The sequence below is a fragment of the Nocardia pneumoniae NBRC 100136 genome (genome assembly GCF_000308755.1).
GTDB lineage: Bacteria > Actinomycetota > Actinomycetes > Mycobacteriales > Mycobacteriaceae > Nocardia > Nocardia pneumoniae.
The window spans coordinates 1-57,671 of record NZ_BAGF01000055.1; the positions used below are offsets into that span (position 1 = coordinate 1).

A 57,671-nucleotide genomic window follows, 5' to 3' on the forward strand; every position below is an offset into this window, starting at 1 on the left:
GAGTCGGGGCCGGAGCCGCCGGACGCGGGCCGGGACGAGGGCCACCACCCGCGGGCTTCGCGGATGGACGGGCCGACGACGACGGACCGGGGCGTGCACCCGGCTTGGTGCCGTTCGAGGGGGCGGATTTCGCCGCGAACGACTCACGCAGCCTGCGCGCGACGGGAGCTTCCACCGTCGACGACGCGGACTTCACGAACTCGCCTTGCTCCTTGAGCGTTGCGAGTAGTTCCTTGCTCGTGACACCGAGTTCTTTGGCCAACTCGTGCACGCGGGCCTTGCCTGCCACTGCTCTCCTCACTGAGAGGCCGAGCAGCGCCACCGTCTACGCGACGGGGGCCCGCACGACCTCGGGTTATCTCCGATGGACGTTCATCGTTGGTACTTCACGGTGTGCTCATGAGTGCTCGTGCCTGTTCTCGAGGTAATGCTCCAGGGCTGAGATATCCAGATGTCCGGACACTCGTAGTGCTCTGCCGATGGCTCGGCGCCGTTCTGCCGTGCTCAGACAAGCCGAAAGGGGGTGCAGCCAGGCACCCCGTCCGGGAAGTCTGCGCCGCGGATCGGGAACGATCTCGATGACGTGGGAGCCGTCACCGGTCTCACGGTCCCGAGCCACGATCCGCAACAGATCGACGGCCAGCTCGCGCTTCCGGCACCCGATACACGTCCGCACGGGAGCCGCCCGGCGCCGGGGCGCCGCGTACTGCTCGGTGGTGCGATCGGGCACAAGTGCCGAAGGCTCGGACTGAACCTTGGACCACTCTACCGCTGCCGCGCTCGGAACGCCGAACCCCTCCCCCGCGGAAGTTACGAACCTGTCATCCCGAGCACTCCGCTGGCGGGTTTCGGTCAACTCCGGTGCGCCTCCGTCCGGAGGGATCCGCCCATGTCAGGCGCGGCATCACTGCGGATATCGATGCGCCAACCGGTCAGCCGCGCGGCCAGGCGGGCGTTCTGCCCCTCCTTGCCGATGGCCAGCGAAAGCTGGAAATCGGGCACCACGACGCGGGCCGCGCGCGCCTCGGGGTCGACGATCGTGACCGAAACCACTTTCGACGGCGAGAGCGCGTTGCCGACGAACGTCGCCGGGTCCTCGGCGTAGTCGATGATGTCGATCTTCTCCCCGGCCAGCTCGCTCATCACGTTGCGCACCCGCTGACCCATCGGGCCGATACAGGCGCCCTTCGCGTTGACGCCGGGCACGGTGCTGCGCACGGCGATCTTGGAGCGGTGTCCCGCCTCCCGCGCCACCGCGACGATCTCCACCGAGCCGTCGGCGATCTCGGGCACTTCCAGCGCGAACAGTCGCCGCACCAGGTTCGGATGGGTGCGCGACAACGTGATCTGGGGGCCACGCGGACCGCGCGAGACACCGACGACGTAGCACTTGATCCGGTCGCCGTGCTCGTAGGTCTCGCCGGGCACCTGTTCGGCGGGCGGGATGAGTCCCTCCGCGCCGTGCAACTCGCTGCCGATGCGCACCACGACCGTGCCGCGGGCGTTGGCGCGCGCGTCGCGCTGCACCACGCCGCCGACGATGTCGCCCTCGTGGGTGGAGAACTCGCCGAAGGACTTCTCGTTCTCCGCGTCCCGCAGCCGCTGCAGCACGACCTGCCTGGCCGTGGTCGCCGCGATCCGGCCGAATCCCTCCGGGGTGTCGTCCCATTCGGAGATCACGTTGCCGTCGGCGTCCACCTCGCGCGCCATCACCCGGACCACGCCGGTCTTCTGGTTGATGTCGATGCGCGCGTTGGGCTGGTGTCCCTCGGTGTGGCGGTACGCGGTGAGCAGCGCCGACTCGATCGCGGAGATCACGGTCTCGATCGAGATCCCCTTGTCGGCGACGATCGCGCGCAGGGCTTCGATTTCGATGTTCATTCCACGATCCCTTCGGTCGGCGAATCGGACGCTGTTATGGGTTGGTGTCGTGCATTCGGTGTTCCTCGAGCGGGACTGCTCTGCGCCGCGTCGGCGATCGCTACCGCGTCTTCCTGACCCGGAGCGGGTCGCCCCGGAACGACTCCGCCCGCGAGTTCCAGCTCCCGCGCGCCCGGCGGGGAGAACTCGACTTGGACGACGGCGTCGGCGATGTCGGCGAGCGGGACCGTCACCAGGTGCGGGTCACGTTTGCCGCCGAGCACCAGGGCCACCGAATCGCCGGTGAGCTCGCCGACCCTGGCTTCGAAGGTCGCCGCCCCCTCCGGCGGCCGCACGCCGTCACGCAGTGTGACGCGCACCTTCCGCCCTCGGGCCCGGTGCCAGTGCCGGTCGGCGGTCAGCGGGCGATCGATGCCCGGCGTCGTCACTTCCAGCAGGTAGGGCGTCTCGCCGAAATCTCCCGCCTCGTCCAGTCGCGCCGACAGCTCCGTGCTGAGCGTGGCGATCGAATCCAGATCGGACGCGTCGCTGTCGACGATCACCTGCACCCGAGCCTGCGCATGCTTGCCTGCCGTCGAGATCTCGACGCCCTCGAGGTCGAATCCTCGGCGTTCGACGAGACCAGCTACGAGCTGGCTCACCCTTTCCTCGGTCGGCATCGGCATGTGGGCGGCTCCTGGTTCAGTTGTGACGCGGCGGGAAATTTCTCTACCGAAGGTCTAGCGTAACGCGCCACGAGAGTGTAAAGGACCACTGGTCGAGGAGTACGCGCGCCACGGCCGACGCCTCGTCCGGTGGCGTGCTACGAATCTGGCACGATGGTGCCGTGCCCATCCGCCTTCCCGCCCCGCCGCGTGCCGGGTGCACTTCCGGCATTCCCTCCGACCGGCACCAGCCCGGCCTCGCCGCCCTGGATCGTCGCAGCGCACTACGTCTCGCGGGCGGAGGAACAGTCGGCATCGTCACCCTCGCAGCGCTGGCGGGCTGCGCCGAGAAAGAGGTGATCCACGAACCGGATCCGCTTGCCGCGCAGGAGATCCTGGCTCGTGCCGATGCCGCCGCCGCGTCCGCGGCCATCGCCATCGCACCGGAACGGCACGCGGCCCTCGGTGTGATCGCGGCCGAACGCACCGCGCACGCCGATGCGCTGCGCACCGAGATCGCCCGCGTGATCGGCGTCTACGCCGACGGGACCACACCGGTGCACCGCACCCGCGCCAATGGATCAGGGCCGTCCGCCGTGGCTTCCGGCAGCGCCGTTCCGCCGACCGCCCCGCCGAGCATCGATGCGCTGCGCGCCCAGCTGACCGCGTCCCAGAAATCGGCCGCCGACCTGGCCCGCGCCCTGTCCGGATACCGGGCCGGGCTGCTCGCCTCGATCAGCGCCGCCTGCGCGGCTCAGGCGGGGGTGTTGCTGGCATGACCGAAGCCGAACGCCAGGCGCTGGTGGACGCGTTGAACGCCGAATACGGCGCGGTGTACGCCTACGGCGTGATCGCCGCGCACGCCTCGCCCGAGCGCGCCAGACTGATCGCCGAGCACACCGCCGCCCACCGCGCCCGGCGCGACACCACCGCCGACGCGCTCGCCGCGGACGGTGCGACGGTGCCGCCGCCCGGCGCCGCCTATACCGTGCCGTTCCCGGTCACCGACCCGATCTCGGCGGCCCGGCTGGCCGCGACGGTCGAGTCCGACACCGCGATCGCCTGGCGTGCGGTGGTCGAGCGGGGCGCGTCCGCGACCGTCCGCCGCACGGGCGTGGACGCGCTCACCGACGCGGCTGTCCGGCTCGCCACCTGGCAGTCGATCCTCGGCGCCGACCCGCCGACCGTCGCGTTCCCCGGCAAAGCCTGACCCACTGGACGCCGACGCGCATTGCCCGGAACACCAGCCGGACGATGCGACCCGTCCGACGGCGGTCCGGTATCGGCTCCGGACCGCCGTCCGGCTCGCAACGCCTTGCCTACGGGCGCATTTCGTAGGCGCCGTCGTAGGACGCCACCTCGGCCCACACCCGGTCGAAACGCGGACGGTCGGCGACCGGAGGCCGCAGCGCGGCCGCGGCCCAGCCCTGCTGGTCGGGCGTGGCCGACGGCTTGCCGTACAGCGCTGTGGCGTAATTGTTGAAATCGCGGACCTGGAAATCGAAGATCTGGTCGATCAGGTCACGGTCCAGTCCGGTGATCGCGGCCTGCTCCAGGATCAGCTGACCGTAGACCACCAGCGAGAACAGGTGGCCGATGGTCAGCATGAAGTCCAGGTCCTTCTGCTGCGCGGCGTCCGGCGCCGCCGTGGTCAGCAGCGTGCGCAGCGCCTGCGCCTGCTCGTAGAACCGGCCGACGTTGGGGATGTCGGCGTGCTTGTCGTAGATCGGCGTCCAGTCCGCGAACCGCACCTTGCCCGCGCCCCGCGCCGGGCCCTGCCGCCAGAAGAACGCGTCGTCGGCCGCGTCCTGCCTGGTCTCGATCTCCGGGTAGTCCTGCGGGTTGAACAGGTAGTTGGGCATGAACTTCAGGATCTGCCCGACGTTCACGTGCACCGTGCCCTCCAACCGGGGCAGGGTGTTGATCAGCCGCTGCACCTCGGCGAAGTAGGTGTTCTTCTCGAACCCCTTGGCGGCCAGCACGTCCAGCAGCAGCGTCATGACAGTCTCGCCCTCGGAGGTCACCTTGGACTTCGTCATCGGGTTGAACAGCAGGTAGCGGCGGTCCTCCAGGCTGGCGCTGCGGAAGTAGTCGACGGCGCGGTCGCTGAACAGCTTCATCGCGAGGATGCGGGCATAGGCGTCGACGAAGTTCGTGCGCACGTGCGGGAAGTCGGTGACCGGGTTGCCGTAGAGGATGCGGTTGTTGGCGTGTGTGATCGCCTCGTAGAAGGAGTGCTCGACCATGCCGATGCCGCCGTGGCAGAGGTTGAACTTGCCCACGTTGACGGTGTTCAGCGCCGCGGAGAACGCCTCGGGACCGGTGTGCAGGATGTCCTCCGCGCGCACCGGGTAGTTCTCCAGGCGGAACGTGCTGACGTACATCTGCTGGTGCACGACGTTGCCGAGCAGACGGTAGTTGTCGTGGCGGGAATCGGCGACGAACCAGACGTAGGCGTCCGCTCCCTCCAGGTCGGCGCGACGGGAGAACACCGACACCATGCTGGCCACGTTGCCGTTGCCGATGTAGTACTTCTCGCCGTTGGCGCGGAACAGGATTCCCGCCTCGGCGTCCGCACTGCCCGGCTCGGTCGGCGTCAGCACCAGGTCGGTGTTGTAGATGTCGGCGCCGTGCGTTTGCTCGGACAGACCGAACGCCATCACCTCGCCCGCGGACAAATCGGCCGCCGCGCGCTTCTTGGCGTGCTCGTTGTCGCTCTGCCAGATCGGGCCGAGGCCGAGGATGGTGACCTGCTCGGCGTACCAGTAGGCCAGACCGTAGAAGCCGAAGATCTCCGACAGCGCCGCGTTGCGCGCCGCGTCCCACCGGCGGTTCGGGTCGCCGTCGGCGTAGGCGGCCGGGGTCAGGAAGGTGGCGAACAGCTTCTCCTTCTTCACGAAGTCGAGGAAGTCGGCGGTCCACACCGCGTTCGCGTCGTCGGCGAGCAGACGCTGTTTGCCCCGGCCTTCGAACCACTCGATGGTGGCGCGCAACAGCCGCCGTGTCTCGGCGTCGAACTGCTGCGGATCATAGGTGGCGGGGTTGAACAACCGCGCGTCTGTGTTAGCCATGGCGGTTAACTTACCAGCGAGTAATCGCAGCGTGGACCAGGTATGCGTATTTTTGACCAGCAAATTCAGGCTACGGTCGCGTAGGTACCCGCGCCCGATTGCGCGTATCACGCAGCCCCATGTCGCGACCTCCCCAGCCGTGTGCCGCCATGGTGTGGGCACAGCGAACAGCCCCCGGACGGAGTACGACAAGGGGCTGCATGAAGCGTGATTTCGTTAGCACATGGGGTGACCGGGTGCGCCCAGAACTCGAGTGGCACCTGACGCAGGACCTGAACGCGAGTGCTGGGCTACCCGACTGGTACGGCCTAGATACCCGCAGCGGCGGAACGTGCTTTGGTCACTACCGCTTCCACCGCCGCGGCGGCGGGGAGTTCTTCGGTCTCGCCGGTGAAGCGATCGCGCAGTTCGACCTTGCCCTCGGCCCAGCCGCGGCCGATCACCAGGACCAGCGGCATGCCGAGCAGTTCGGCGTCCTTGAACTTCACGCCGGGCGAGGCGGTGCGGTCGTCGAAGAGCACGTCCAAGCCTTGGGCGTGCAGTCCGGCCACCACGTCCTCGGCTCCCGCGCGAGCCGCGTCGTCCTTGTTCGCGATGACGACGTGCACGTCGTACGGCGCGACCGCGGCGGGCCAGCGCAGCCCCTTCTCGTCGTGCTGCTGTTCGGCGATCACCGCGACCATGCGCGAGACGCCGATGCCGTAGGAGCCCATGGTCAGCCGGACCGGCTTGCCGTTCTCGCCCAGCACGTCCACCTCGAACGCGTCGGTGTACTTGTTGCCGAGCTGGAAGATGTGGCCGATCTCGATGCCGCGCGCCGACACCAGCGTTCCGCGGCCGTCCGGCGAGGGATCGCCGTCGCGGACCTCGGCCGCCTCGATGGTGCCGTCGGGCGTGAAATCCCGTCCGGCGACCAGGCCGACGACGTGCTTGCCCGGTTCGTCGGCGCCGGTGATCCAGCTCGTCCCGGTGACGACACGGGGATCGACCAGGTAACGAACGCCGTTGGCCTGCAATGCCTTCGGGCCGATGTAGCCCTTCACCAGGAACGGGTTCTCGGCGAAATCGGCGTCGGTGAGCAACTCCACCTCCGCCGGTTCGACCGAGGCGCCCAGGCGCTTGTCGTCCACCTCGCGGTCACCGGGGACGCCGATGCCGATGATCTCGGTCTTCCCGTCCGGGTGACGCAGCTTGACCATCACGTTCTTCAGCGTGTCGGCCGCGGTGACCGGGCGGCCGTAGCGCTCGGCGAGACCGGCGCTGTTGGCCCAGTCGACCAGCGTCGCGATGGTGGGGGTGTCCGGGGTGTCGTACACGACGGCGGCGGGCTGGCCCTCGATCGGCAGCGGGTCGGGAGCGGGCGTGACCACCGCCTCCACATTGGCCGCGTAGCCGGATTCCGGGCAGCGCACGTATGTGTCCTCGCCGACCGGGCTGTCGGCCAGGAACTCCTCCGACGCGCTGCCGCCCATCGCGCCCGAGGTGGCCGCCACGATGACGTACTTGACCCGCAGCCGGTCGAAGATGCGCTGGTAGGCCTGCCGGTGCGCGTCATAGCTTGCTTTGAGGCCGTCCTCGTCCAGGTCGAAGGAGTAGGAGTCCTTCATGACGAACTCGCGGCCGCGCAGGATGCCCGCGCGGGGACGTTCCTCGTCGCGGTACTTGGTCTGGATCTGGTACAGCGTGACCGGAAGGTCCTTGTAGGAGCTGTACTCGCCCTTCACGGTGAGCGCGAAGAGCTCCTCGTGGGTCGGGCCGAGCAGGTAGTCCGCGCCCTTGCGGTCGCGCAGCCGGAACAGGCCGTCGCCGTACTCGGTCCACCGGTTGGTGGTCTCGTACGGGTCGCGCGGCAGCAGCGCGGGCAGCGAGATCTCCTGGGCGCCGATCGCGTCCATCTCCTCGCGCACCACGTCCTCGATCTTGCGCAGGACGCGCAGGCCGAGCGGCAGCCACGAGTAGACGCCCGGGGCGACGCGGCGGACGTAGCCGGCGCGGACCAAGAGTTTGTGGCTGGGCACCTCCGCGTCGGCGGGATCGTCGCGCAGGGTTCGCAGGAACAGGCGGGAGAGGCGGGTGATCACGGAAGCACAGGGTAGTCGCCAGCCGTACGCCAGTTACAGCGCATTACCGTATTCGTTCGTGCTGGTGCTGCTGCCTCCTTCCGAAACCAAGTCCGACGGCGGCGCCGGAGCGCCGCTGGCGTTGGACGCGCTGGCCATGCCGCAGCTCACGGCGGTGCGCGCGCGACTGGTCGAGGAAGTGGTGCGGTTGGCGGCCGACCCGGACCGCTCCCGCGCGGCGCTCGGGCTCGGCAAGGGCGCCGACGGCGAGATCGCCAGGAACGCGGCGCTGCGCACGTCGCCGACCCGGCCCGCGCTGGAGCGCTACACCGGCGTCCTCTATGACGCGCTCGACGCGCGCTCGTTCACCAGAATCCAGCGGGCCAAGGCGTATGCCCGGCTCGGCATCGGCTCGGCCCTGTTCGGCGCGGTCCGCGCGGGTGACCCGATTCCCGCCTACCGGCTCTCCGGCGGCTCCAAACTGCCCGGCCTGCCCACCCTTTCGGCCCTGTGGCGCGATGAGCTGGCCGCCGCGCTGCACGCCGAGGCCGCGGGCGAGCTGGTCGTCGATCTGCGCTCGGGCACCTATCAGCAACTGGGCCGGGTTCCTGGCGCGATCACCGCGAACGTGCTCACCGAACGTGCGGACGGCTCGCGCACCGTGGTGAGTCACTTCAACAAGCACCACAAGGGGCTGCTCGCTCGCGCCCTCGTGCTCACCAGGGCCGAACCGACCGACGTCCGCGGGGTGGCGCGGGTAGCGGCAAAAGCCGGACTGCGGACCGAGATCGCTTCGCCCACTGAGCTTTTGATCATCACCTGAGTGCGTGTGACTATTCCGCCGCAGCGGTGAGCGCGGAAAGCTCGGCGGCGAGATCGGCTCGTGCGGCCGACTCGTACCGATGGCGAGCGGTCGGCGTGCGGAACAGGCAGGGCTGCTCGGCGAGTTTGCGCAGTACGGCTGCCCGGCCCGCGCGGAACAGGTCGTCCGGGACGTGCCGGTATTCCGCGCGCACCGCCTGGCTGTACGCGGCGTAGTCAGGGGCGTCGGCGGCGAGGATCGCCAAATCCGCGTCGCAGAGCACGTTGCCGTTGCGGTCACCGGCCGCGGGGTCGTGGGACGCGGTGAGGCGGACCAGCCTGCCGACTTCGCTGATCATGTCCGGCCCCGCCCCCAGCGTGGCCAGCGTCGTCTCGGCCAGTTCGGCGCTGCGCTCCTCGTTGTCGGCGCGGTCGACCGCGTAGACCGCGTCGTGGAAGAAGGCGGCGTAGCGGACGGCGGCGAGGTCGTCGGCGTCGTCGGCCAAGTCCTCGATGACGGCCAGCATGGCGGCCAGGTGCTCGACGGTGTGATAGCGCCGATGCGGCTCACCGTACCGGCGCACCAGATCCGCGCCGACCGCAGCGGCCTGCTCCCCCGCCAGCGCGATCCACCGCGCCAGTACCTTTTCCTCCACCGTCATGCGCACAGTCTCACGGAACCGTCCGCGCTCGACAATGAGCCTGGTCACCGCGGCAGCGCACCTGTCACCGTCTTCCCGTTACCCGCCGTCAGGTCGCGGATCAGCAGGGCGGTGTGCAACGAGGTGCGGGACTCGCCGTCGTCGAGGTCGACGTCGAGGATGCGTTCGATGCGCGCGAGGCGGTCGTAGAGGGTCGGGCGGCTGATCTCGAGCCTGCGGGCGAGTTCGGTCTTGTTGCCCGCCAGGTCGAGGAACTGCCGCAGGGTGCGGGTCAGATCGGTGTGGTGGCGGATGTCGTAGCGCAGCAGCGCGCTCAGCTCGGTCTCGGCGAACCGCTGCACGCCCGGCTCACCGCGGATCAGCGACAGCAGACCACGCAGGCGCACGTCACCACTGCGATAGAACGGCCGGGCCGCCGAATCTCCCAGCGACAGCGCGACTTCGGCGACATGCGCGGCATGCGGCAGCCCGTGCGCGGTCTCCGACAGCGAATCCGACACCGCGCCCGCGCCGATCACCACCCGCCGCACCCCCTCGACCCGGCGGACTTCGCCGAGGATCGTGGCGCAGGCGGCGGCGAGCGCCTCGTCCGGGTCGGCGGCGCGCGGCAGCGCGAGGATCAGCGAAACCCGGTCCCTCTGCTCGGCCGCGACCAGCGCGGTGGTCTTCGCCAGGCCGAGCCCGTGCGTCACGGCGTCCACGATGCCCACGGCGCGGCGCTGTCCGGCCACCGGATCGGTTTCGACCGCGGCGGCCACGTCGACGGCCAGTGGGACATAGACCGCCCTGCGCGCCAAGCCGAGCGCGGCGGCGCGAGCGCGCGCGTCGCGCTCGTCCAGCCTGCCGTTGACCAGGTCGTCGATCAGCCCGGTCTGGGCCTGCCGGTGCAGGCCGAAGCGGTCCTTCTCGATCATGCGGTGCAAGGTCAGCGTCTGAGCGGCGCGCTCGAGCACCATGCGCGCCCGCTCGCTCGGCACACCGTCGGCGCACAGGATCAACCGGCCCCACCGCTGCGTGTGCGGGCCCACCGCCACCGCGTTCCAGTTGTCCGGCAGCAGGCGCGAGGTGGTCTCCCAGTTCTCCAGCAGCGCCGAGGTGGACGCGTGGCGGGCCGACAGCGCCAGCACGCGGTGCGCCAGGTCTTCCAGCACCACCGGCGCGTCGAGCATGGCCGCCGCGGTCTGCACGATCTCGGCCAGCGCGGCGCGGCGCACACTGAGCTCGGTGAACGTCTCGTGCACGGTGCGCGCGAATTCCAGTTCCGCGAATTGGTCGGCGACGATCACCCGGTGCACGGCTTCGGTGATCGCCACGAACCGGGTGACCCGGTGCAGCGCGATCAAGGGAAGCTCCAGCGCGTCGGCCGTCGCCGCGACGGCGGGCGAGAGCGCGCGCACGTACCCGCCGAGTTCGACCACCAGCCCGGATACCCCGGCGGCGGCCAGGGTGGTCAGGTACTCCGCCGTCGCCGCGTCGCCGTGGCTCATGGCCTGTCCGGTGGTGAGGATCAGCTCGCCGCCGACCAGCAGGTGCGCCACGTCGGCCACCTCGCTGACATGCACCCACCGCACCGGCCGCGCCAGCGATCCCCCGCCGACCACCTCGGGTTCGCCCGCGCGCACCACCGGCATCGCCAACACGTCGGCCACGGAGGGAAGCACCGACGGATCGTAATACCGGACGCGAGATTTCGTACAGATCGTCGGCCGATCGCACACGGTGGATGGCGGAGAGTGGTAGTCACGCCCAGTGACGCAGGAGAACTCGCCGATGACCCTTCCGAACGGACTGTCCCTCGACGAGGCCCGCGCCGCGGCCGCCCAGGCGTCCGAACTCGACCGCAGACATGTCTTCCACTCCTGGTCCGCGCAGGCGCACCGGGATCCGATGACGATCACCGCGGCGTCGGGTTGCTACGTGTGGGACGGCGACGGCAACCGGCTGCTCGACTTCTCTTCGCAGATGGTGAACACCAATATCGGGCACCAGCATCCGAAGGTCGTCGCGGCGGTGCGCGAGCAGGCGGCCAAGCTGTGCACCGTAGCGCCGCAGCACGTCAACGACGCTCGCTCGGAGGCCGCGCGCCTGATCGCCGAGCGCACCCCCGGTGACCTCGACCGGATCTTCTTCACCAACGGCGGCGCCGACGCCGTCGAGCACGCCGTGCGGATGGCGCGGCTGCACACCGGGCGCTACAAAGTGCTCGCACGCTACCGCTCCTACCACGGCGGCACCGAGACCGCGATCAATCTGACCGGCGATCCGCGGCGCTGGCCGAACGACCGCGGCACCAGCGGCGTGGTGCACTTCTTCGGACCGTTCCGGTACCGCACCCAGTTCCACGCGACCACCGAGGCCGAGGAGACCGAGCGCGCGCTCGCCCACCTCCGGCAGACCATCGCGTTCGAGGGTCCGGAGACGATCGCGGCGATCGTGCTCGAACCCGTCCCCGGCACAGCGGGCATCATGATTCCGCCGCCCGGGTACCTGGCGGGGGTGCGGGCCCTGTGCGACGAGTACGGGATCGTGTTCATCGCCGACGAGGTGATGTGCGGGTTCGGGCGCACCGGAAAGTGGTTCGCCATCGAGCATTTCGATGTCGTGCCGGATCTGCTCACCTTCGCCAAGGGCGTGAATTCCGGATATGTGCCGCTGGGCGGAGTGGCGATCGGTCCGGCCATCGCCGCGACCTTCGACGACCGGCCCTATCCCGGCGGGCTCACCTATTCCGGGCATCCACTGGCCACGGCCGCGGCGGTGGCCACCATCACCGCGATGCGCGACGAGCGGATGGTGGAGAACGCCGCCGACATCGGCGCCCGCGTGCTCGGCCCCGGCCTGCGCGAACTCGCGCGGCGGCATCCCAGCGTCGGCGACGTGCGCGGCACGGGCGTGTTCTGGGCGCTCGAACTGGTGCGGGACCGAGTCAGCCGGGAGCCGCTGGCCCCATACGGCGGGACGAGTCCGGCGATGGGCGAGGTGGTCGCGGCGTGCCGTGCGGCCGGGTTGCTGCTGTTCGTGAACTTCAACCGGCTGCACGTCGTCCCGCCGTGTGTGATCACCGAAGCCGAGGCGAAGGAGGGCCTGGCCATCCTCGACAACGCCTTGGAGTCAGCGGACCGGCACACCGTGTGAAGGGCGGGAATGCCCTGCCGCGCCGGGATGTTCGCTCAAAGCGTGACCAGTACCGCTGTACTTTCCGATGACCTGAAGAAGTACCTGGACGAGGAGCGGGTGTTCGCCACCGCCGCCACGGTCGGGCCGAACGGGCAACCGCATCTCACCGTGATCTGGCTGAAGCGCGACGGCGACGATCTGCTGTTCTCGACCACCGTCGATCGCCAGCAGGGCAAGAACCTCGCGCGCGACCCGAAGATCACGGTGCTGATCAATCCGCTGGACAACCCGTATGTCTACGCGGAGATCCGGGGCACCGCGACGATCACCCCGGATCCGGAGAAGACGCTGCCCGACGAGCTCTCGCTGAAATACACCGGCAAGAAGTACGCGGAGTTCAACCCGGCGTCGGTGAACGACGGCCCGCGCATCATCGTGCGGGTGACACCGCGTCGCGTCGCGGGCCGGTTCTGACCGGCCGCCGCTAGCCCGCCCAGCTGATTCCTCCGGCCCGACACCCAGCGCTGCCTGCTCGGACATGCTCGCCCCGCCTGCCCGAGCCAGGCTTCAGCCGACCTCGCGGACACCTGGTCCCGCGATGACCACCCCACGCGACCGCTTGGCCCAAGCCTGCTTTCGAGCGAAGCGAGATCGAGCATTGCCTGTTCGCGGCCCGGCTCGCGTCCGCGACGAAGTCGCCAGCGGCTGTCGCTTGGACGCGAGCCACAAGAGGGCCGCGAACACGCAGCGCCGCAGGCGCTGCAAATAGAACACAGCTCAAGCCTGCTGGGCCTCTTCCTGGGCGTGCTGCGCCTTCGCCAGCTGCTGCGGTGTGAACCGCAGCGTCAGCGCGACGAGCCCGGCCGCGAATGCGATGAGCGCGCAGACGAACAGCACCAGGGTGTAGCCGTTGCCCAGCGCGGCGATCTCGTCGGGCGTCATCCTGGCGACCTTGCCGGTGCTGCCGCCGAGCGAGAGCGTGCGCGAGGCGGCGATCGGAGTGAGCAGGCCGATGAAGACCGGTGTCGCCAGGTTCATGAACATCTGGCCGACCGCGGCCAGTGGGCCGATGTTCGCCGGTGGCACGCCGACGAGCACGCACAGCGGCGTGATCACCATCGCGACGCCGACGCCGAAACCGATCACCGTCAGCAGCGGCAGCAACGTCGCGAAGTACAGCACCTCGCCGTCGAGCGTCGAACCGAACAGCAGCCCGACGCCCAGCACCGCGGCCGCACCCCCGAGCAGCCAACGCGGCGCGATGTACAGCGCCGCCTTGGACGCCACCGCGCCGCCGATGCCGATGCCGACCGTGAACGGAATGGCCGCCACACCCGCCTTGAGCGGCCCGTAACCGATCACGTTCTGCATGAACTGCGCGACGAAGAAGGTCATCGCGCCCAGCACGCCGCCCGCGAGGAAGATCAGCAGGAAGGTGGCGACGCGGTCGCGGCTGTCGAACAGCGACCAGGGCAGCAGCGGGTCTTCCGCACGCCGTTCCAGCGCCACGAAAACGATGAGCAGCACGACGCCCGCGATCAGCGAACCGATGATGACGGGGTGTCCCCATCCGATCTCCGGCCCCTCGGTGGCGCCGAAGACGATGGCGGCGCAGGCGATGGTGCCCAGCACCGCGCCGGGCACGTCCAGCGCCGAGCGGTGGTGTTCGGTGTCGGCGAGTTTGTAGGCCGCGCCGAGGATGATCAGCACGCCGATCGGGACGTTGATCAGGAAGATCCACCGCCACGACAGCTGGGTCAGCGCGCCGCCGACCACCAGGCCGCCCACCGAGCCGATACCGACCATCGAGCCGAGGATCGCGATGGCCTGGTTACGCGCCTTACCGGGCGCGAACGTGGTGGCCACGAGCGCGAAGGCGGTCGGCGCCGCGACCGCCGCGCCCGCGCCCTGGAAGGCGCGCGCCGCGATCAGCATGCCTTGGTTCTGCGCGAGCCCGCACAGCAGCGAGGCGAGGGTGAACACCGCCACCCCGACGACCAGCATGCGCTTGCGGCCGAAGGCGTCGCCGAGCCTGCCGCCGAGCAGCATCAGGCCCGCGAAGGTGAGCCCGTAGGAGGTGACCGTCCACGCGCTTCCCGCGCTGGACAGCCCCATCTCCTCTTGCAGCCGCGGCAGCGCGAAGATCACGACCGTGCCGTCGAGCACGACCATGAGCTGCAACCCGCTCAGCACTAGGATCGCGAGCCCGAAGGCCCGCTGCGTCACTGGATACTGCATCGTCGCAGCGGGATTCCGAAGCACAGTGAGCCACTGTAATTGATGCTCCGCATCACCTTCCCGCCCCACCGACCCGGATGAAGAAACAATGGGTCCCAGCTTCCGGCCGCGGGCACGCTACCCGGTCGCGGAGTCGGCGTGCGAGGGGGTGGTTGCGGCGGAGAATCCGGCGGTGGGGCCGATCACCACGATGGCGGGTGGCCGGATGCCTTCCTCGCGGACCCGCGCGGCGACCGTGCCGAGATCGGCGCGCAACACGCGCTGGGTGCGCAGCGTGCCCTCCTGGATGACCGTGGCGGGTGTGTCGGCGGGCCGCCCGCCGTCCAGTAGCGCCGCGGCGAACTGCTCGATCCGCTCCACCGCCATCATCAGCACCAAGGTGCCGCGCAGGCGGGCCAGCGCGGGCCAGTCGACCAGCGAGTCCGGATGGTCCGGCGCGACGTGCCCGCTGACCACCACGAACTCGTGGGTGACGCCGCGGTGCGTCACCGGGATCCCCGCGGCGGCGGGCACCGCGATGGGGCTGGTGACACCGGGCACCACCGTGACCGGGACCCCGGCCGCGACGCAGGCTTCCAGTTCCTCGTAGCCGCGCCCGAACACGTACGGGTCGCCGCCTTTGAGCCGCACCACGAACTTGCCCGCCTTCGCGCCTTCGATGAGCGCGGTGTTGATCGCGTCCTGCGCCATCGCCCGCCCGTACGGGATCTTCGCGGCGTCGACCACCTCGACCTCGGGTCCGAGTTCGGCGAGCAGTTCCGGCGGAGCGAGCCGGTCGGCGACCACCAGGTCGGCCCTGGCCAGCAGCCGCCGCCCGCGCACGGTGATCAGATCGGGATCGCCCGGCCCTCCGCCGACCAGCGCCACGCCCGGCGTGATCGGCGTCGAGTCGTCGCTCACCACACCGGATTGCAGGGCCTCGAGCAGCGCGGTGCGCACCGCCGCCGAACGCCGGTGCTGTCCACTGGCCAGCACGCCGAGAGTCAGTCCGTCGTAACGCGCGGTGGCCGGGGTGACCGCCGTGCCCAGCCGCGCCGTGTCGGCCCGCACGCAGAAGATCCGCCGCCGCGTCGCCTCCGCGACCACCGCCGCGTTGGTCTCCGGCTCGTCGGTGCAGGCGATGGCATACCAGGCGCCGTCGAGGTCGCCGTCGGCGTAAGAGCGCAGCGCGATGGTGATCTGCCCCGACGTCGCCATCCCCTCCACCGCGGGCGTGACCGCGCGACTCACCACGTGCACGTCCGCACCGGAGGCGATCAGCAGGCCAAGCCTGCGCTGCGCCACCGTGCCCCCGCCGACCACGACGACGCGCCGCCCGCGCAGATCTAGCCCGACCAGGTAGTTCGGGTCGCCGGTGGGCTGGTCTTGCGTTGCGTCTGACGTGTGCGGCACAAGTTTCGAGCCTACGGCCTGACCACCAGGCACCGGCAATCGACCGGCACCCCTCCGGCGTCGTTTCGGCGGGCACCACGACGGCGACCGACAGACGGGCCGCCGCTTACCGGCGAAGGGGCGCCTCTCGCGAAACGCACGAATCGGGCGCGCTCAGCGAGGCGCCGCGGCATGCCGACGATGGTTCTCGCGCGGCGGCGCACCGCCCGGCCGATCCGCTGTGACCTGCGACGACACACCGCGGCGAACGGGGCGGCGAGTCGCTTACGGACGCCGGGTGGCATACGGTCGGGTTGTCATTCACCCCGCCCGGCCGCACCGACGGAGTCGATGTCGTGGCCGGGACCGACCGGCTTGGAAGGTGGACGCATGACACCGGTGACACCGGCGCAGGAGCTACTCGACGTGGCCTACGAGGAAGCCCTCCACGGCCTCGCCGAGGGCGGTATCCCGATCGGCGCCGCCCTGTTCGACGCGGACGGCACGCTGCTCGGCCGCGGCCGCAACCGCCGGGTGCAGTCCGGGGATCCCAGCGTTCACGCCGAGACCGACGCTTTCCGGGCGGCCGGGCGGCGGCGCGACTACCGCAACACGATCATGGTCACCACTCTCTCGCCGTGCTGGTATTGCAGCGGCCTGATTCGCCAGTTCGGCATCGGCTCGCTGATCGTCGGGGAATCGCAGACCTTCTCCGGCGGGCACGACTGGCTCGCCGACCACGGCGTCGCCGTGACCGTCCTCCAGGACCGGCGCTGCGCCGAGCTGATGACCCGGTTCATCGCCGAGCATCCCGCACTGTGGTACGAGGACATCGGCGTCGCCGACGAACTCGACGCGTGAATTCCCCCGTCCGCGCGGCTCAGCGGAAGTACGGGTATTCCTGAACCCAGTGGAAGCCGCGGCTGCGCAATGGGAAATCGTTCAGGTTCACCGAGGTCAGCGCGATCGACACCGGTTGTCCGGCGATCGTGCCGGTCAGCGTCAAACGCTCGGGCGCGGGCCGGTCGAAGCCGAAACTGCCGATCATCGCCGGTCGTTCGGTCATCGTGCTCGGCGGCGCAAGCAGGGCGAGGCTGCGGGCGTCGGAATCGACCATCGCCAGCACCGGGACCAGCCGACCGTCCATCCGCTGCACCGCGGCGCCATCACGATCGAAAACCACACGCTGCCACCGCAATTCGTCGGTGGACAGCGGCGGGAGCAGCTTGCCGTCCACGCTGAACTCGGTGACCGCCCAAATGCCGTACAGCGGAGGTTCCGGCCGTCCCGCACCCTGTTCGGTCCATCTATCCCAGCCGGTGCAGGCGTTGGACAACAGCAACCACAGCCCGAGCGCGATCTGCGCCGCGGCCGCGATTCGGTTGGCTCGCGGCGTCCGGAACAGCGGGGGCGTCGGCGACGAGCCGGTGGGCCGGTTTAGCACCAGCACGCTCACCAGGCGCCGGGCCTCCGGCGCGAGCAGCACCAGGCACAGCAGCACGAGGTGGAACGACAGGATCTTCGCCGGCACGTCGTAGGTCATGTCCAGCACGAACACCTGCGTCGTGCACACCAGGCTCAGCATCGCGCCCACCAGCGCGGTGCGCGGCACGATCAGCAGCACTCCGCCGAGCAATTCCGCGCAGCCCAGCAGTATTTCGTACGGCTGGGACACCCCGACCTGGTTCCAGAGCACCGCCATGGGGCTGAAGTCACCGTACGGCTGGATCAGTCGGCTCAGCGGCGTGGGCGGCATCTGCGTCGGGATGGCCTTGGCCATGCCGTACGAGATCATCTGCCCGGCCAGGCACAACCGCACGAACAGCAGGAACCAGGGCTGCACCGCCCGGTAGTCCGGCCGTTTCCGATCCAGCACGCTCCAGACCACGGTTGCGAGCACCGCGACAACACCGACGACGAACACCAGCACCCAGAAGTAGGCCTGATCTCCGCTGATGGACGCCGTGTTCGCCGCGACGGAGGTGCCGAACACCCGCGTGCCGGTCCACTCGACCAGCGGGCGGAGCACACGGGCGGCCGCGTAGTTCACCCAGTCGGGCAGCCATTGCCGGGCCAGGCCGAGGAACTCCGGCACGATCGACGGATACACCAGGCAGAACAGCCCGAAGTACAGAAAACCGAAGCGGAACGCCACGCGGGTGGCGCCGCTCCAGGGCCGGGTACCGGGATCCACGGCGCTCGCGACGCCGTCTGCCCGGTCGAGGATCGCTTCCGCGGTCACGGCGGTCCCTTCCACTCCCAGTTGACGCAGACCGAAGGTACCGAAAGTTCCGGGACCCGTTCGGGGATTCGACGGGATCCGCGCACCCGACGAATCGCCGCGGGATCTCGATCAGCGGAAGTACGGGTACTCCTGCACCCAGTGGAAACCGCGGCTGCGCAGCGGGAAGGAGTTCAGGTCCACCCGATCCAGCGACAGCGTCACCGGCGTCCCGTTCAGCTCGCCGGTCAGCAGCAGCGTGTCCGGGGTGGGCTGGGTGAAGGTGAAACTCGCCAGGCGGGTGGGCGACGCGTCCGGGGATCCCGGCGGCTGAGTCAGCACGAGAGTGTGGGCGGTGGTGTCGACCTGCGCCACGACCGGCAGGAACGAGTCGTCCATTTTCTGCACACTGGCGTTCGGCCGGTCGAAAACAACGCGGCGCCAGCGGTTCTCGTCGGTGACCAGCGGCGGCACCGGATGCCCCGCGCTGGTGAACTCCCCGACCGACCAGATGCCGTACAGCGGGGGCTTCCGCACCCCGTTCGTCTCACGCCACGCTTCCCAGCCGATCTGCACGGTGCCGATCAGTATCCAGAGCCCCAGAGCCACCTGGAACGCCGCCATGATCCGGTTCGCGCGCCGGGACCCGAACACGGCGGGCTGGGTCGCGGGCTCCGAGGGGCGTTGCAGCACCAGCACATTCGCCAATCGTCTGGCTTGTGGCGCCAAGACCACCAGGCACAGCAGCAGCAAGTGGAACGAGAGGATCTTCACCGGCACGTCGTAGGTCATGTTCAGCACGAAGACCTGCGCCATGCTCACCAGGCCGAGCATCGCGCCGATCGTCGCGGTGCGCGGCACGAAGAGCAACACTCCGCCGAGCACTTCGGCGGTGCCGAGCAGGATCTCGTACCCGGGCGCGGCGCCGACCTGGTTCCATAGCACCGATGCCGGGCTCATCGTCCCGTACGGCTGTAACAGCGCGGTCAGCGATGGTTCGGGCATCTGCGTCGGGATGGCCTTCGCCATGCCGTAGAAGAGCATCTGGCCGCCCAGGCACAGCCGAGCGAACAGCAGGAACCAGGCTCCGAGAGCGCGGTATTCGCGACGGCGTCGATCGAGGATCGACCAGACGACCGTGATCACCGCGGCCGCGACGAGTTCGCAGAAGATCAGCACCCAGATGGCGGCTTGATCGCCGCTGCCGGAATCCTCGTGCAGCACGGCTTCGACGCCGAAGACGTGCTCGCCGACCCAGCCGGTGAGCGGGTTCGTCGCGCGCATCTGCCACAAGATCGCGCTCTCCGGCAGCCACTTGCCCACGATCCCGGTGAACGCGAAGAGGATTTGCGCGAACAGCACGCAGAAGAGGAACAGATACGCGACGACGAACCGGAACGCGATCCGAGGCGGCAGACTCCAGGCCCCTCGCTCGACGTCGAGAGACGCCTCGTCGCCGCGTGGATCCAGGACATTCGTTCTGATCGTGCGCACTATGCCCCCTCGCTCGCCGACAGATTCACGAGCCGAAAGTATCCGACCAAGTCGTGGGATGACCTCAGGGAAAACCCTGGAATTTCGCGTGCATCTTCGTCTACGACCGGATGATCTCCAACGGCCCGGTTCACCCAGCGAGACGATCGCCTGATGGGGACCGGTTTCGTCGCCGTTTCCACCCATGACGCAACTAGAACGCGTTACAGTCCCGCGTATCCCGGGCGGTGCACCCGGGCGGCACGTGTCAGGAGGACAAGATGACCGACGATCCGGACCCGGCACAGCGACAGCAGCTGACCGTCAGCGAACGCGACCTCGACACGCTCGCCGACAATCTGGCCCGGTGGCTGCACGCGAAGGTCGGCGGCGACCACCTACCGCGGATCTCCGGATTGTCGCGTCCGCAGTCCGGCGGCATGTCCAGCACGTCCATTCTGTTCGACGCCGAATGGAGCGCAGGAGGGCACTCGGAGCGCGGGTCGTTCGTCGCGCGGATGGCGCCGGAGGCCGGATCGTTCCCGGTCTTCCGGACCTACGACTTGGCCACGCAGTACCAGGTGATGGCGGGCGTGGCCGCGGCGAGCGACGTGCCGGTGCCCGAGCTGTGCTGGCTGGAGAACGACGACAAGCCGCTCGGAACACCGTTCTTCGTGATGCGCCGCGTCGACGGCCGGGTGCCCGCGGACAACCCGCCGTACGTCTTCGTCGGCTGGCTGTTCGACGCCACTCCCGCCGAGCGGCTCCAGCTCACCCACAACACGGTCGAGGTGATCGCGAAGATCCACGACATCCCCGATCCCGCGACGCGGTTCCCGATGCTGACCGGCCCGGGCCAGTCCCTGCGCAGGCACGTCGCGGCGCAGCACGCGTGGTACCGGTGGGCGCTCGCCGACGACGGCTTCGCCATCCCGCTGATCGAGCGGAGTTTCGCGTGGCTCGACGAGCACTGGCCAACCCACCCCGGCCCGGACGTGCTCAGCTGGGGCGACGCCCGCCCGGGCAACATCATCTACCGCGGGTTCGACCCGGTGGCGGTGCTGGACTGGGAGATGGCCGCGCTCGGGCCGCGCGAACTCGACCTGGGCTGGGTGATCTTCATCCACCGGTTCTTCCAGGATCTGGCCACCCGTTTCGGCCAACCCGGCCTGCCCGACTTCCTCCGCCGCGACGACGTGGTGGCGAAATACCAAGCGCTGACCGGACATCCGGTGCGCGATCTCGATTTCTATCTCGTCTACGCCGCGTTGCGGCACGCCATCGTGATGGCCAGGGTGAAGCGCCGGATGATCCACTTCGGCGAGGACACCGACACACCGGACCGCGACGACTACGTCATGCACCGGGCGAGCTTGGAAGCGCTGCTCGACGGAACCTACGAATGGGACTGACCATGCCTGTGCCTTTGGACGAGTACCCGATCCATCAGACGCCGCTCTCGCTGGCCCGGGTGGCCAGCAGCGACCGGAACTTCTACGACCGCAGCTACTTCAACGCCCACGACCGCGACGGCGGCACCCTGCTGATCACCGGACTCGGCGTGTACCCCAACCTCGGCGTCACCGACGCCTACGCCGCCGTCCGCCGCGGCGACACACTGCGGGCGGTGCGCTTCTCCGACGCGCTCGGCGACCGCGGCCTCGACCAGCGCGTCGGCGGCTACCGCGTCGAGGTCCTGGAGCCGCTGCGCCGCATCCGGGTGATCTGCGACCACGACGACCTGGGCTTCGACCTCACCTGGACCGGCGCGTTCCCCGCCGTGCAGGAACAACCGCACCTGATCCTGGCGGGCAACCGGCCGATCATCGACGCGTCCCGGTTCGCGCAGGTCGGTTCGTGGGCGGGCACGCTGCACGTGGACGGCGACGACATCGCCATCGACCCGGCGGTGTGGACCGGAACCAGGGACCGATCGTGGGGCATCCGCCCGGTCGGCGAGACCGAGCCGCCCGGACGCGCGGCCGCCGAGCCCTCGGGTGGATTCTGGTGGCTGTACGTGCCGCTGCGATTCGAGGATTTCGCCGTGGTGGTGATCGTGCAGGAGGAGCCGGACGGCAGGCGCACACTCAACGACGCGACCAGGGTCTGGCCGGACGGGCGCACCGAGCAGCTCGGCTGGCCGCGCATCGCGATCGAGTACCGTTCCGGCACCAGGCTTCCCGTCGCGGCCCGGCTGGAGCTGACCACGCCGGACGGCAAGCCGCTGGAGATCGAGATCACGCCGGGCTCCGGCATCCCGCTGCACGTCGGCTGCGGCTACGGCGGCGACCCCGACTGGCAGCACGGTCAGTGGAAGGGCCGTGACTGGTCGTCCTCCAGCCGCTACGACCTGACCGACCCGGCCATCGTCGCCCGCACCCCCTACGGCGTGATCGACCACGTCGCCCACGCCCGCTGCGGCGACGCCGAGGGCTGGGGCCTGTTCGAACACGCGAGCCTCGGCCGCCACGATCCCACCGGTTTCGCCGACTGGGGGTCGGTGGCACCGTAAGGCCCCGCCGCACACGGACGAACGTCGAACTGCCCCGGCGTCGAGATCGCGACCAGCTGCGGCCACCGAAATCCGGTGCACGTTCCCCGCCTTGTGGGACCGGTGCGCTGGCGAGCCAGCAGATCCGCGAACGAAAGCATCTACTCCGCAGGTACGGCTGACGCCCTGCGCGGTGCGAATGTGGCCAAGGGGGTCAGCGGGCGGCTGTGGCGGCAATCACGATTCCGCCGATCGTTGTCTTGGGGAGCAGCAGCGGGCCACGTCCGGCCAGCAAAGCGGCTGCCTCCGCGACACTCGCTGTGCCGAGCGCGTTCTCGGTGCGTGCGGACGGATTCGGCACTCGGACGTCGGCGAGTTCGGCGGAGCTGTAGGAGCGGACGGGCACGCCCAAGGCCGCGGCAGCGGCGTGGAGGCCGGGTTCGGCGGCGCGCCGGTCGACGGTCGCCAAGCAGACGATGACATCGTCGCCCAGGGCTTCTCGCAATGCAGCTCGGATGTCCGCCGCGTCGGTTCCCGGGCGCAAACCGACGCCGACGGCCAGGTCAGGTCGTGACACGGGCTCTGGCGTAGGCCCCTGCCGCCGCGACGAAACGGCGTACCGCCCCTGGGTTTCCGGCGGGATGAGTATGCAGGTAGGACGCGTGCACATTGCCGACGAGCGCGCCCTCGCGGACCCGTTCGCCTTCGCTGCCGTGCCAGCCCCACGCGGGCGTCGCCGAGGGTGGCGACCCCAGACGGGTCCGATGGAACTCGTGCCCGCGGACGCGTTCACCTGCCCGCCACAGCGGCGAGTCGCCGAGCGCCACGGCATCTCGGTAGCCGAGCGTCAGGCGCGGACCGAACTCGGCGTCGGCGTCGATCACCCCCGCCATCGGATGGCCGTCGAGTGAGCGGGCCAGATACAGCAGCCCGGCGCATTCCGCGTGCACCGGTAGCCCGCGCCGCGCGGCCTCGGCCACCGCCCGCAACAGCGGGACGTTCGCCGCCAACTCCGCCGCATGCTCCTCGGGGAAACCGCCGGGCAACACCAAACCATCTGTGGCAGAGGGCAATTCATCGTGCAGCGGATCGAATACCGCTACCCGCGCCCCCGCCGCCGTCAGCAATTCCCGATGCTCGGCGTACCCGAAGGTGAATGCCGCCCCACCCGCGACGGCAATCAGCGGTCCGTCCCGATCGGCGATTCGATCGGCCGCGACGAGAGCGCTCCCCCGATCGGGGGGTCTCTCGGCATGCCCCCGCGCCTCACCACCGCCGAACGCCGCCCCGGCGTGCACCCGCGTGTCACCACCGAAGGTCGCTTCAGTGGATGACCGGGCGTCGCCACCGAACTCGTGCACAGCGGCGGCGGGATCCCAGGTCGGTCCGGTGACCGACGATCGGGCCAGCGCCGCGATCGCGTGCAGGTCCACATGGGCGGCCACGAGATCCGTCATCGCCGCCACGGCCGCCGTCGCGGCGGCGCCGTGTTCCACGGCGGGAATGAGGCCGAGATGCCGGGAGGGAACCTCCAATTCGGCCATCCGCGGCAGCGATCCGAGCACAGGCAGCCCGACCCGATCGCAGGCCGCGCGCAAGACCTGGTCGTGTCGCGCACTGCCGACCCGGTTCAGGATCACCCCGCCGAGCCGGACGCCGCTGTCGAAGGTGGCGAACCCGTGCAGCAGCGCCGCCAAGCTCTGACTGTGCCCGCGAGCGTCCACCACCAGCACCACCGGCGCGCCCAGCAGGCTCGCGACCTGCGCCGTGGACCCCTCCGCCACCGGCCCCGAATGCCGCTCATCGATCCGCCCGTCGAACAAGCCCATCACGCCCTCGACCACCGCGAGATCGCACCCCCGCGCACCATGCCGATACAACGGCACAACACGTTCCGCCCCCACCAGCACCGGGTCCAGATTCCGCCCCGGCCGCCCCGCCGCCAACCCGTGATACCCCGGATCGATGTAATCCGGCCCCACCTTGAACGGCGCAACCCGATGCCCCACCCGCCGCAACGCCCCGATCAACCCGGTAGCAACCGTCGTCTTCCCATTCCCCGACGCCGGAGCCGCCACCACCACAGCCCTCACCCCCACCACCGCCCTTCGAGTGGCACACCACTGTGCGGGCGTCTCGCGATTCGCCGCAGGGATGTGCCACTCGCGGTCGGGAACCGAGTTACCATTCGATGCCTCGTTGGCCTTTGCGGCCTGTGTCCATGGGGTGTTTGAGTTTGGTCATCTCGGTGACGAGGTCGGCGGCGTCGAGGAGGGCGGTGGGGGCGTCGCGGCCGGTGATGACGACGTGTTGGTTGCCGGGGCGGTCGAGCAGGGTGTCGACCACGTCGGCGACGTCCACCCAGCCCCATTTCAGGGGGTAGGTGAATTCGTCGAGGACGTAGAAACGGTGCTGCTCGGCCTTCAGGCGCCGGGCGATCTCCTGCCAGCCGGCCAGCGCGGCAGCGGCGTGGTCCTCCTCGGTGCCCTGTTTGCGGGTCCAGGACCAGCCTTCGCCCATCTTGTGCCACTCGACCGGTCCGCCCGCGCCGGTCTGCTCGTGCAGCGCGCCGAGGGCGCGGAAAGCCGCCTCCTCGCCCACTTTCCATTTGGCGCTTTTCACGAATTGGAACACCGCCACGTCGAAGCCCTGGTTCCAGGCGCGCAGCGCCATGCCGAACGCGGCCGTCGACTTACCCTTGCCGGGCCCGGTGTGCACCGCGAGCACCGGCTGATTGCGCCGCTGCCGCGTGGTCAGGCCGTCGTCGGGAACTGTCTCCGGAACACCCTTGGGCATCGAAATCTCCTTGCTGTTCTCGGCTCACTCCGAAACCGGTTCCGGGGCACTGTCACGCTGCTCGAGCCGGGGCACCGCGCACGCTCCCGGAGCTCGCGCGCACGACGTCGGCCACCGAGTCTCCGGTCAGCTCGGCCAGTCTCAGATAGCCGCCGCGCAGATCGCGGGCCAGCTCGGCGGCGAGGCCGAGGCGGATCATGCCGCGTTCGCAGTCGACGACGACGGAGGTTACCGCGTCCTTCGCGAGCAAGGACGCGGCGGCGCGGGCGCGCGGAACGGGATCGGCGCCCCCGGTCGCGCGGCCGTCGGTGAGCAGCACCAGCATCGGCCTGCGGCGTGGGTCGCGCACACGCTCGCGCCGCACCACATCCCGCGCCTTCAGCAGACCCGCCGCGAGCGGAGTCTTCCCGCCCGTACGCATTCCGGACAACCGCCGCACCGCGATGTCGACCGACGAGGTCGGCGGCAACACGAGTTCGGCGTCCGCGCCGCGCACGGTGACGACGGCGACCTTGTCGCGGCGCTGGTAGGCGTCGCGCAGCAGCGTGACCACCGCGCCGGTGACGGCCGACAGCCGGTCCCGTGCGGCCATGGAGCCGGACGCGTCGACTACGAAGACGATCAGATTGCCTTCTCGCCCCTCGCGATACGCGCCGCGGAGGTCGTCGGCGGCCAACCGCAACGGGCCCCCGTCACGTCCGCGGGACCTTTGATGCGGCGCGGCGGCGAACACCGTGCCGAGCAGGTGCAGCATAGAGGAGGGCTCGATGCTGGAACGTACGACGCGCCCGTGCCGCGACTCCGCGCGCGACCGCCTACCCGGCGCACCCTCGCCGACCCCCGGCACCTCCCAGCGTGGCGGCCGGGCCGCCGCGGACACCGGTGCGCCACTGCGTCCTTCACCGGATCCGCCGCCCGGCCCGTCCGGTGGCGAAGGGTCCTCGGGGTCGCCGTCCGGTTCCGTGTCCCGCGGCCCCGATTCTTCGGTCCGCGTAGGCGATTGCTCCTCGCGCCGCGCCTCGTCCGCCGCGTCGCGCATGGCGTCGTCGAGCTGCTGCTCGCTGATGCCGGGCTCGTCGAACGGATCACGCCTGCGCCGGTGCGGCAGCGCCAGTTCCGCGGCAACGCGCACGTCGTCCTCGGTCACCGCGTCACCGCCGCGCCAGGCGGCATGCGCGGTCGCGGTCCGCGCGACGACCAGATCCGCGCGCATCCCGTCGACATCGAAGGCGGCGCACAGCGCGGCGATCCGGCGCAACTCCACATCGTCGAGCACCACCAGGCCGACCCGTTCCCTGGCGGCGAGGATCCGCTCGGCCACCGCGCGATCGGCCTCGGCGTACCGCGCCGCGAACCCGGCCGGATCGGCCTCGTAGTCCAGCCTGCGGCGCACCACCGCCATCCGCACGTCCACGTCACGGGAAGCGGCCACGTCCACGGTCAGCCCGAACCGGTCCAGCAGCTGCGGACGCAGCTCGCCTTCTTCCGGGTTCATCGTCCCGACCAGCACGAAACGCGCCGGATGCGAGTGCGACACGCCGTCGCGCTCGATGTGCACCCGGCCCATCGCCGCCGCGTCGAGCAACACGTCCACCAGATGGTCGTGCAGCAGGTTGACCTCGTCCACGTACAGCACGCCGTGGTGCGCGGCGGCCAGCAGGCCGGGACGGAACGCCTGCTCCCCGTCGCGGAGAACACGTTCCAAGTCGAGGGAACCGACCACGCGGTCCTCGGTCGCGCCCACCGGCAGCTCCACCAGCCGGGCGGGCCGCGCCCCGGTCTCGTCCACGACCGGCGGCAACAACTGGGCCAGCGCGCGCACCACGGTCGACTTGGCGGTGCCCTTCTCGCCGCGAACCAGCACGCCGCCGATACCGGGATGCACGGCGCACAAGATCAGCGCCAGTTGCAGCCGTTCCTGTCCGACGACCGCCGAGAAGGGAAACCCGGCCTCACCGTCCGAACCCGGACGCGTTCGGCTGTGCTGGTCGGACATCGGCGCGGTTTCGGTATGGGACACGGACACGCCCCAACTCTAGGCACGCGGCCTCGACCGACCGACAGGTGCCCTCGATCCGCAACCCGGCACGGCGGCCCCGCAAAAGCCGCAGCCGCGACCACGCCACTCACCCGATCACGAGAGAGCGAGCCACAGGGCCCCACTCACCGACTCGCGCGACCACTCGGCCCGACACCCGTTTTCGAGCGAAGCGAGACGGAGCATTGCCCGTTCGCGGCCCGGCTCGCATCCGCGCGGCCGACGCGTAAGCGACGAAGTCGCAAGCGGCGGTCGCTCGGATGCGAGCCATGCAAATCAGACAGAGCCTCTGCGCATCGGCACGTGCGCGATGCCGTCCTCGTCGAATTCCTCGCCGTCGACCTTGAAACCGTGCTTGCTGTACAGGTCGACCAGGTAGCTCTGCGCGGACAACCGCACCGTCGCCGAACCGACCTCGGCCAGCGCCGCCTGCAGCAGCCGCGTGGTGTAGCCGTGCCCGCGCGCGGCCGCCGCGGTACAGAGCCTGCCGATGCGGAAGCTCTTGACCCCGTCGTGGTGCTCCTCGCACAGGCGCAGCGTCGCGATCACCTCGCCCTCGTCATCGAGCCAGAGGTGCCTGGTCTCGGGCAGCAGGTCCTTCCCGTCCAGTTCCGGGTAGGCGCATTTCTGTTCGACGACGAAGACTTCGACGCGAAGTTTCAACAGCTGGTAGAGCGTCGCGGTATCCAGATCCTGCGCCCATGACCGTTTGAGAGCAACCGTTGACATCATCGCGCCTTGCTATCACAACCTAGGCGTTCGCCGCGACCCCCGCGTGCCTCGGCGTGTTGTCGCCACCGCCGACGAGGTTCAGCGCCTTGGAGGTCCAATCCCACACCTCGTGGAACAGCGCCGGGTTGTCCGAGAGCTTCACGCCCAGGGAGGGCACCATTTCCTTCAGCTTCGGCGTCCACTCGGCGTACTCCTGCGGGAAGCAGCGCTGCAAGACGTCGAGCATGGCGGTGACGCAGGTGGAGGCGCCCGGCGAAGCACCGAGCAGACCGGCGATGGTGCCGTCCTGCGCGGCGATCACGGCGGTGCCGAACTCGAGCACGCCGCCGACGCCCTTGCGCCGGATCACCTGCACGCGCTGGCCCGCGGTGATCAGCTCCCAGTCCCTGGCCTCGGCGCGCGGGATGAACTCCGACAGCGTGATCACCTTGCCCGCCTCGGACTTCAGCAGCTCGCTGACCAGGTACTTGGTCAGCCCCAGCTCGGTGACGCCGACGCCGAGCAGGGAGAAGATGTTGTTCGGCCGCACCGACTTGAACAGGTCGGTGTTCTTGCCGTCCTTGAGGAATTTCGGCGTCCAGCCCGCGTAGGGCCCGAACAGCAGGCCCGGCCTGCCCTTGATCACGCGAGTGTCCAAGTGCGGCACCGACATCGGCGGCGCGCCGACCGCGGCCTTACCGTAGACCTTGGCCTCGTGCCGGTGGATCAGCGCCGGGTTGACGCAGCGGAAGAACTGGCCGCTGACCGGGAATCCGCCGAATCCCTTGGCCTCCTTGATGCCGGCCTTCTGCAGCAGGGGCAGCGCGCCGCCGCCCGCGCCGACGAACACGAACTTGCTGATCAGCGTGCGGGTTTCGCGGGTGCGGACATTGCGCACCGTGACCAGCCAGGATCCGTCGGACCGCTTGGACAGGTCGCGCACCTCGTGGCCGAAGGCCAGGTCGGCGCCGCTGGCGCCGAGGTAGGCGAGCAATTCCTGGGTGAGCGCGCCGAAGTCGATGTCGGTGCCGCCGTCGGTCCAGTTCAGCGCGACCGGCTCGGAGAAGTCCCGGCCGCGCGCCATCAGCGGCAGCCGCCGGGCGAACTCGTCGGGGCTGTCGATGTACTCCATGCCCTCGAACAGCGGGTGCGGCGCCAGCGCCTCGTACCGCTTGCGCAGGTACGCCACGTTGTCGGCGCCGTGCACGAAGCTGACGTGCGGGATCGGGTTGATGAAGGCGGACGGATCGCCGAGGATGCCGTTCTCCACGCCGTAGGACCAGAACTGGCGCGAGACCTGGAAGCGCTCGTTGATGTCGACGGCCTTGGTGATGTCCACCGAACCGTCGGGGTTCTGCGGGCTGTAGTTCAGCTCACACAGAGCGGAGTGTCCGGTGCCCGCGTTGTTCCACGGGTCGCTGCTCTCCGCCGCGGCGGCGTCGAGCCGCTCGAACAGGGAGATCGACCAGTTCGGCTGCAGCTGCCGCAGCAGCGCGCCGAGCGTGGCGCTCATGATGCCGGCACCGATGAGCACTACATCGGTCTTTTCAGTCAGGGCAGCGTTCGGCACGGGTAGATCGACTTCCTTGTCCTTCTGCGCGGGCCCACCGGGCGGGTGGACCTGCCTGGGCACGGTGTGTGGTTGTCACTCGGGTCCGGCTCCGCCGTTCCCGAACATCATGGCGGGAGTTAGGTTACCCGCCGTTCACCTAGGCCCAATTGTGCACCTCACCACCCTCTCGGCACGCGACCAGCCTGCCGAATGTGCGGAATGCGACAGAGATCGTCGTCACTTCCGCGGTCAGAGACCGCGACGGTCTGTCGGCTCGTGGCGCCGTCCAATACATTGGTCGCGTGACGAACGAACAGTCGCTTGCCGAGCCGGTCAGCACCTCTCCGGATGGCGGGGGCTGGCGCCCCGACGTCCTAGGTCAGCACTACCAGCAGCGCACGCTCGCGCTGGGCCCCGATCCCGACGGCGAAGGCGACGTAGTCGCCACGCTGGTGCGCTACGTGCCGTCCGGCGCCGTCGAGCAGACCGCGGGCGCGGTGCTCTACGTCCACGGATTCACCGACTACTTCTTTCAGGAGCACCTCGCCGAGCACTTCGCCGAGCGCGGGTTCCAGTTCTACGCGCTCGATCTGCGCAAGTGCGGACGCTCGCTGCGGGACGGGCACACGCCGCACTATGTGACGGATCTCGCTTTCTACGATCGGGAACTGGACGAGTCGCTGCGGATCGTGCGGGCCGAGACCGGCGCGCCGGTGGTGATCACCGCGCACTCCACCGGCGGCTTGGTCGCGTCGCTGTGGCTGGACCGGCTCAACCGCGCCCGGGGGACCGCCGCGGCGGGGATCACCGGAGTGGTGCTCAACAGCCCGTGGTTCGACCTGCAAGGGCCCGCGTACTACCGGACGATCGGAACGCGGGTCATCAAGGCCGTGGGGCGGTTCCGGAAGATGGTCGAGCTGCCCGGGGGCAAGATCAGCACCTACGGCGACAGCCTGCACCGGTCGGTGTCCGGCGAGTGGGACTACAACCTGGACTGGAAGCCGCTGGAGGGTTTCCCGGTTCGGCTCGGCTGGTTGCGCGCGATCCGCAACGGTCACGCGCGGCTGCACGAGGGCCTCGACATCGGCGTGCCGTCGCTGATCCTGCGCTCCCGGGTGACCAAGTTCGCCCGGCAGTACGGTCCCGCGGTGGACGTGGCCGACGCGGTGCTCGACGTCAAGCAGATCCAGCGCTGGTCGGGCTGCCTGGGCGACCGCACCAACATGGTGCCGATCGACGGCGCCAAGCACGACGTGTTCCTGTCCGGCCCCCCTGCGCTGGCTCAGGCGTTCGCCGAGCTGGACAGCTGGCTGGACTGGCTGGCGGCTTACCAGGCCGCGCGCGAGGGATCACCAGAGGCTGGTGCGTAGCACGATCTCGGTGGCCAGTTCGTGGTCGGCTTCGGTGGCCACGTTGGTGACGTCGACCTCGATCACCCGGAACTCGCCGTAGACGAACCGCCCGGACCCGTCGGCCACCGAGCGCGGCAGGTTCTTGGTGACCAGCAGCGTGGTCGGCACCTCCACCGGCCCGGTGGTCGCGTCCAGCACCGCGCCGCCGGCCCCGGGAGCGGCCGGATGGCCGCAGTCGGCGACCACCAGGCTCTGGAACCGTCCGAAGCCGCGCGCGCACGCCTGCCAGGCCAGCACGGCGCCCGCGCCGCGTCCGGCGACGTTCACCCACGGCAGCCCTAGCTCGTCCAGGATCGCGGTCACACCGGCCGCGTTCAGGCCCTCGATCGACTCCACCACGTAGGTGCGCAGGTCCGAGGTGTGCAGGCGGGCGCATACCTGGTCGTAGACGTCCGCCGGATCACCCGCGTCGGGCAGCAGCAGCACACTGTGCCGGGACTGCGGCCCGTCGATCCGCACGGTCCACGCCTGGTCACCCACCGTGATCCGCCGAGATTCCATGCCGAATCACGCTACACGGATGACCGGGCCGCAGGGTGCGTGTTGGCGGCGGCATTCAGGCCAGCAGCCGCATTCCGGCCCGCTCACCTGCGTTGTGATCGAAGGTGACGGTCAGGTCACACCCCGCCTCCTGGCCGAGCTGCTGGATCAGCGCGTCGGCGAAGTCGGCGCCGTCGGCGGCCCGGCGCAGCGCCTGCCGCACGGTGTCGGCGCGCTCGACCACGATCTCGCTGGAGTCGAGCAGGCCGAGCAGCACGTCGGTGACGGCTTCGGGGTCCTGTTTGTAGCCGCGGCGCAGCACCCAGTGGATCTCGGCGAGCACGATCATCGTGACGTAGCCGGGCCTGCTCTCGCTGAGCCCGTCGATCACCTGATTGGCCCGCGCGGACTGTTCCGGGTCGTCCTGGGTGAGGTAGCGGATGAGCACGTTCGCGTCCAGGCCGATCATGACCGCTTGCCCTCCACCACGTTGCCCGCGATCGCCTCGTTCATCTCGGCGAGCCCGATCGGCGAGCCGGACCAGCCGACGATGCCCTTCAGCGACTTGATCGTGCGCGTCTCCGGCACCAGCTCGTAGGTGCCGGTCGGGGTTGGCACGAAGGCGACCCGCACACCGGCGCGCAACCCCATCGCGACGCGCACGTCGATCGGGATGGTGATCTGCCCCTTGCTGGTCACGGTCGCCGACACCACGCTTCCCCCTCGACTGCTGGGCTTCTTGTCCGTCGCCATATCCCTCACCCGACCGTGATCCTTTGCTGCGAGCGGCCCCGCCTTACCTGGGGCCGGATTCCTTACTGCAAGGTAAGGCGCGGGGTCAGCGGCGTCAACCGATACGGTCACCAGCGAGAACAGCGCCGGTGGACAAGATCGGCAGGTCGGCGGGCGCGCCCTCGGCGAGGAGGCGCTCGATCGCCACGACGTCGAGATGGTCCTCGACCAGCCCGGCCACCAGATCGAGCTGCGCGGCCCGCACGGCGGCAACCGAAACATCCTCGGCCACAACGAAACCCGTTCGCCCAGCAGCCGCGGCCACCGTGCGCAGCCAGCCGCGCCGCAATGCGTCCGACTCCAGCAGCCCGTGCAGATGGGTGCCCCACACCGCCCCGCGCACGCTGCCCTCCGGCTCGCCGTCGACCGTGAGCCACGGCGCGTCACCGCGGCGCGTCACGCGACCGTGGTGGATCTCGTAGCCACGAACGGGGATTCCCGCGGCATGTCCAACGCTTCGGCGCAAGACCTTCGGCTCGGCGAATTCGATGGTGAGATCGAGCAACCCGAGCCCGTCGACCTCGCCCTCGCCGGACTCCACCCGATCGAGGATGCGGGCGCCGAGCATCTGGTACCCGCCGCAGATCCCCAGGATCGGACCGCCCGCGGCGGCGCGTGCGCGCAACGCGTCGGCGATGCCGGTGCGCCGCAACCACTCCAGGTCCGACACCGTCGCCTTGCTGCCCGGCACGATCACCAGGTCCGCGCCCGCGAGCCGGGAAGGTTCGCTCACCCAGCGCACCGCGACGCCCGGTTCGCAGGCGAGCGCCTCGATGTCGGTGGAGTTGGAGATGCGCGGCAGCCGGATCGCGGCGACGGTCAGCCATTCCGTGCCCAGCGGCGGTCGCGGACGGCCCACCGGCGCGTCGGCGAGGGTGCCGAGCGAGTCCTCGGCGTCGATCCAGAGATCCTCGGCGTACGGGAGCACGCCGAGCGTGGGGCGACCGGTGAGCTCGGTCAGCCGGTCCAGACCCGGCCGCAGCAGCTCCCGCGTGCCGCGGAACTTGTTGACGACGAAGCCCGAGATCAACTGCTGGTCTTCGGGCTCCAGGATCGCGAGGGTGCCGAACAGGTGGGCCAGCACGCCGCCGCGGTCGATGTCGCCGACGAGCAGCACCGGTAGCCGTGCGGCGCGCGCGAGGCCCATGTTCGCCAGATCCGTCGCGCGCAGGTTGATCTCGGCGGGCGATCCGGCGCCCTCGCAGATCACCACGTCGAATTCGGCGCGCAGCGCGGCGAGTTCGGCGGCCACGACGGCGCGCAGATCCCGCCGATGCCGGAAGTAGTCCTCGGCCCCGACCGTGCCGATGGCCCTACCCCGCACCACGAGCTGCGAACGCCGGTCGCTGCCGGGCTTGAGCAGGACCGGATTGAATCGGACGCTCGGCTCCAGCCCGCATGCCTGCGCCTGCAACGCCTGCGCCCGGCCGATCTCCCCGCCGTCGAGCGTGACGACGGAATTGTTGGACATGTTCTGTGCCTTGAACGGCGCGACACGCACGCCACGCCGGGCCAGCATCCGGCAGATCCCGGCCACCACGACGCTCTTGCCCGCGTCGGAGGTCGTGCCCGCGACCAGCAGCGCGCCCTTCATCGCGGCGCACCGGGCGCGCTCGCCGCCCGAGTCAGGCCGCGGGTCACGGCAGGGTCAGGATCTCGGCCCCCGACTCGGTCACGACCAGGGTGTGCTCGAACTGCGCGGTCCACTTGCGGTCCTTGGTGACGACCGTCCAGCCGTCGTCCCAGATCTCGTAATCGATGCCGCCGAGGTTGATCATCGGCTCGATGGTGAACGTCATGCCCGGTTCGATGACGGTCTCCACCGCGGGCTGGTCGTAGTGCAGCACGACCAAGCCGCTGTGGAAGGTGGGGCCGACGCCGTGGCCGGTGAAGTCGCGCACCACGCCGTAGCCGAAGCGGTTGGCGTAGGACTCGATGACCCGCCCGATCACGTTGAGCGCGCGGCCGGGCCGGACGGCCTTGATGGCCCGCATGGTGGCCTCCTCGGTCCGCTCGACGAGCAGGCGCACCTCCTCGTCCACGTCACCGGCCAGGAAGGTCTTGTTGGTGTCGCCGTGCACGCCGTGGATGTAGGCCGTGACATCGATGTTGACGATGTCGCCGTCCTCGATCACGGTGGAGTCCGGGATCCCGTGGCAGATCACCTCGTTCAGCGAGGTGCAGCAGGATTTCGGAAATCCCTTGTAGCCCAGGGTCGACGGATACGCCCCGTGGTCGCACAGGTACTCGTGCGCGATGCGGTCCAGTTCGTCGGTGGTGACGCCCGGCGCGACCGCCTTGCCCGCCTCTTGGAGGGCCTGCGCCGCGATCTGGCCCGCGATCCGCATCTTCTCGATCGTCTCCGCGGTCTGCACCCAGGGCTCGCGCCCCTCGTTGGCGGTCTTCTTCCACGCGTACTCCGGGCGCTCGATGGCGCGCGGGACTTCACGGGTGGGCGACAGCGTGCCGGGGACAAGCGGCTTGCGGGTGCGGACAGACATAGCGAACAGCGTAATCGGCCGGTCGGACCGACGCCGAAGGCGAGCCGGAATAGTTTCGGACCACGGTCCGTTTAGAGTGCTGGTTGACATCGAAACTATTCGAAAAGAGGCTCGAACCGTGGAACTGGGACTGACGACGTTCGCGGAGCTCTATCCCGTCGGCGACCGGCCCGCACCGACCGCGGCCCAGCGGCTGCGCGAAGTGGTCGAGGAGGCCGTCGCCACCGAGCGGGCCGGACTCGACGTCTACGGCGTCGGTGAGCACCACCGCAAGGACTTCGCCGCCTCCTCCCCCGCGGTCGTGCTCGCGGCGATCGCCGCACGCACCGAGCGGATCCGGCTCACCAGCGCGGTCAGCGTGTTGAGCTCGGACGATCCGGTCCGGGTGTACCAGGACTTCGCGACGCTGGACGGCCTGTCCGCCGGCCGCGCCGAGCTGATGGCCGGGCGCGGCTCGTTCACCGAATCGTTCCCCCTGTTCGGCTACGACCTGGCCGACTACGACGAACTGTTCGAGGAGAAGCTGGCGCTGCTGCTGCGTATTCGCCAGGACGAGCCGGTCACCTGGAGCGGCAAATTCCGTCCGCCGCTGCGCGACACCGTCGTCTACCCGCGCACCGACCATCGGCCGCTGCCGGTCTGGATCGCGGTGGGCGGCAGCCCGGAATCGGTGATCCGTGCCGGTCTGCTCGGCCTTCCGCTGGCCATCGCGATCATCGGCGGACAGCCCGCCCGGTTCAAGCCGCTGGTAGAGCTCTACCACCGCGCTCTGGAACAGGGTGGCCACCCGAAACAGGCGGTCGCGGTGCATGCCCACGGGTATGTGGCGGACACCGACGAGCAAGCGGTTGCCGACTTCTACGAGCCCTACGCGCTGGCGATGAGCACCATCGGGCGCGAGCGCGGATGGGGTCCCATGACTCGTGCCCAGTTCGACGCCTTGCGCGCACCGGGAGGTTCGCTGTTCGTCGGTACGTCCGACTACGTCGCCGAGAAGGTCGCCGCGGTCGGCGAAACGCTCGGATTGGACCGCTTCATGCTGCACACCAGCGTCGGCACACTGCCGCACGAAAAGGTGTTGCACACCATCGAACTGCTCGGCGCGAAGGTTGCCCCGCGCCTTGCCGCCATCGCGGAGTGATTGCCTCGCAACGGGAGTGGCGGGCGTGCCGCGCCAGTCGACTACGCGGCACGCCGGGCACGGCGCCCCGTTGCGCCCGCCGTCACTGTGCCGGTGATCTGATCACTGCTCGGGCAGACGTCGGCGGCCACCGGCCACGTCGGTTACCAGATCAGTGTACCCGTCGACCAGTTCGGCCAGCTGGTACCAATGTTTATGGGTATTGCCGCTGCCCGCGCCTTCTGCATCGATGACCTGATTCGCGTCCACCCAGCTGCGCGCCATCCGGTCCACCACCGCACCGAGGCTTTCGGTGTGCAGCGAGGCTCCGTTGCGGTGCTGCGGCATCTCCTGCGTCACCCAGTCGTTGATATCGTCGACGAGTTCCGCGCGCCGACAGTCGATTTCGGCGATGAGGGCGATGTCCTTCAGCTGGGCGCGACGCTGATGTAGCTCGGCGAGCGCGTGTGCGGACCGTAGCAGTTCCCGATCTTGGAAACGGCGTCCCTGGAAGGCACACAATAATTGCGGCGCGGTCGGTAATGCGCCGACCGTCGGCGCGCTCACCGCCCTACTCCGAGTTCACCCGACACCAACGCTCTTTGTACCAACATGATTGGCTCTCGATTCGGTTATCCCGGTCATCGGATCGGTTGTCACAACAAGGATAGCTGGATCATGCACGTACAGATGCACGAACGCAAGATTGCGTCCGCCCTTCTGCGGTCAAGGCCTCCTGATCACGTCGGATGCCCAGAGCCCATCGAGCGCAATCGATTTCGGCGCCCACGGACGGCATCTCACAGCCGGGCCAACGCGGCCAGCAACGTGAGCGCGGGCAGCGTGCCCTGTATTACGGCACCTCTGGCGAACCGGCGGTCGTGGGCCACCAGAACGACCGCGGCGGCCAGCATCGACCCGCATCCCGCCAATACCAATGCCCAGCCCGCCTCCGGGACCGACCGCACGAGCGCCACGCCCACCAGCGTCGCCACCGCGAGGAACAGGTTGTAGAAGCCTTGGTTGAACGCCCACGGCCGCGCCGCGGGCATATCGCCCTCGGACATCTGAAAGATCCCCTTGTACACCTTGGGATCGGTGAACCGCACAGACTCCATGACGAAGATGCCGATGTGGAGCAGGGCGGCCGCGACCGCCAGCGCCTGGACAACCCAGAGCATGTGACCTCCTTACGAAGTGAACGGCCGGAGGACGTCGGCGGCGATCGCGGATCATTGGCGAGCCGACGCGGACGGCTTGGGCGACTCCGGTATGCCGACGCGCATCCTATGACCCGGCCCGCGTCGGCCTCCGCAACGCACCGTCGACACGCCGCCGCTCAGGTCACCCGACAGCTCGAACGCACGACGCACGTTGCCCGTCCGGATACAGCTCGGGCGCTTCCTGGTCGAGGCCGAGCGCATCGAGCGCCTGGTCGACGCCCGCGGCGTCCATCGCGGCCGAGGTGAGCGTCAGCGGGGATGTCGCCGGTCGGGATCGCGTCGCCGGTCCACCGCCGGAGCGAGGTGAACAATATCGTCGATCGCCTCCCGGTTATAGCGATCGCAATAACCGAACCGGAAGGTTCGCCAGGCATAAACTGGGTATCTATCGCAGGACCGTAGACACCCGAGGCAGAGCAGGGCAATGGCTGGTTCGGACCCGTTCGCCACACAGCGCGATCGGCCTTCAGGTATCGAGCAGGAACTGGAGGGCGCGGGTCTCGACGACCCTCAGGTGATCGGCAAAGGCGGTTTCGGCGTGGTCTACCGCTGCCGCCAGCGTGCGCTGAATCGCAGCGTCGCGGTGAAGGTCCTCACCGGGCGGCCGGATCTGGAGCCGGAGAATGTCGAGCGGTTCCTGCGCGAGCAGCAGGCGATGGGCGCGCTGTCGGGGCACCCGAACATCGTGCCGATCCTGCACGTAGGAACGACCGACAGCGGACGCCCCTATCTGGTGATGCCGTATCACTCGCAGGGTTCCTTGGCCAACCGCATCCGCCGGGAGAATTTCCTGCCCTGGCAAGAGGCCATCGGGATCATCATCAAGCTATCCGGGGCCCTGGAGACCGCGCATCGCGCGGGGATTCTGCATCGCGACATCAAACCGGACAACGTCCTGCTCACCGACTACGGCGAGCCGCAGCTCACCGACTTCGGGATCGCCCGTATCGAAGGCGGTTTCGAGACCGCGGCCGGAGTGGTCACCGGCTCCCCGGCGTTCACCGCGCCCGAGGTCCTGCGCTCGGGTGTGCCGTCGGTGGCCTCCGACGTCTATGGACTCGGCGCGACGCTGTTCGCCATGATCACCGGTCACGCGGCATACGAACGCCGCTCCGGCGAGCAGATCGTCGCCCAGTTCCTGCGCATCGCCTCCGATCCGCTCCCGGACCTGCGCCCCGACGGCATTCCCGACGACGTGTGCGCCGCCATCGAGACCAGCATGTCGCACGATCCGGCGAACCGTCCGCGCTCCGCCGCCGCGTTCGGCGAATTGCTGCGCGATATCCAGCGCGCCAACGGACTGCCGGTCCAGAACATGACGCTGCCGACCGTCGACCATGCGATCTCGATACAGGAAGACCTCAGCACCCGGCCCATGGCCGCCACGGCGCGACACCCCTCTGCCCACCCCAAGACGCCGCCCACACCGGAGACGAAGTTCCGCCCGGCGATGTCCTCCCGTCCGCTGGTCCGCCGCGATCGCCTGATGGACGCGTTGCAAACCGAGCCTCGACCGCGGCTTGCCGTCATCCACGCCCCGGCCGGGTTCGGCAAGAGCACGCTGGCCGCCCAGTGGGCCAAGCGGATGGCCGAAACCGATGGTGTGAAGGTGGCGTGGTTGAACGCCGACCGGGACGACAACAACGTCGTCTGGTTCCTCACCCACCTGATCGAGGCGTTCAACCGGGCGAGCCCGGAGCTGGCGCCCCAGCTGGCGCGGATACTCGAAGAGGGTGACGACAGCGCCGCTCGCTATGTGCTCACCACGCTGATCGACAGCATCCACAAACGCGGCGATCGGTTCGCGCTCGTCATCGACGACTGGGATCGGGTCACCGACCCGGCCGCCGTCGACGCCTTGCATTTCCTGGTCGAGCAGGGCTCTGCGCACCTGCAGATCATCCTGACCAGCCGATCGGTCGAGAGCTTGCCGCTCGGCACCATGCGGGTTCGCCATGAGATCGTCGAAATCGATGCCGCCGCATTGCGTTTCGACGCCGAGGAGGCGCGCGCGTTCTTTGCCGAGCAGAGCGGTGTCGCACTGGCCGACAAGGAGAGCGCCGAGCTGCGCGACTGCACCGAAGGCTGGGCGGCCGGATTGCAGCTGGCGTCGCTGTCGCTGCGCGAGCACCCCGACCCAGCGACGCTGATCGCTCACCTGTCCGGGCGCCATCACACCATCGGCGAATACCTGGCCGAGAACGTGCTCGACACCGTCGAGCCGGATCTGCTCGACGTCCTGCTGAAAACCTCGCTGCCCGAACGCGTCTGCGGCAGCCTGGTCACCGCGCTGACCGGCCGGCCGCACGGTCAGGCCGTGCTGGAGAACCTCGAACGCCGCAATCTGTTCCTGCGCCGGATCGACGAAGACGGTGAATGGTTCCGCTACCACCATCTGTTCCTGGAGTTCCTGCGGCAGCGACTTGAACGCGACCATCCCGAGCAGGTGCCCGAACTGCACCGTGCGACCGCCGCCTGGTTCGCCGAGCACGAAATGCTCAGCGAAGCCATCGATCACGCGCTGGCCTGCGGCGACGAGAAGAATGCCGTCGACTTCCTGGAGGCGAAGGGCCGCGCCCTGGTGCAGGACGGTCAGCTCGCGACGTTCCTTGGCCTGGTCGCCAAACTTCCCCCGGCGGAAGCCTGCGCACGCCCGCGACTGCAGATCGGTGTCGCGTGGACGAATGCCCTGCTGCGCCGGACCACCGACCTGCATGCCGCGTTGCGGCTGATCCGGGCGTCACTGGAGAAGGCTCCGGAGCCCGATCCCGATGTCGCGGTGGAGGCCGACCTCATCGAATGCGTGGAGCACGTGTTCGCCGACCGGCCCGAAGGCGTGGACGCCGTGGTCGCCGCGTGCCTGAACCGAGCCGACACGCTGGGGCCGTGGGCGCTCGGAGCGGCCGCGAACCTCGCCGCGTTCTCCGCCAGCTGCCGATTCGACTACGACCGAGCGCGCGAATGGCACGACTGGGCCGCCCCCTACTACCGGGAGACCCGCAACACCTTCAGCCTGATGTACAGCAACAGCCTGGTCGGCATCGCGGCGCGGGAACAGCTCGATATCGCCGCGGCCGAACGCAGCTTCCGCACCGCCCTGCACATCGCCACCACCTCCGCGGGCCCGCAGTCCTACGCCGCACGGTTGGCCGGCGCTCTGCTCGGCGACTTGCTCTACGAACGCGACCAGCTCGCCGCCGCGGAACGACTGCTGGACGAGGCGGGGCGGCTCGGCACCGAAGGCGGGCCGGTCGAATTCATGATGGCCGCCTACGCTACGGGCGCGCGGATCAAGGCTCTGCGAGGCGACCTCGCGGCCGCCGCGCGCCGCCTGGACGAAGGCGCCGAGGCCGCGCGCGCCCTGAAGCTGCCGCGGCTGGCCACCCGGATCGCCAACGAGCAGGTCCGGCTCGGACTCACCGCGACTTACGTCACCGAACCGCCGGTCGGTGAGGACGGCATCTCGGCGATGGCCGCGGAAATGCGCGAGGATTCCGCGATCCGGATGCTGCTGCGGTCCGGAGCCGCGAAACGGGCGGCCGCCGCGGTCGCGCGCGCCCAGCAGTTGCGCGATGGGATCGACACCGCGCGACGCCCACGGGCCGCGGCGCAGGCACAGTTGCTGCTGGCCTCCTGCCTCGCGGCGGCCGGGAGGACCGACGCCGCGAAGGACGCCCTGGTGCCGGTGGTGGCCAAGCACGCCGACGTGGGTCTCATCCGGCCGCTGCTCGACGAAGGCACGTGGATCACGTCTCTGTTGCACACCCTGAATTACGATTTGCGCGAAGGCCTTTGGAAAGACGAATGGCCGATCGTCCCCCCAGCTTTTCTGCGCAGGTTGCTGGAACGCTGAATACCTTGTGGCAGGCGGGCTTCCCCCGAATGCCTTACAGCACAGGTTGCGGTCCGCGAGAGCTATCCGTGTCGAGGATGTGCAGCACCCACCGGCCCTTGCCGTCGGCTTTGGCGCGGTAGAGGCCGGTGTCGGCGGCGTCGAGCAGCGATTCCGCGTCCGCGCCCGCGACCGCGGTGACGACCGCGCCGATGCTGATGGACATGCGCAGCCGCCGGTCGCCCGCGATGATCGGATCGACCAGCGCTTCGAGCAGGCTGTTCGCCACGGCGGCCACCCGGTGGTCGCTGGCGGGCGGCGGGATCAGCGCGACGAACTCGTCACCGCCGATGCGGGCGATCAGGCAACCCGAGCCGCGCACGCTGTCCTGCAAACGCGCGGCGACGGCGGTGAGGATCTGGTCGCCCGTTCCGTGGCCGTAGCGGTCGTTGACGTGTTTGAAGCGATCGATGTCGACGAAACACAACCCGGCGCGGTCGCCGTTGCCGGCGCTCGCGATCATCTCGTCGATCCGTTCGATGAGATGCCGCCGGTTCGGCAGCCCGGTGAGCGGGTCGTGGCGAGCCTGCCGGTGCAGCTCTTCGCGCATCCGGTGCTGCTCGGTCACGTCTTCGCCGACGGCGAGCAGATAGTCGCTCTGCCCATCCACGCCCTTGACGAAGGTGATGGCGAACGACGCCCACCCGTAGCTGTCGTCGGCGCGACGAATCCGCTGCTCCAGTTTCACGGTGCCGCGCCCGGCCGGGACCAGCTGCTCGTAGACCAGCGTCCGGATGCCGTCGCGGTCATTGGGGTGCGCGAAGTCGTAGACCGATACCCCGCGCAGGGTTTCCACCGGGACTCCGATCATGTCGGCCAGGCCGCGGTTGGCGTCCAGCAGCGTCCCGTCGGTGTCGCCGATGGCGATGGCGATGGCGGCGTTGTCGAAGACGACGCGGAATCGCTCGTCGGCCGCTCGGGTCGCGTCACCCAGCGTATCCGGGTGCCCCGGGTCGTGCGGGCGCAGCCGCGCTTCGTACCCTTGCCCGACCGCGGCGAGCAGCGCCGCGAGCCGCCTGCTGCCGTTCGGCTGCCCGGCGCGTTCGGCCAATTCGAACAACACCTCGGCGGACACACTGGGTACGGAGGGGGCGATCACCCCCGCGGAGGCCAGCTCGGCGCCCACGCGGGCGCCAACGGCGGCGTCGAAGGGTTCGGCTTCGAGGCCGGAGACCAGCTCTTCGACCAGGCCGAGAAGGAGGACCTCGGGGGCGGGCACGGACTCACCGGTGACGGCCCGCAATGCCCGCCACCACGAGTTCGCCAGCCTGGCGAGTTCGATCTGTTCCACGCAACCCCCTCACCATTCAGGCCGGAGATAGCCCCCGACGCATCGTATCCACATATGTTCGATACCGTCGAGTACTCCCGCTGCGAACGTATTCCCACGGCTGGTGAGGATGCGCGGTACTAACCCGTGCCGTTCTCCCGGAATATCGAGGCGCCTTTATAGCGCAACGTCGTGATCTGCCAGGCCCACGTCGCCTGGACACAGGCGATCAGATCGGCGATATGGGTCGAGACGGTTGCCGCAAGAGCGGCATCTTCCGCTCCCAGGAGATCGCATCGTTCGGCGGTGGCCGCACCGACCCGCCGGAATTCGGTGAGCCGCGCCCGAACGATCTCGGTAGCGCCGTGCACGGCGTCCTCCAATGACGATCCGGGATGGTTCAGCAGGACCGCCGGGATCAGGTTGAAGTCCGCGAGATCGACGATGCACTCCTTTTCGAAAGAGAACACGTCGTTCATCAATGCCCCGATCTCGACGGTCAGCACCCGCAACCGGCGCAGGTCCGTGGCGAGGCCCGCACGCTCGATCCGGTCCCAGGGCAGATAGTCGTCGCGCCCGAACTCGCACAGGGCGATGGCCGGATACATGCCCGATACCCGGGCACGCAGGTCGATGTACTCCGCGACGCCGAGCAGTCCACCGCGGGTACGGGCGTTCTGGTCCTGGATCGCGGGACGCAGGTGGTCGATGGTGGCGTCGACGAACCGATCCAGCCATGCCGGGTCGGCGAGAGCGGACAGCATGGCGAGGAAAGCCGCCGTCGAGGCTTCCAGCGGGGTCGGATCGTCCGGCGCCGAGCGCGTGCGCAACAGCGAGCACAACCGATCGACCGCGACGCGGGCACGTTGCTGCTCACCTTCGTCCAGGTGTCCGAACTTCTCCCGGCCCACGGTGTCGTTGAGCCAGAAGAGGATCGCGTTGTAGAGACCGATGATCGTCATCCGCTCGGCGCTGATGGCGCCGGGGTGCAGATAGGGCGTCATGCTGTTGTAGTGCTTGCCGCCGGGTTCGAGCCAGATCTCATGGGCACGGCAGAATCGCTCGACCTCCGCACAGGCCTGCGCCCCGAACCGGTTCGGCCGGAAGTCGCGGCAGTAGTCGACTATGTCCCAGTCGGGCGTGCTGAACATCGCGCGCAACGACCACTGCCGCCCGTCCCGCAGCAACTCTTCGTGCTGCTCGCGCATGTTCACGATGTCCCGCTCGAGCGCCGATGTGTACTCACTGACCACAACGACTCCGTCCCACAATGGTTACTTCGCCTAAATTCTCTCGACTTACCATCAGTGGGACTGGTCGAATGACCAAAATCGCCGGCTACTCCCTCGCCATGACATCGCCGTGCATGGTCAGCAGCAGATGATCGAAGCGGGCTCGTTGCGAGGCGGGGCCGCCACCCATGGCGGGAATCTCGGTGACCAACCGCTGCGCCAGCGTGCGCAGCTTCACGTTGGTTTCCTGGGAACGCCATTGCAGCACCCGGAAGGCCTGTTCGGCATTGATGCCGTAGACCACCATGAGCACGCCTTTGGCCTGTTCGATCACCGCCCGTGATTCGACGAGCTCGGGCAGGGTGTCGTCGATGACCTCCTGGCGGTTCTCCTCGAGGATGTCGGACACGTCGATGAAATAGCCGCTCGTGCCGATCACCAGGCCCTGGTCGTCGAGCATGCGGTCGGCGACGACGAGCACGTGATGGATCCGCCCGGAGGTATCGACGACGCGGTGGCGCCCGCAGAACGGCTCCCCGGTCCGCATGGCGACGTCGATGGACCGGGCGACCAGCGCGCGGTCGTCGGGGTGCTTGTGCGCCAGAAACAGTTCGGTGCTAGGTTGCGCACCCCCGGCGGCATAGCCGTAGAGAGCCGCGACTCCCTCCGACCATTCCCATCGCTGACCCTCGAACCAGAAACGGAAGCTACCCACGCTCTGCGGCCTGCCCGCGACGACGCTCTCGACCGCGGAGGCGCTTGTCAGCGCGAGGTCATCCATCCTCGTCACGCGGGTCATTATCCAACCGTCCCGCCCGCACATCAGCGCGGAACGCGATCCGAAATCGAACTGTAGCAAACTTTCGGCATACATCACGCGTGCGAGTAGTTCCCCCTGAATCGAGGACTTTCGGCACCCTGGGATACTTTTGGCAATCTGTTCGCAACAGGCACGTCCCACGTCATCCGATACTGTCCGCGCCACCGGGACACACGCGAGAACCAGCTGACCGACGCGGATCACCCGCCAGCCGCCACTCCCCTCACGGCAGCGCCGGACAGCGTCCCCGGCGATGCGCTCCCCCGCTCCTGACTCCGCGAACCGAGCGGCGGCCGATACCCTCGCTCCGCGCCGCCGAATGGTCGCCCTCCCCGTGGTGGGAAGAACGGCGCCGATCATCCTGCGAGTATCTGTACCGCGGTGCGCCCTACCCTCGGGCTTGGTTTGTCCCCAGGCTTCCCCGCAATCGTTCGCGTCCCCGAAAACACTGACCATAATGCGGATCACTGGAGGTAGTCTCTGTTGCTGTGCCCCGGCTTTCGTCGCAGATCCGCTGCGTGAGGGCCGTATTCACGGGGAACGCCGTAGCGCGTTCCGGCAAGTGCGCAAGACCGAAAGGGTTGTTCTGATGGCAGGCAAGCGCACCGTACTGACCGTCCGGTTGCGACGTCTGGCGGCGATGCTGCACGAGATGCGGGAAAACGCCCAGCTCAGCAAGGAGGAGGTCAGCGCGAAGACCGGGATCAACGTCACCACGCTGTACCGGATCGAGACCGCGCAGGCCCGCCCGCAGCGCCGCACCCTCATGGCGATGCTCGACCTCTACAAGATCGGCGACGATCAGCGCGAAGACGCCCTGGAACTGCTATCGGACGCGTTGAAGCCGGGCATGTCGCGCGCCTACGAGGGCAGCGTGTCGGAGGTGTACGCCGCCTACATCAACTTCGAGTCCGAGGCGCTGTCCGCCCGGCACTTCGAAACCTCCATCATCCCAGGCCTTCTGCAGACCTACGAGTACGCGACGGCGGTGATCGACACCTCGATGCCGAAGCTGGAGGCGTCGGTGATGGAGAGCAGGGCGAAGGCCAGGATGGACCGCGCCGCCAACCTGTCCAAGGAGGACCCGCTCGAGCTGTGGGTGGTGATGGACGAGGCCGCGATCCGGCGCACGGTCGGCGGCCCCTCGGTGATGCGCGGCCAGCTCGAGCGGCTGCTGCAGGAGACCAAGCGTAAGAACGTGATCCTGCAGATCCTGCCGTTCGAAGCGGGCGCGCATCCGGGCATGGCGGGCCCGTTCACCCTCTTGGATTTCCCCGACCCCGCCGACCCCGAACTGGTCTATGTCGAGGGCATCGCGGGTGACGAGCTCATCGAGGGTCACAACGAGATCCGACGCTTCGGCGTCATCTTCGACCAGCTGCGGGCCATGGCGTTGAGCCCGCGCGACTCCGCGGCCATGATCGTGGAGGCCGCCCGCCGGATGGACTGAGCGCCCCCGGCAGCCCGCCGTCTTCGCCGCTGGGTAATCAGCCCGGCTGACGACTATTTCCCCGCGGAGTGGGTACCCTCGCCGTTACTGCCGAGGGGAGGACGCATGTCCGACGTCACCGTGAATCCGCCAGCCCACTCCGAGCCCGAACTCAAACGGGTGATGGGACCGGCGTTGCTGCTGCTGTTCGTCGTCGGCGACATTCTCGGCACCGGCATCTACGCGCTCACCGGCAAGGTGGCCAACGAGGTGGGCGGCGCGGTCTGGGTGCCGTTCCTCGTCGCGTTCCTGGTCGCGCTCATCACCGGTTTCAGCTATCTGGAGCTGGTCACCAAGTACCCGCACGCCGCGGGCGCCGCGCTGTACACGCACAAGGCTTTCGGGATCCATTTCCTCACCTTCATGGTCGCCTTCGCGGTGATGAGCTCCGGGATCACCTCCGCCTCCACCGCCTCGCGGGCCTTCGCGGCCAACTTCGCCGAAGCCTTCGACCTGGAGATCGGCGACGGCATCGCGGTGACGGCGATCGCGCTGGTGTTCATGGCGGTGGTGGCGGCGGTCAACCTGCGTGGGGTGAGCGAGGGCGTGAAGCTCAACGTGCTGCTCACCTGCGTGGAGCTGACCGGCCTGCTGATCGTCATCGCGATCGGCTGCTGGGCGCTGGGCTTCGGCGACGGCGATTTCTCGCGCATCGTGGAATTCGACACCGGTGAGCGCACCGCGGTGGGCGGCGTCATCGTGGCCACCACGCTCGCGTTCTTCGCCATGGTCGGGTTCGAGGACTCGGTGAACATGGCCGAGGAGTGCAAGGAACCGAGCAGGATCTTCCCGAAGGTTCTGCTCGCCGGACTGATGATCACCGGCCTGATCTACGTGCTGGTGTCCATCAGCGCGATCGCGCTCGTCCCCGCCGACGAACTCGGCCAGGGCGATACGCCGCTGCTGAAGGTGGTCGAGGTCGGCGCGCCCGGCTTCCCGACGCACATCTTCGCCTACATCACCATGTTCGCGGTCGCCAACTCGGCGCTGATCAACATGCTGATGGCCAGCCGCCTGATCTACGGCATGGCCAGGCAGAACGTGCTGCCGCGACCGTTCGGCCAGGTGGGCGAGCGACGCCGCACCCCGTACAACGCGATCATCTTCACCACGCTGCTCGCGCTGGGCCTCATCCTGTTCGTCGGCGAGGTGCCCGAGCTCGGCGGCACCACGGCCTTGCTGCTGCTGGGGGTGTTCACCGTGGTGAACGTGGCCGTGCTGGTGCTGCGGCGAGACAAAGTGGCACACAAGCACTTCCACACGCCGACGCCGATGCCGATCCTGGGCGCGCTGAGTTGCGGCTTCCTCGTCACACCGTTCACCGACCGCAATCCGGCGCAATACGCCATCGCGGGCGTGCTGCTGGCCATCGGCGTCGCGCTGTGGGGCCTGAACTACCTGGCCATCCGCGCCATGCGGGCGCAACCGCTGGCCAGCGAGCCGCCCGCGCAGTGACCAATCGCTTACTCCGGCAGGGCATTACCTGCCGCCGGTAGGTCCGGTTCCCGCGGATGACGAGTGGCCGCGATGTAGGTAAGGTTGGCGCCGATGACCAGCATGGAAGCGCGCTTGGGTGACGCGACCCGCAGCGTGCCGCTCCCCAACCCGTGGAACCTGACCGTCTACCTGGCCGCGGTGGCCGCGCACCGCGGCCGCTCGATCAGCCTGCACCCCGTTCCGAAGGCGATGCTGGCCGACACGGGCTGTGGCGGCGGCGGTCTATGGGTAGCGCGCAAGCACGACGACATCATCGTGTACGACGCCGCGGCGACCGGCCGCAACGCCGATCACGTCATCCTGCACGAAATCGGTCACATGCTGCTGGGGCATCACAAAGACGCGGAGCGCGGCGATTCGCTGCCGCCCGCGCTGGCCGCCATCCTGCCCTCGATCTCGCCGCACTCCGTCGAACATGTCCTCGGCCGTGCCGAATTCGGCGTCGACCGCGAGCGGGAAGCGGAAGTGTTCGCCGACATGACCATGGTCTACTCGACGTTGCCGCGCCGGCGCTCTCGGTCGTTCCGGCTGTTCGGCCGGGGCAAGTAGCTACCAGCGGTCGTAGCGCCCCTCGGGTAGTCGCCTGGCGCCGGTGCGCAGGTCATCGACGAGATCCTGGTAGCCGTCCGCCAATTCGTCGATCCGGACCCAGGCGTCGTAGAAGACGGCGTCGGGCGCGTGGGCGAGGGCGACGAACACCTGCGCGGCGAGCATGGCCAGCCGGTCCACCATTCTGCCGACGGTCTCGGTGTGTTCGGGCGCGGCGGGACGCGGGATCGGCGCCGCCAAGGTGACCCAGCGGTCGATGCCGCGCACCAATTGCGCCCGTCGGCGGTCGAGTTTGTCGCATCGGCTGTGCGGCGTGCGTTCGCGAGTCTGGTGCAGCTGAGCCAATTCCCCGGCCGCCTCCAGCATCGGGTGGTCTATGTGCGGCAGGCCGCGAAATGCCGCCAGCAGCAGCTCTTTTCCGGGTATCGCCCGATCCTCGGACGCCTGATTCACCCTCAGCACCCCCATTCCGACCAGGGTGGACGCGGTGTGATCGCGTCCTCGATGCCTTGTCACGCCGGTGTTCCGGCACTGCCCGAACATCCACATGTGCCTAGCGTGACCCAGACCGGCTTCCCGCGCGTCCATTTCACGCGGTTCCGCTCACACGACACGCCCATCAACCGGATTTCCGGAGCCCACGCGCGAGCCACAAGCCCCGGCAAACATCCAGTGACCTCGCTTTTTCCAAAGACACATCCCAATTTCCGACGACTACTCCCAGCCCAGTCGACACGCCAGCCAACCTCCGGCGAGTCGGGCAAACGCCGCTTGATGGGCGCGCAGGCGCGGCGAACGCGGCGGCCCCGACTTGCGGCAGGCGGCCGCCGGGTACCCGGCGAGCGCGCAGCCCCGGGTTCGGTGAGTACCGAACCCACGGGTGCGCAGTTCTTGTCATGTCCTGGTGGACTGCGAGGGTGGCGGTTTGACGACGCCGACGAGCGAACCCGCGTTCATGGCGTAACTCTGGGTCTGCAGACGATCGCCGGAATTGCCTTCGATGGTGTTGATCCGGCCGGTTCGGGGGTCCACGGATTCCACGATTCCCACATGGTCGGGGGTTCCATCGCCCTCCCAGTCGAAGATGATCATGTCCCCTTTTTGGGCATTCGCGATGTTCGCCGCCAATCCCATGTGCTTGGCGTCGTTCCAGATGGTGGGCACGTAGTTCGGGTTGGTCCAGTCGACGTTGTAACCGGCCTTTTCCCAGACCCAAGTGGAGAAGGCCGCGCACCATGCGTCGTTGATGTTGTAGGGGGCCTTGTAGGGTTTGCCATCCACGAAGAAAACCGGAACATTGTCGCCGCCGCGTTCGGTAACACCGAGATCCAGCTGTTCCCGGGCCTTCGCGACAATATCGTCCCTGGTTCCGTTACCGGGTTTCCAGCTGGCACTGCTCGCGGTCGGCGCCCACGGAGCCAGGTTCCTGGCATCCGGCGCGTTACCGTAGGGGTTGCGGGGTAGGTCCGGCATCATTTCGTAGATATTCTTGGCATCCCTTTGCATGCCGCTGTCCGCGTCCTCGATCGTGTCGTGCACACGGTCCACGGCCTCCAGGATCAGGCGCAGCAACCGGACTTCTTCGGCGGCGGCCAGGTGCACGCTGTCATCGGGCAGTTGGGTCAGTTGATGCGCCCCGCCGAGCTCGGCTTTGAGCCCGTCCACGATCTCTATCACGTCCTGGAACGCCTTGTTCGACGTGTCGAAACTCGCGATGGCGCTTGCCTTGACACCGTCGTTCTGCGATCGCAGTTGCGCTGCCTTGTCCACGATCATGCCGCGCTTGTCGTCGTAGTTTCCGGTCATCGCCGACGATTTCGGGGCGAGCTGCTGGGCGCCGTCCTTGGTGAGCTCGCGCCCTTCCGCGCTGAGCAGATTGTTGTCTGCCAGCCAAGCGATCATGTCCGGCTGCCCGCCGTCCCAACCGGACGCGAACAGCACGATCGAACGCTGCATGTATTCTTCCGCCGCCTCGACGACCGCTATGAGACCGGCACTGGCGTAGGCGGGAGGGTCGAGATTGATCTCGATGTCTTGGAAGGTTGTGGTCATGCACGCCCTCCACCCGGTGCGGCTCCCACAGCCGGTCTCCGCGCGCCGACAAACAGCATCCGTAACCTCGCTCGCCCATGACCGCCGGACGCCGTGGCGGCATACTCTCTATGCACCACCGAGTATCGGACATTCCCACCATTAGTAACTCGCATCATCCGCCCGTCATTCGAGCGCCGAGCGACAGCTAGCTACCACGCGGCCATCGGGTTGATCAAGACGCCGTAACCGGCACGGCAGGCCACAGGTTCGCGTAGCGCAGCGCCACATGGCGGGAAAGCACCAGCTCCGCGATCGGCGCAGCCTGCCGAGCCGTTCAGGAGGTGGGTTCTCGCTCGTCGAGATAGTCCTGACCGCCGACATATGTGGTGTGTCCGGGATCGGCCTGGCTGGTGGTGGCCAGCGCGACCGCTGTGGCGAACTCCGTGACAGTGGGCAAGGTGCCCTGGTCACGGCGAGCGGTGACGGCGTCGGGATTTCGGCGCTGGAGAAGTTGCACGATAATCGTGCCGTCGATCATGTCGCCGGAGACGACGTGCAAGCTGATGCCGCGGGCGCTGAGTTCCGGGATCATGGCGCGCAATGCGTCCTCGCCCGCGCGTTTGCTCGCGGCGATGGGCTCGTATTCGGCCGGGACCGGCTTGCGCCCGTGGAAGTGCGCTTGATGACTGGTCACGAAGACGATGCGAGAGCCGGAGGGCATGTGCGGCACGGCGAGTCGCACCAGCCGTTCCTGCGCGTCGCGGTTGAGCGCCATCGCGTAGCCGGGCTCGGCGTGCCGTTCGAGACCGCCGGAGGCGTTGAGCACCAGCACGTCCAGGCGACCGAACTCCTCGGCTATTCCGGCGATCAGCGCGCTCGCGGAATCCGCGTCGGCGATGTCGGCGCCCGCCGTCGACGCGGCGCCGCCCGCCTGCCGGATCGAGTCGGCCAGACGCTCGGCTCGCCTGGCCTTCTCGCGGTAGTTGATCACCACATGGTCGCCGCGCGCCGCGAGCACCCGTGCGGTCTCCGCGCCGATACCGCGGGACGCGCCCGTGATCAGGACGATTCGCCGTCCGGTCGTGTCGTCCACCGTCACCCTTTCGATCGCGCCAGGCGAAGCCCAGGCCTCCGCTTCTATTTCAGAATCACTATGCTGGTTCTAAATGAGAAGCGCAAACGAACCCAAACCGCCGCGGGGCCGCGACGACCCGGCGAACGCGCCGCTGCTGGCCACCATGGACCTCCTCGGCCAACGCTGGATGCTGCGCATCCTGTGGGAACTGGAGCCCGACCGCCTCGGCTTCCTCGAACTGCGCCGCCGCATGGGCAACTGCTCGTCGAGCATGCTCTCGGTGCGACTGCAACACCTGCAATCCGCGGGACTGATCGCGAAGAATCCCGACAAGTCGTACGAATTGACCACCGCGGGGATCGAACTCGGCGCGGCGCTGCGCCCGATCTGGGACTGGTCGCGCCGCTGGCGCGTAACCCCCACCGACCCGCAGGCCGACTGAACAACCGGCAAGGCGAGGCGACGCCGAAGCTCCGTTTGACCTTCGAGTTGGTTGAGACTCCATGATGGCCGGGTGGCGAGTTCGGAATCGGCAGGGTTGATCACGATCGGCGTGCTGGCACGGGCCAGCGGGCTCACGGCGAGCGCGCTGCGGTTCTACGACGACTGCGGCCTGCTCGTCCCGGCTCGGGTCGACCCGCTGACCGGATACCGCTATTACACCGAGGCGCAGCGCGGACGGGCGACGCTCATCCGGCAGCTGCGCGCGATCGACCTGCCGCTCGAGACGATCGCGGAGATCCTCTCCGGCGACGCCGGGCGGGCACGGGACCTACTCGACCGTCACGTGGGCGAACTCGCGCGGCGCGCGAGCGAGGCGGCCCGCGTCGCCGCGCTGGTCAAGCGGTCACTCGGGCCGCATGTGGCGGTCTCCGCGGCGATCCTGGCCCAGGCACTCGAGCAGGTCCGCACCGCCGTGGCACGCACCCGCGAGATCCCGGTGCTGGCGGGCGTTCTGCTGGAAGCGGGCGGAAACGCGCTGACTGTCACGGCAACCGATCGCTACCGCCTGTCCACTCGCACCGTGGTGGCCACCAGACAGCACGGCGGCGGCTGGTCCCGTGTGCTCGCCCCGGACGGGCTCGGCGCGATCACCGCCTGGTTGCGCACCGTGGACGAGGTCGTCGCCACGCCGAGCGAAGACGGATTGGTCCTGGCCGGGGACGGCACCGAGCGTCGATCCGTTGTCATCGATGAGCCCTTCCCGGATCACCGCGTCGTGCTGTCCAGGCTCGGACCGCCAAGCACCAGGGTGATCACTGCTCGCCGCTGCCTGCTTTCCCTGCTCGAAAGCACTACCGGCACAGTGCGATTCGACATCGACGCGACCGGCGTCGAGGTGTCGGCCGGTGCTGCGGCGCATCGCCTTCCCGCCACCGTCACGGGTTCCGCTATCACCTTGTCGTTCGACCCCGCGACGCTGCTGCCCGCCGTGCATACCGCGCTCGGCCCCGACCTGATGCTCGACATCACCGGCAGAGATCAGCCGGTGGTCCTGCGATCCGCCACCGACGGCGACCTCACCACGCTGGCAATGCCCACCCGATCCGCCGACAAGCACGTCCGCTCGGGGCGAGGCCGATAGGACCGACCATGCCACCGGCCAGAGCATGGCCGCCTCCGCATGCATCTCCCCCCAGCCCGGACGCTGGCGATCGCTACCCCACCAGCCGATCGGCCCCACCGTCTCACCCACACTCCATCCGCCAACCCATAGGAGTTCCGATGAGCACCCCTGACCAGACCATGGCCGCCATCACCGACGCGGTCGCGCTGGGTCGCGAGGGCCGTCCGGATGACGCGCGCGACGCTTTGCTCACCCTGTGGTCCTCGCTCGGGCCGCAGGGCGACGCGTTGCATCGCTGTACTCTCGCGCACTATCTGGCCGACCTGTACGACGATGCCGCCGAGGCGCTCACCTGGGACATTCGAGCGTTGGACGCCGCCGACAGCCTCACGGACGAGCGCGCCAGGAGCCATGACGCGGCGCTGCGGGTGGCGGGCTTCTATCCGTCGCTGCATCTCAACCTCGCCGACGATTACCGCAGGCTCGGCTCGTTCACGGCCGCGCAGCGCGAGATCGACGCCGCCCGCGACCGTCTGCACGCCCTCTGCGACGACGGCTACGGCACCTTGATCCGCACGGCGGTGGAAGAGGTCGAGGTGGCTATTCGAGAGCGGCGCACCGAACGCCGGGCGTCCGCACCGACTGGGGGCCGCTAACGCGGCAGCGGCCCGCGCCGGATGACGCGGGCCGCTGCGACCGGGTCTACTTCAAGCGGAGCTTGCCGAACAGGCCGTCCTTCTCATCGTCGGGTCCCGCGGTGAAGTACAGCGAGTCGGCGTCGCCGAGGCTCTCGCCGTTGCCGAACATCAGCGCCCACAGACCTTCGATCGCCACCGGCTTGCCGTCGGCGTCGCGCAGGTAATCGGCGAACTTGCCGGTGGCGTCGTCGTAGGCGAGCACGTGGCCGGCGCCGCCGAAATTGCCGACCAGCAGCTTGCCGCTGAGCGGGCCGAAGCCCTCCGGCGCGACGGTCACCGCCCACGGCGCGTTCAGGCGCTTGCCGTCGTCGAGGATGCGCACCAGCTTGCCGTCGGCGTCGAACTCGGCGAGCTTGCCCTTGTCCGGTTTGCCGCCCGCGGCCTGCTCCTGATCCTTGTCCAGCGAATCCTCTTCACCGGCATCGAATTTGCTCGGGTCTTCTTCGTCCGGCTGAGTGGTGGCGTAGGCGACGAACACGCGGTTGCCGATCGTCGAGATGTTGAACGGCGCGGGGTCGCCCGGCTTGGCCTTCTTACCTTTCTCCGGCGCGGCCGGGTCGATCGCCTCACCGGTGGCGAACGGGTTGGCGAAGCCGGTGGTGGGAATCAGCTGCCAGTTCTTGTCGAACGTCCGGACCTGCGGGTCGGCGCCGAAATCGGCGGCGAGCAGCTTGTCCCCGGATGGGGTCAGCGCGATGCCGAAGAACTGCATGCCCTGCGGCTGGCCGTCGAAGACCAGGTTGGCCGGGCCGTCGTGCCGCACGATCCGGCCCTCGAAGCCCTGCTCGGTCCACGCCGAGATCTTGCCCGAGTCGGTGGCGAAGATGAACCGCGCCGACCCGTTCAGCGGACCGCCTTCCGCCTCGACCGGCTGGTCGCGCACGACGAACAGGTCGGAGGTGATCGGCGCCGGGTTGAACACGACGCCGGTGGTCTTGCCCACGCTGTTGTCCGAGGTGTCGGCGTCGGCGCCGGGAACGGTGACGATCTTCAGCCCGTCCTGGAACAGCTTCTGCACCTTCTCGTCCGGCGACTTGGTGACGTCACCGACGAACTGGAACGACTTGCCGCCCGCGCCCACCCAGAAGTGCCCGCCCGCACCCTTGGGGCGGTCGGCGAGCCCCCAGGCGTTCACCAGGTCGGGGAAGGTGAACTGCGCCTTGGCGTTGTTGGCGGCGAGATTGGTCTGGACATACTTGTTGCCGTCCAGAGCGGGCACCTCGTCGGACTTCGAGTCCGAGCAGGCGGCCGCGACGAGCAGCGCGGCGCCCAGCGCCGACGCGCGCAGCAGACCGCTTCTGTCCCGCGATCGGGGCGCACCACCGCGCCGCGACTCATTCCAACGTCCGTTCAACTTCCTGTTTCCTTTCCGGCAACGCGCCACCTGGCGCTAAGGTGACCCTAACCTTAGCGTGGCGTAATTCGGGGAGTATACGAGCAGTGCCCGGAGTACGGGTCTAGTCTGTTCGCCGTGGTCGAACCCCAGCCCTCCATCGCTCCGCATCCTGATATCGCCCCGCTCGCTCCACTGCTCGGCACGTGGCGCGGCAACGGCCAGGGTGAATACCCGACCATCCAGCCCTTCGGCTACGTCGAGGAAGTTCGGTTCGGCCACCTCGGCCGCCCCTTCCTCACCTACCGGCAGAAGACCCGCGCCACCGATGACGGCAGGCCGCTGCACGCCGAAACCGGCTATCTGCGCTGCCCGCGTCCCGACCGTGTCGAGCTGATCCTCGCCCACCCCACCGGGATCACCGAAATCTGCGAGGGCTCGCTCACCGTCGACGACGGCACCCTGCGCCTGGAACTGGACTCCACCGGCCTCGGCCGCAGCAGCACCGCGAAACTGGTGACCGCCCTCGGCCGCTCCATCCGCCTCTCCGGCGACACCATCGACTACACCCTGCGCATGGCGGCGGTCGGCGAGCCGTTGCAGCACCACCTCGCCGCCACGTTGCGACGGGACTGACGGGCAGGGTTGTTCATTCCGCGTCGAGAACCTTGCGGGCGCGGCGGTAGTTCTCGTTACGTTCCGAGCTCCCGTTGTCGCCGCCGTTGACCGCTCTCGTGATCGCCCCGATGTCGGATTCATCGGCCAGATCGTTCAGATTCCGCGAATCCCAATACCAGGCCGCCGTGGCGAAGGCGTACTTCGGGTCGGCGGCGAGTTCGGGCTTCCCGACGAAGTCGACTTCGAGGGCCTCGCCCGCCGCCCGATAGTTGTTGCGGCCGGTCAGCTGCATGGCGCCCCGACCGCGGAAGCGAGCACCGTCGCCGGACCGGCTGTTTCCCAGGGTCGGCCCTACGCTGGAGTGCGGACCGTAGTTCCTGTTGAAGTATGCCGCGTCACCATATTCGGTGAGGGTTTTCAGATCGTCGGTTTCCACCCCGATCTGCGCGAGGAAGGCAGCCACACGCTTCGGTGTCTCTATCCCGTGATCACGCATCGCCTGGTTGAGGTAGGGCAGATACTTCCGTAGTGTGCCCTGGGCCGTCTCGGGAAAGATCTTCTCGAGTTGCTCCAGGGTCAGGGGTCCCATGTTTCCGGCCCGTTCGGAGTTGTTCCCGACGACAGCCGCGAATTCTTTTTCCACATGCAGGATCGTCGAGACCACTTCGGTCAGTATGGACTTCTCTTCGATCGGCGTCGGTTTCAGCGATCTCACGGAAACAACCAGACCGGCCGCGCGCAGTACCAACCCGAGACGTCCCGCCTCGTCACGGATTTTCTTCGCCAATCCGAGGTTGTCATTCGCGGTATCCCCTACTTTGCCGGAGATCTCTTTGTTCCGCTTCTTCAGATCGCCGGTCAGCTTCGCTATTTTTCCCGATTTTCTGTTGTACTGCGTGGTCACCACGGATTTGTTCGCCACATCGTAGAGGTCGGCATCGTCGAGCAGGGCGATCACATCGGGCATCTCGGATGCGTCTCCGGCGCCCAGTTGGTCGAGCATCAAGCGAAATACGGCGCGAGCGAACTCGATCGAGTGCCGCAGTGTGGCCGATGCTCCCGGCGGGGGGACGAGACTCTCGATCTGCTCGCGTGCGTCCGCCACAGTCGACGATGTCGATGGCGGGCTGGAGTCCCGCCCGGTCCCTTTCGGGGGCAACAGGCCATACTTCGCCGTCCCCCAGCGGTCGTCGAGGACCGGATCGTACTGGGACATGGCCGGAATTCTCGCATGCAGGATCTCCTCGGAGATAGCACTCGAAAGGAGACCCTGCGGTCCAGTTAGAACGCGTTCGGTAAGCGGCGGCGCCCGGTGGTGAGCTCGGTGGCGAGATCCTCGTAGGCGAGGGCCAATTCGGCCAGGCGCTCCCAGGCGAACCACAGGTCCCATTCGGCGTCGGCGGCCAGGGCCGCGTAGGCGGTGGCGCTGAGGTGGGCCAGGCGGTCGATCACCGAACCCAGGGATTCGGTGTGCAGGTAGGCGCCGCAGCGCGCGGAGGGCAAGCGGTGGTCGGCCCAGCGGTCGATTTCCCGGACCAGGCGGGCGCGGGACTCATCGATATCGGGCACCGCGCCCTGGTTCGCGTCGAGTCGGCGAGCGTGCAGGTCGGCCAGTGCGCGGGCGCGCAGCAGCACCGGGTGGTCCGGTGGCGGCTCGCCTTCCCGGCAGGCTTGCAGCAGTTGACTTCTCGACGGCAGGACATCGTTCACGGCCGCGCCTCGCTCGGGCTCGGCTCCACCGGGCGTGACTGTGCACTGTGGTGTCGGGTCACGCGTTGACGCATCCTCACGGCCGCCCCTCCCTGGGATTCGGCTCAGCCGTGCGTGGTTGCGCGCTGCCTTCTCGGATCACTCGGTGACGCTCACTCGCGACGTTCCGGGCCGCACAGGCCAGGACGCAATGCACGATCACCGAACCGGATGGGCGGAAGGTGTCGCGGGGTGCCACCACCCAGCGGCGAAAACCGCCGTTCGCGTCGGCGGGCGACGGTAGCGCAATCTCGCTGCCGAACGGCACGACCGAGACATCGAGCCGGAACAGGGCCCGGAACAATCGCGTGTCGTCGGGGAGATCAGGTCGGCACAAGAAAGTCCAGCGGCGCGAATGGATATGCGCGACAACCGGCCCCAACGGGCGACCTCGCAAAAGCATGTCGTCTCGCACCCATTGCCCCAGCCGGTCGGGCATCGTGATCCCGCCGACCACACCCGCCCGCACGACGATCCGCCCGATCTCCGGGTGTATCCCGGCGGGCAGGCCACAGGTACGGCGGTAAAACGCGCAGCGGGACGCGGGTGTATCCGCGAATGCCGCATGGTTCATTCGCCAGCCTCGATTCAATTGGTCCGATGAGAGCAAATGCCCGATCGCTGGACCTTGAACCGTTGTCGCGGTTAAGGTTTCAGCACTTCTTCGATGGGACCGGGCGCGTTCAGTAGAGCACCGGATATTGCAGGGCGGGAACGTAATCAGTTGTGGAATCGGGCGGAAACCGCCCAGGTTCCAAGGACCCCCGCCAAAAGGTTCCAGTAAGCAACCTGGCCAGTAGTTTGGCTACGAAAGGATCGTCGTGTCTTCAACAGGTTCCAGCCTCCCCCGCCGCATGCTCGGCCGTCAGTTGCGCGAACTGCGGATCAAGTCGGGCGTCAGCGCCGAAGCCGCCCGTAAGGCTCTCGACGTGGGCAAACAGACGCTGTGGCGGATGGAGACCGGGCAATCGGTCCGCCTGTATCCGCTGTTCATCGAGCGGCTGTGCAAGCTGTACAAGGCGTCCGACGAACAGACCGCCATCCTGCTCGACTTGGTCGAGGAGACCAAGCACACGGAGTGGTGGTACCACTACGACGACGCCATCCCGAAGGGGTTCAGCCATTATGTTGGATTGGAGGCAGCGGCCCGCCGTGTCTTCTCCTACCAAACGACCCTTCTCCCCGGGCTACTG

At 68.7% G+C, this 57,671-nt stretch carries 54 protein-coding genes (1 of these 54 running past the window's edge); 19 read left to right on the plus strand and 35 right to left on the minus strand.

Going from position 1 to position 57,671, the window contains the following annotated elements; translation table 11 throughout:
- The 4 genes from ON34_RS34685 to rimP all read right to left on the minus strand — a co-directional run.
- The coding region (locus ON34_RS34685; protein ID WP_174372048.1) for a translation initiation factor IF-2 N-terminal domain-containing protein at window positions 1-289 on the minus strand (289 nt) is incomplete at its 3' end.
- A 108-nt stretch (window positions 290-397) separates the two neighbouring features.
- Entirely contained in the window at window positions 398-730 is a 333-nt protein-coding gene (locus ON34_RS34690; RefSeq protein WP_157172321.1) for a YlxR family protein, read from the minus strand.
- Window positions 731-852: 122 nt separating this feature from the next.
- On the minus strand, window positions 853-1,881 hold the full coding sequence (gene nusA / locus ON34_RS17325) for a transcription termination factor NusA (protein WP_040780539.1): 1,029 nt from the start codon (window positions 1,879-1,881) through the stop codon (window positions 853-855).
- Window positions 1,878-2,546: a ribosome maturation factor RimP gene (gene rimP / locus ON34_RS17330; protein ID WP_040780540.1), complete on the minus strand. Its 669-nt coding sequence runs from the start codon at window positions 2,544-2,546 to the stop codon at window positions 1,878-1,880. The genes nusA and rimP overlap by 4 nt, the downstream gene beginning before the upstream one ends.
- Window positions 2,547-2,707: 161 nt before the next feature.
- Between rimP and ON34_RS17335 the strand changes: the two genes are divergently transcribed.
- Together ON34_RS17335 and ON34_RS17340 are read left to right on the plus strand one after the other, a co-directional pair.
- On the plus strand, window positions 2,708-3,304 hold the full coding sequence (locus ON34_RS17335; protein WP_306303647.1) for a hypothetical protein: 597 nt from the start codon (window positions 2,708-2,710) through the stop codon (window positions 3,302-3,304).
- Window positions 3,301-3,735, plus strand: a complete 435-nt coding sequence (locus ON34_RS17340) for a ferritin-like domain-containing protein (protein ID WP_040780542.1) — start codon at window positions 3,301-3,303, stop codon at window positions 3,733-3,735. The genes ON34_RS17335 and ON34_RS17340 overlap by 4 nt, the downstream gene beginning before the upstream one ends.
- A gap of 109 nt (window positions 3,736-3,844) precedes the next feature.
- Here the strand turns inward: ON34_RS17340 and ON34_RS17345 are convergent, their stop codons facing one another.
- Together ON34_RS17345 and ON34_RS17350 are read right to left on the minus strand one after the other, a co-directional pair.
- The gene (locus ON34_RS17345; protein WP_040780543.1) at window positions 3,845-5,596 is read right to left on the minus strand and encodes an acyl-CoA dehydrogenase family protein; all 1,752 of its coding nucleotides are present in this window, start codon (window positions 5,594-5,596) and stop codon (window positions 3,845-3,847) included.
- A gap of 308 nt (window positions 5,597-5,904) precedes the next feature.
- Complete coding sequence (locus tag ON34_RS17350) at window positions 5,905-7,677, minus strand: proline--tRNA ligase (protein ID WP_040780544.1); 1,773 nt, start codon at window positions 7,675-7,677, stop codon at window positions 5,905-5,907.
- A 58-nt stretch (window positions 7,678-7,735) separates the two neighbouring features.
- Between ON34_RS17350 and yaaA the strand changes: the two genes are divergently transcribed.
- Window positions 7,736-8,479 (plus strand): peroxide stress protein YaaA, encoded by a 744-nt coding sequence (yaaA, locus tag ON34_RS17355; protein ID WP_040780545.1) that lies wholly within the window; start codon window positions 7,736-7,738, stop codon window positions 8,477-8,479.
- 10 nt (window positions 8,480-8,489) lie between these two features.
- Here the strand turns inward: yaaA and ON34_RS17360 are convergent, their stop codons facing one another.
- Both ON34_RS17360 and ON34_RS17365 read right to left on the minus strand, forming a co-directional pair.
- Window positions 8,490-9,119, minus strand: a complete 630-nt coding sequence (locus ON34_RS17360; protein ID WP_040780546.1) for an HD domain-containing protein — start codon at window positions 9,117-9,119, stop codon at window positions 8,490-8,492.
- 44 nt (window positions 9,120-9,163) lie between these two features.
- Complete coding sequence (locus tag ON34_RS17365) at window positions 9,164-10,780, minus strand: PucR family transcriptional regulator (protein WP_040780547.1); 1,617 nt, start codon at window positions 10,778-10,780, stop codon at window positions 9,164-9,166.
- 109 nt (window positions 10,781-10,889) lie between these two features.
- On the opposite strand from ON34_RS17365, the gene ON34_RS17370 reads away from it, so the two are divergent.
- Entirely contained in the window at window positions 10,890-12,254 is a 1,365-nt protein-coding gene (locus tag ON34_RS17370) for an aspartate aminotransferase family protein (protein ID WP_040780596.1), read from the plus strand.
- A 42-nt stretch (window positions 12,255-12,296) separates the two neighbouring features.
- Window positions 12,297-12,710 carry a PPOX class F420-dependent oxidoreductase gene (locus ON34_RS17375; RefSeq protein WP_218003902.1) on the plus strand — a complete coding sequence of 138 codons (414 nt, stop codon included), beginning with the start codon at window positions 12,297-12,299 and terminating at the stop codon, window positions 12,708-12,710.
- A 303-nt stretch (window positions 12,711-13,013) separates the two neighbouring features.
- Here ON34_RS17375 and ON34_RS17380 read toward each other — a convergent pair whose 3' ends face one another.
- Together ON34_RS17380 and cobA are read right to left on the minus strand one after the other, a co-directional pair.
- On the minus strand, window positions 13,014-14,474 hold the full coding sequence (locus ON34_RS17380; protein WP_040780548.1) for an MFS transporter: 1,461 nt from the start codon (window positions 14,472-14,474) through the stop codon (window positions 13,014-13,016).
- A gap of 117 nt (window positions 14,475-14,591) precedes the next feature.
- Entirely contained in the window at window positions 14,592-15,866 is a 1,275-nt protein-coding gene (gene cobA / locus ON34_RS17385; protein ID WP_051022791.1) for a uroporphyrinogen-III C-methyltransferase, read from the minus strand.
- Window positions 15,867-16,235: 369 nt separating this feature from the next.
- On the opposite strand from cobA, the gene ON34_RS17390 reads away from it, so the two are divergent.
- Window positions 16,236-16,706, plus strand: coding sequence for a nucleoside deaminase (locus ON34_RS17390; protein WP_040780549.1), 471 nt, complete (start codon window positions 16,236-16,238; stop codon window positions 16,704-16,706).
- A 19-nt stretch (window positions 16,707-16,725) separates the two neighbouring features.
- On the opposite strand, the gene ON34_RS17395 is transcribed toward ON34_RS17390, so the two are convergent.
- A complete protein-coding gene (locus ON34_RS17395; RefSeq protein WP_245548077.1) occupies window positions 16,726-18,087 on the minus strand; it encodes a DoxX family protein in 1,362 nt (453 codons plus the stop codon).
- Window positions 18,088-18,198: 111 nt separating this feature from the next.
- Window positions 18,199-19,560, minus strand: a complete 1,362-nt coding sequence (locus tag ON34_RS17400; RefSeq protein ID WP_245548078.1) for a DoxX family protein — start codon at window positions 19,558-19,560, stop codon at window positions 18,199-18,201.
- 260 nt (window positions 19,561-19,820) lie between these two features.
- Here ON34_RS17400 and ON34_RS17405 point away from each other — a divergent pair, with 260 nt between their 5' ends.
- The gene (locus ON34_RS17405) at window positions 19,821-20,951 is read left to right on the plus strand and encodes a phosphotransferase family protein (RefSeq protein WP_040780550.1); all 1,131 of its coding nucleotides are present in this window, start codon (window positions 19,821-19,823) and stop codon (window positions 20,949-20,951) included.
- Window positions 20,952-20,953: 2 nt separating this feature from the next.
- A complete protein-coding gene (locus tag ON34_RS17410) occupies window positions 20,954-22,051 on the plus strand; it encodes an Rv3169 family protein (protein WP_040780602.1) in 1,098 nt (365 codons plus the stop codon).
- 193 nt (window positions 22,052-22,244) lie between these two features.
- On the opposite strand, the gene ON34_RS17415 is transcribed toward ON34_RS17410, so the two are convergent.
- The 6 genes from ON34_RS17415 to mqo form a co-directional block, all read right to left on the minus strand.
- Window positions 22,245-22,607 (minus strand): cobalamin biosynthesis protein, encoded by a 363-nt coding sequence (locus ON34_RS17415; RefSeq protein WP_040780551.1) that lies wholly within the window; start codon window positions 22,605-22,607, stop codon window positions 22,245-22,247.
- Window positions 22,594-24,129, minus strand: a complete 1,536-nt coding sequence (locus ON34_RS17420; RefSeq protein WP_373291936.1) for a cobyrinic acid a,c-diamide synthase CobB — start codon at window positions 24,127-24,129, stop codon at window positions 22,594-22,596. The genes ON34_RS17415 and ON34_RS17420 overlap by 14 nt, the downstream gene beginning before the upstream one ends.
- An 82-nt stretch (window positions 24,130-24,211) precedes the next feature.
- Window positions 24,212-24,826: a cob(I)yrinic acid a,c-diamide adenosyltransferase gene (gene cobO, locus ON34_RS17425; protein WP_040780553.1), complete on the minus strand. Its 615-nt coding sequence runs from the start codon at window positions 24,824-24,826 to the stop codon at window positions 24,212-24,214.
- Between the two features lie 52 nt (window positions 24,827-24,878).
- On the minus strand, window positions 24,879-26,822 hold the full coding sequence (locus ON34_RS17430) for a magnesium chelatase subunit D family protein (RefSeq protein ID WP_040780603.1): 1,944 nt from the start codon (window positions 26,820-26,822) through the stop codon (window positions 24,879-24,881).
- 318 nt (window positions 26,823-27,140) lie between these two features.
- Complete coding sequence (locus ON34_RS17435; protein WP_040780554.1) at window positions 27,141-27,596, minus strand: GNAT family N-acetyltransferase; 456 nt, start codon at window positions 27,594-27,596, stop codon at window positions 27,141-27,143.
- Window positions 27,597-27,615: 19 nt separating this feature from the next.
- Window positions 27,616-29,145: a malate dehydrogenase (quinone) gene (gene mqo / locus ON34_RS17440; RefSeq protein ID WP_040780555.1), complete on the minus strand. Its 1,530-nt coding sequence runs from the start codon at window positions 29,143-29,145 to the stop codon at window positions 27,616-27,618.
- A 284-nt stretch (window positions 29,146-29,429) separates the two neighbouring features.
- On the opposite strand from mqo, the gene ON34_RS17445 reads away from it, so the two are divergent.
- The gene (locus ON34_RS17445) at window positions 29,430-30,497 is read left to right on the plus strand and encodes an alpha/beta hydrolase (protein WP_040780604.1); all 1,068 of its coding nucleotides are present in this window, start codon (window positions 29,430-29,432) and stop codon (window positions 30,495-30,497) included.
- On the opposite strand, the gene ON34_RS17450 is transcribed toward ON34_RS17445, so the two are convergent.
- From ON34_RS17450 to map, 5 genes are all read right to left on the minus strand, one after another.
- Window positions 30,477-31,040 (minus strand): alpha/beta hydrolase, encoded by a 564-nt coding sequence (locus tag ON34_RS17450; protein ID WP_040780557.1) that lies wholly within the window; start codon window positions 31,038-31,040, stop codon window positions 30,477-30,479. The genes ON34_RS17445 and ON34_RS17450 overlap by 21 nt on opposite strands.
- Before the next feature lie 55 nt (window positions 31,041-31,095).
- A complete protein-coding gene (locus ON34_RS17455; RefSeq protein WP_040780558.1) occupies window positions 31,096-31,488 on the minus strand; it encodes a type II toxin-antitoxin system VapC family toxin in 393 nt (130 codons plus the stop codon).
- The gene (locus ON34_RS17460; protein WP_245548082.1) at window positions 31,485-31,772 is read right to left on the minus strand and encodes an AbrB/MazE/SpoVT family DNA-binding domain-containing protein; all 288 of its coding nucleotides are present in this window, start codon (window positions 31,770-31,772) and stop codon (window positions 31,485-31,487) included. Before ON34_RS17460 ends, ON34_RS17455 begins: the two co-directional genes overlap by 4 nt.
- Window positions 31,773-31,866: 94 nt before the next feature.
- Window positions 31,867-33,405, minus strand: coding sequence for a cobyric acid synthase (locus tag ON34_RS17465; RefSeq protein ID WP_040780561.1), 1,539 nt, complete (start codon window positions 33,403-33,405; stop codon window positions 31,867-31,869).
- 43 nt (window positions 33,406-33,448) lie between these two features.
- Window positions 33,449-34,312 carry a type I methionyl aminopeptidase gene (gene map / locus ON34_RS17470; protein WP_040780563.1) on the minus strand — a complete coding sequence of 288 codons (864 nt, stop codon included), beginning with the start codon at window positions 34,310-34,312 and terminating at the stop codon, window positions 33,449-33,451.
- Between the two features lie 118 nt (window positions 34,313-34,430).
- On the opposite strand from map, the gene ON34_RS17475 reads away from it, so the two are divergent.
- Entirely contained in the window at window positions 34,431-35,453 is a 1,023-nt protein-coding gene (locus ON34_RS17475; RefSeq protein WP_040780565.1) for an LLM class flavin-dependent oxidoreductase, read from the plus strand.
- A 102-nt stretch (window positions 35,454-35,555) separates the two neighbouring features.
- On the opposite strand, the gene ON34_RS17480 is transcribed toward ON34_RS17475, so the two are convergent.
- Together ON34_RS17480 and ON34_RS17485 are read right to left on the minus strand one after the other, a co-directional pair.
- Window positions 35,556-35,915 carry a DUF4254 domain-containing protein gene (locus tag ON34_RS17480; RefSeq protein WP_040780605.1) on the minus strand — a complete coding sequence of 120 codons (360 nt, stop codon included), beginning with the start codon at window positions 35,913-35,915 and terminating at the stop codon, window positions 35,556-35,558.
- 317 nt (window positions 35,916-36,232) lie between these two features.
- The gene (locus ON34_RS17485) at window positions 36,233-36,613 is read right to left on the minus strand and encodes a DUF1304 domain-containing protein (protein WP_040780566.1); all 381 of its coding nucleotides are present in this window, start codon (window positions 36,611-36,613) and stop codon (window positions 36,233-36,235) included.
- A 466-nt stretch (window positions 36,614-37,079) separates the two neighbouring features.
- Here ON34_RS17485 and ON34_RS17490 point away from each other — a divergent pair, with 466 nt between their 5' ends.
- Window positions 37,080-40,508 (plus strand): serine/threonine-protein kinase, encoded by a 3,429-nt coding sequence (locus ON34_RS17490; RefSeq protein WP_040780568.1) that lies wholly within the window; start codon window positions 37,080-37,082, stop codon window positions 40,506-40,508.
- Between the two features lie 34 nt (window positions 40,509-40,542).
- Here the strand turns inward: ON34_RS17490 and ON34_RS17495 are convergent, their stop codons facing one another.
- From ON34_RS17495 to ON34_RS17505, 3 genes are all read right to left on the minus strand, one after another.
- Complete coding sequence (locus tag ON34_RS17495; protein WP_051022793.1) at window positions 40,543-41,838, minus strand: GGDEF domain-containing protein; 1,296 nt, start codon at window positions 41,836-41,838, stop codon at window positions 40,543-40,545.
- 119 nt (window positions 41,839-41,957) lie between these two features.
- The gene (locus ON34_RS17500; protein ID WP_245548080.1) at window positions 41,958-43,070 is read right to left on the minus strand and encodes a terpene synthase family protein; all 1,113 of its coding nucleotides are present in this window, start codon (window positions 43,068-43,070) and stop codon (window positions 41,958-41,960) included.
- A gap of 85 nt (window positions 43,071-43,155) precedes the next feature.
- Window positions 43,156-43,830 carry a PAS and ANTAR domain-containing protein gene (locus tag ON34_RS17505; protein ID WP_040780606.1) on the minus strand — a complete coding sequence of 225 codons (675 nt, stop codon included), beginning with the start codon at window positions 43,828-43,830 and terminating at the stop codon, window positions 43,156-43,158.
- Window positions 43,831-44,458: 628 nt separating this feature from the next.
- Between ON34_RS17505 and ON34_RS17510 the strand changes: the two genes are divergently transcribed.
- The 3 genes from ON34_RS17510 to ON34_RS17520 all read left to right on the plus strand — a co-directional run bounded on the left by ON34_RS17510 (window position 44,459) and on the right by ON34_RS17520 (window position 47,404).
- Window positions 44,459-45,319, plus strand: a complete 861-nt coding sequence (locus tag ON34_RS17510) for a helix-turn-helix domain-containing protein (protein ID WP_040780571.1) — start codon at window positions 44,459-44,461, stop codon at window positions 45,317-45,319.
- 105 nt (window positions 45,320-45,424) lie between these two features.
- Window positions 45,425-46,813: an APC family permease gene (locus tag ON34_RS17515; RefSeq protein ID WP_040780573.1), complete on the plus strand. Its 1,389-nt coding sequence runs from the start codon at window positions 45,425-45,427 to the stop codon at window positions 46,811-46,813.
- Between the two features lie 93 nt (window positions 46,814-46,906).
- Window positions 46,907-47,404, plus strand: coding sequence for a hypothetical protein (locus ON34_RS17520; RefSeq protein WP_040780575.1), 498 nt, complete (start codon window positions 46,907-46,909; stop codon window positions 47,402-47,404).
- Here the strand turns inward: ON34_RS17520 and ON34_RS17525 are convergent, their stop codons facing one another.
- The 3 genes from ON34_RS17525 to ON34_RS17535 form a co-directional block, all read right to left on the minus strand.
- Window positions 47,405-47,872 (minus strand): DUF4254 domain-containing protein, encoded by a 468-nt coding sequence (locus ON34_RS17525; RefSeq protein ID WP_063821697.1) that lies wholly within the window; start codon window positions 47,870-47,872, stop codon window positions 47,405-47,407.
- A gap of 426 nt (window positions 47,873-48,298) precedes the next feature.
- Complete coding sequence (locus tag ON34_RS17530; protein ID WP_040780577.1) at window positions 48,299-49,456, minus strand: C40 family peptidase; 1,158 nt, start codon at window positions 49,454-49,456, stop codon at window positions 48,299-48,301.
- A gap of 316 nt (window positions 49,457-49,772) precedes the next feature.
- Window positions 49,773-50,531, minus strand: coding sequence for an SDR family oxidoreductase (locus ON34_RS17535; protein WP_040780610.1), 759 nt, complete (start codon window positions 50,529-50,531; stop codon window positions 49,773-49,775).
- Window positions 50,532-50,604: 73 nt separating this feature from the next.
- Here ON34_RS17535 and ON34_RS17540 point away from each other — a divergent pair, with 73 nt between their 5' ends.
- From ON34_RS17540 to ON34_RS17550, 3 genes are all read left to right on the plus strand, one after another.
- Window positions 50,605-50,955 (plus strand): winged helix-turn-helix transcriptional regulator, encoded by a 351-nt coding sequence (locus tag ON34_RS17540; RefSeq protein WP_040780579.1) that lies wholly within the window; start codon window positions 50,605-50,607, stop codon window positions 50,953-50,955.
- Window positions 50,956-51,027: 72 nt separating this feature from the next.
- On the plus strand, window positions 51,028-52,098 hold the full coding sequence (locus ON34_RS17545; protein ID WP_040780581.1) for a DNA polymerase III subunit beta family protein: 1,071 nt from the start codon (window positions 51,028-51,030) through the stop codon (window positions 52,096-52,098).
- Window positions 52,099-52,238: 140 nt separating this feature from the next.
- Window positions 52,239-52,736 (plus strand): hypothetical protein, encoded by a 498-nt coding sequence (locus tag ON34_RS17550; RefSeq protein ID WP_040780583.1) that lies wholly within the window; start codon window positions 52,239-52,241, stop codon window positions 52,734-52,736.
- A 46-nt stretch (window positions 52,737-52,782) separates the two neighbouring features.
- Here the strand turns inward: ON34_RS17550 and ON34_RS17555 are convergent, their stop codons facing one another.
- The gene (locus ON34_RS17555; protein ID WP_373291937.1) at window positions 52,783-54,132 is read right to left on the minus strand and encodes a TIGR03118 family protein; all 1,350 of its coding nucleotides are present in this window, start codon (window positions 54,130-54,132) and stop codon (window positions 52,783-52,785) included.
- A gap of 117 nt (window positions 54,133-54,249) precedes the next feature.
- Between ON34_RS17555 and ON34_RS17560 the strand changes: the two genes are divergently transcribed.
- Window positions 54,250-54,747 carry a peroxynitrite isomerase gene (locus tag ON34_RS17560; protein ID WP_040780585.1) on the plus strand — a complete coding sequence of 166 codons (498 nt, stop codon included), beginning with the start codon at window positions 54,250-54,252 and terminating at the stop codon, window positions 54,745-54,747.
- Between the two features lie 13 nt (window positions 54,748-54,760).
- On the opposite strand, the gene ON34_RS34695 is transcribed toward ON34_RS17560, so the two are convergent.
- The 3 genes from ON34_RS34695 to ON34_RS17575 form a co-directional block, all read right to left on the minus strand.
- A complete protein-coding gene (locus ON34_RS34695) occupies window positions 54,761-55,732 on the minus strand; it encodes a glycoside hydrolase family 19 protein (RefSeq protein WP_218003903.1) in 972 nt (323 codons plus the stop codon).
- 278 nt (window positions 55,733-56,010) lie between these two features.
- Window positions 56,011-56,439, minus strand: coding sequence for a DUF4254 domain-containing protein (locus ON34_RS17570; RefSeq protein WP_040780586.1), 429 nt, complete (start codon window positions 56,437-56,439; stop codon window positions 56,011-56,013).
- 76 nt (window positions 56,440-56,515) lie between these two features.
- On the minus strand, window positions 56,516-56,917 hold the full coding sequence (locus ON34_RS17575; protein ID WP_174372050.1) for a hypothetical protein: 402 nt from the start codon (window positions 56,915-56,917) through the stop codon (window positions 56,516-56,518).
- A 382-nt stretch (window positions 56,918-57,299) separates the two neighbouring features.
- On the opposite strand from ON34_RS17575, the gene ON34_RS17580 reads away from it, so the two are divergent.
- Window positions 57,300-57,671, plus strand: the start of a protein-coding gene (locus ON34_RS17580) for a helix-turn-helix domain-containing protein (RefSeq protein ID WP_040780588.1). It continues 510 nt past the right edge of the window; only the first 372 of its 882 coding nucleotides appear in the window; its start codon is at window positions 57,300-57,302; its stop codon lies beyond the right edge, outside the window.

Bases quoted from the DNA above. Each gene is read 5' to 3' on its own strand.
- nusA (WP_040780539.1), bottom strand. From the start codon at position 1,881: ATGAACATCGAAATCGAAGCCCTGCGCGCGATCGTCGCCGACAAGGGG.
- rimP (WP_040780540.1), bottom strand. From the start codon at position 2,546: ATGCCGATGCCGACCGAGGAAAGGGTGAGCCAGCTCGTAGCTGGTCTC.
- ON34_RS17340 (WP_040780542.1), top strand. From the start codon at position 3,301: ATGACCGAAGCCGAACGCCAGGCGCTGGTGGACGCGTTGAACGCCGAA.
- ON34_RS17345 (WP_040780543.1), bottom strand. From the start codon at position 5,596: ATGGCTAACACAGACGCGCGGTTGTTCAACCCCGCCACCTATGATCCG.
- ON34_RS17360 (WP_040780546.1), bottom strand. From the start codon at position 9,119: ATGACGGTGGAGGAAAAGGTACTGGCGCGGTGGATCGCGCTGGCGGGG.
- ON34_RS17370 (WP_040780596.1), top strand. From the start codon at position 10,890: ATGACCCTTCCGAACGGACTGTCCCTCGACGAGGCCCGCGCCGCGGCC.
- ON34_RS17380 (WP_040780548.1), bottom strand. From the start codon at position 14,474: ATGCAGTATCCAGTGACGCAGCGGGCCTTCGGGCTCGCGATCCTAGTG.
- ON34_RS17390 (WP_040780549.1), top strand. From the start codon at position 16,236: ATGACACCGGTGACACCGGCGCAGGAGCTACTCGACGTGGCCTACGAG.
- ON34_RS17405 (WP_040780550.1), top strand. From the start codon at position 19,821: ATGACCGACGATCCGGACCCGGCACAGCGACAGCAGCTGACCGTCAGC.
- ON34_RS17410 (WP_040780602.1), top strand. From the start codon at position 20,954: ATGCCTGTGCCTTTGGACGAGTACCCGATCCATCAGACGCCGCTCTCG.
- cobO (WP_040780553.1), bottom strand. From the start codon at position 24,826: ATGCCCAAGGGTGTTCCGGAGACAGTTCCCGACGACGGCCTGACCACG.
- ON34_RS17430 (WP_040780603.1), bottom strand. From the start codon at position 26,822: ATGTCCGACCAGCACAGCCGAACGCGTCCGGGTTCGGACGGTGAGGCC.
- ON34_RS17435 (WP_040780554.1), bottom strand. From the start codon at position 27,596: ATGATGTCAACGGTTGCTCTCAAACGGTCATGGGCGCAGGATCTGGAT.
- ON34_RS17450 (WP_040780557.1), bottom strand. From the start codon at position 31,040: ATGGAATCTCGGCGGATCACGGTGGGTGACCAGGCGTGGACCGTGCGG.
- ON34_RS17455 (WP_040780558.1), bottom strand. From the start codon at position 31,488: ATGATCGGCCTGGACGCGAACGTGCTCATCCGCTACCTCACCCAGGAC.
- ON34_RS17460 (WP_245548082.1), bottom strand. From the start codon at position 31,772: ATGGCGACGGACAAGAAGCCCAGCAGTCGAGGGGGAAGCGTGGTGTCG.
- ON34_RS17465 (WP_040780561.1), bottom strand. From the start codon at position 33,405: ATGAAGGGCGCGCTGCTGGTCGCGGGCACGACCTCCGACGCGGGCAAG.
- map (WP_040780563.1), bottom strand. From the start codon at position 34,312: ATGTCTGTCCGCACCCGCAAGCCGCTTGTCCCCGGCACGCTGTCGCCC.
- ON34_RS17485 (WP_040780566.1), bottom strand. From the start codon at position 36,613: ATGCTCTGGGTTGTCCAGGCGCTGGCGGTCGCGGCCGCCCTGCTCCAC.
- ON34_RS17490 (WP_040780568.1), top strand. From the start codon at position 37,080: ATGGCTGGTTCGGACCCGTTCGCCACACAGCGCGATCGGCCTTCAGGT.
- ON34_RS17505 (WP_040780606.1), bottom strand. From the start codon at position 43,830: ATGGATGACCTCGCGCTGACAAGCGCCTCCGCGGTCGAGAGCGTCGTC.
- ON34_RS17510 (WP_040780571.1), top strand. From the start codon at position 44,459: ATGGCAGGCAAGCGCACCGTACTGACCGTCCGGTTGCGACGTCTGGCG.
- ON34_RS17515 (WP_040780573.1), top strand. From the start codon at position 45,425: ATGTCCGACGTCACCGTGAATCCGCCAGCCCACTCCGAGCCCGAACTC.
- ON34_RS17520 (WP_040780575.1), top strand. From the start codon at position 46,907: ATGACCAGCATGGAAGCGCGCTTGGGTGACGCGACCCGCAGCGTGCCG.
- ON34_RS17525 (WP_063821697.1), bottom strand. From the start codon at position 47,872: ATGGGGGTGCTGAGGGTGAATCAGGCGTCCGAGGATCGGGCGATACCC.
- ON34_RS17530 (WP_040780577.1), bottom strand. From the start codon at position 49,456: ATGACCACAACCTTCCAAGACATCGAGATCAATCTCGACCCTCCCGCC.
- ON34_RS17540 (WP_040780579.1), top strand. From the start codon at position 50,605: ATGAGAAGCGCAAACGAACCCAAACCGCCGCGGGGCCGCGACGACCCG.
- ON34_RS17550 (WP_040780583.1), top strand. From the start codon at position 52,239: ATGAGCACCCCTGACCAGACCATGGCCGCCATCACCGACGCGGTCGCG.
- ON34_RS34695 (WP_218003903.1), bottom strand. From the start codon at position 55,732: ATGCTCGACCAACTGGGCGCCGGAGACGCATCCGAGATGCCCGATGTG.
- ON34_RS17575 (WP_174372050.1), bottom strand. From the start codon at position 56,917: ATGCCCGACCGGCTGGGGCAATGGGTGCGAGACGACATGCTTTTGCGA.